Source organism: Algoriphagus sp. AGSA1 (assembly GCF_021390545.1).
GTDB lineage: Bacteria > Bacteroidota > Bacteroidia > Cytophagales > Cyclobacteriaceae > Algoriphagus.
In genome coordinates this window covers 115,344-162,854 of record NZ_JAJUWR010000016.1, presented here as the reverse complement: position 1 = coordinate 162,854, position 47,511 = coordinate 115,344, and the positions used below count along the sequence as shown (strand labels likewise).

At 43.3% G+C, this 47,511-nt stretch carries 38 protein-coding genes (1 of these 38 cut by a window edge); 14 read left to right on the top strand and 24 right to left on the bottom strand.

Features of this window, described 5'->3' with window-relative positions; all coding sequences use genetic code 11:
- The 7 genes from LZF95_RS14530 to LZF95_RS14500 all read right to left on the bottom strand — a co-directional run.
- The coding region (locus LZF95_RS14530; RefSeq protein ID WP_233755817.1) for an SDR family oxidoreductase at nt 1-682 on the bottom strand (682 nt) is incomplete at its 3' end.
- A 263-nt stretch (nt 683-945) separates the two neighbouring features.
- Nucleotides 946-3,060 (bottom strand): M48 family metalloprotease, encoded by a 2,115-nt coding sequence (locus tag LZF95_RS14525; RefSeq protein ID WP_233755816.1) that lies wholly within the window; start codon nt 3,058-3,060, stop codon nt 946-948.
- Nucleotides 3,061-3,290: 230 nt separating this feature from the next.
- Nucleotides 3,291-4,370, bottom strand: coding sequence for an acyl-CoA desaturase (locus LZF95_RS14520; protein WP_233755815.1), 1,080 nt, complete (start codon nt 4,368-4,370; stop codon nt 3,291-3,293).
- Between the two features lie 477 nt (nt 4,371-4,847).
- The gene (locus LZF95_RS14515; protein WP_233755814.1) at nt 4,848-5,033 is read right to left on the bottom strand and encodes a hypothetical protein; all 186 of its coding nucleotides are present in this window, start codon (nt 5,031-5,033) and stop codon (nt 4,848-4,850) included.
- A 10-nt stretch (nt 5,034-5,043) separates the two neighbouring features.
- Nucleotides 5,044-5,241, bottom strand: coding sequence for a hypothetical protein (locus tag LZF95_RS14510; protein ID WP_233755813.1), 198 nt, complete (start codon nt 5,239-5,241; stop codon nt 5,044-5,046).
- 57 nt (nt 5,242-5,298) lie between these two features.
- Nucleotides 5,299-5,520, bottom strand: coding sequence for a cupin domain-containing protein (locus LZF95_RS14505; protein WP_233755812.1), 222 nt, complete (start codon nt 5,518-5,520; stop codon nt 5,299-5,301).
- A gap of 356 nt (nt 5,521-5,876) precedes the next feature.
- Nucleotides 5,877-6,437: an AraC family transcriptional regulator gene (locus LZF95_RS14500; protein WP_233755811.1), complete on the bottom strand. Its 561-nt coding sequence runs from the start codon at nt 6,435-6,437 to the stop codon at nt 5,877-5,879.
- Between the two features lie 1,011 nt (nt 6,438-7,448).
- On the opposite strand from LZF95_RS14500, the gene LZF95_RS14495 reads away from it, so the two are divergent.
- Genes LZF95_RS14495 through LZF95_RS14485 form a run of 3 tightly spaced genes read left to right on the top strand, consistent with a single transcriptional unit; the run spans nt 7,449 to nt 13,289 of the window.
- Nucleotides 7,449-8,600: an efflux RND transporter periplasmic adaptor subunit gene (locus LZF95_RS14495; protein WP_233755810.1), complete on the top strand. Its 1,152-nt coding sequence runs from the start codon at nt 7,449-7,451 to the stop codon at nt 8,598-8,600.
- A 50-nt stretch (nt 8,601-8,650) separates the two neighbouring features.
- Nucleotides 8,651-11,836, top strand: a complete 3,186-nt coding sequence (locus tag LZF95_RS14490; RefSeq protein ID WP_233755809.1) for an efflux RND transporter permease subunit — start codon at nt 8,651-8,653, stop codon at nt 11,834-11,836.
- Nucleotides 11,829-13,289 (top strand): efflux transporter outer membrane subunit, encoded by a 1,461-nt coding sequence (locus LZF95_RS14485; protein WP_233755808.1) that lies wholly within the window; start codon nt 11,829-11,831, stop codon nt 13,287-13,289. Before LZF95_RS14490 ends, LZF95_RS14485 begins: the two co-directional genes overlap by 8 nt.
- A gap of 75 nt (nt 13,290-13,364) precedes the next feature.
- Here the strand turns inward: LZF95_RS14485 and LZF95_RS14480 are convergent, their stop codons facing one another.
- From LZF95_RS14480 to LZF95_RS14430, 11 genes are all read right to left on the bottom strand, one after another.
- Nucleotides 13,365-14,234, bottom strand: coding sequence for an NmrA family NAD(P)-binding protein (locus LZF95_RS14480; RefSeq protein WP_233755807.1), 870 nt, complete (start codon nt 14,232-14,234; stop codon nt 13,365-13,367).
- A 123-nt stretch (nt 14,235-14,357) separates the two neighbouring features.
- On the bottom strand, nt 14,358-15,425 hold the full coding sequence (gene arsB / locus LZF95_RS14475) for an ACR3 family arsenite efflux transporter (RefSeq protein ID WP_233755806.1): 1,068 nt from the start codon (nt 15,423-15,425) through the stop codon (nt 14,358-14,360).
- Nucleotides 15,422-16,057 carry a protein-tyrosine-phosphatase gene (locus tag LZF95_RS14470; RefSeq protein ID WP_233755805.1) on the bottom strand — a complete coding sequence of 212 codons (636 nt, stop codon included), beginning with the start codon at nt 16,055-16,057 and terminating at the stop codon, nt 15,422-15,424. The genes arsB and LZF95_RS14470 overlap by 4 nt, the downstream gene beginning before the upstream one ends.
- A 17-nt stretch (nt 16,058-16,074) precedes the next feature.
- Nucleotides 16,075-16,545, bottom strand: coding sequence for a DUF6428 family protein (locus tag LZF95_RS14465; RefSeq protein ID WP_233755804.1), 471 nt, complete (start codon nt 16,543-16,545; stop codon nt 16,075-16,077).
- A 59-nt stretch (nt 16,546-16,604) separates the two neighbouring features.
- Nucleotides 16,605-16,937: a helix-turn-helix transcriptional regulator gene (locus tag LZF95_RS14460; protein ID WP_233755819.1), complete on the bottom strand. Its 333-nt coding sequence runs from the start codon at nt 16,935-16,937 to the stop codon at nt 16,605-16,607.
- A 347-nt stretch (nt 16,938-17,284) separates the two neighbouring features.
- Nucleotides 17,285-17,566 (bottom strand): T9SS type A sorting domain-containing protein, encoded by a 282-nt coding sequence (locus LZF95_RS14455; protein WP_233755803.1) that lies wholly within the window; start codon nt 17,564-17,566, stop codon nt 17,285-17,287.
- A 162-nt stretch (nt 17,567-17,728) separates the two neighbouring features.
- On the bottom strand, nt 17,729-18,883 hold the full coding sequence (locus tag LZF95_RS14450) for an efflux RND transporter periplasmic adaptor subunit (RefSeq protein ID WP_233755802.1): 1,155 nt from the start codon (nt 18,881-18,883) through the stop codon (nt 17,729-17,731).
- Nucleotides 18,883-23,205, bottom strand: a complete 4,323-nt coding sequence (locus LZF95_RS14445) for a CusA/CzcA family heavy metal efflux RND transporter (protein WP_233755801.1) — start codon at nt 23,203-23,205, stop codon at nt 18,883-18,885. The genes LZF95_RS14450 and LZF95_RS14445 overlap by 1 nt, the downstream gene beginning before the upstream one ends.
- A 74-nt stretch (nt 23,206-23,279) precedes the next feature.
- Nucleotides 23,280-24,659: a HAMP domain-containing sensor histidine kinase gene (locus LZF95_RS14440; RefSeq protein WP_233755800.1), complete on the bottom strand. Its 1,380-nt coding sequence runs from the start codon at nt 24,657-24,659 to the stop codon at nt 23,280-23,282.
- Nucleotides 24,656-25,324, bottom strand: a complete 669-nt coding sequence (locus tag LZF95_RS14435) for a response regulator transcription factor (RefSeq protein ID WP_233755799.1) — start codon at nt 25,322-25,324, stop codon at nt 24,656-24,658. The genes LZF95_RS14440 and LZF95_RS14435 overlap by 4 nt, the downstream gene beginning before the upstream one ends.
- Before the next feature lie 475 nt (nt 25,325-25,799).
- The gene (locus LZF95_RS14430) at nt 25,800-27,047 is read right to left on the bottom strand and encodes a PepSY domain-containing protein (protein ID WP_233755798.1); all 1,248 of its coding nucleotides are present in this window, start codon (nt 27,045-27,047) and stop codon (nt 25,800-25,802) included.
- A 609-nt stretch (nt 27,048-27,656) separates the two neighbouring features.
- On the opposite strand from LZF95_RS14430, the gene LZF95_RS14425 reads away from it, so the two are divergent.
- The 8 genes from LZF95_RS14425 (at nt 27,657) to LZF95_RS14390 (ending at nt 38,871) form a co-directional block, all read left to right on the top strand.
- Nucleotides 27,657-28,277 carry an RNA polymerase sigma-70 factor gene (locus tag LZF95_RS14425; RefSeq protein ID WP_233755797.1) on the top strand — a complete coding sequence of 207 codons (621 nt, stop codon included), beginning with the start codon at nt 27,657-27,659 and terminating at the stop codon, nt 28,275-28,277.
- Between the two features lie 330 nt (nt 28,278-28,607).
- A complete protein-coding gene (locus tag LZF95_RS14420) occupies nt 28,608-29,534 on the top strand; it encodes a FecR family protein (protein ID WP_233755796.1) in 927 nt (308 codons plus the stop codon).
- A gap of 202 nt (nt 29,535-29,736) precedes the next feature.
- Nucleotides 29,737-33,213, top strand: coding sequence for a SusC/RagA family TonB-linked outer membrane protein (locus LZF95_RS14415; protein ID WP_233755795.1), 3,477 nt, complete (start codon nt 29,737-29,739; stop codon nt 33,211-33,213).
- Nucleotides 33,214-33,341: 128 nt separating this feature from the next.
- Nucleotides 33,342-34,802 (top strand): SusD/RagB family nutrient-binding outer membrane lipoprotein, encoded by a 1,461-nt coding sequence (locus LZF95_RS14410; protein ID WP_233755794.1) that lies wholly within the window; start codon nt 33,342-33,344, stop codon nt 34,800-34,802.
- Between the two features lie 65 nt (nt 34,803-34,867).
- A complete protein-coding gene (locus LZF95_RS14405) occupies nt 34,868-35,311 on the top strand; it encodes a hypothetical protein (RefSeq protein WP_233755793.1) in 444 nt (147 codons plus the stop codon).
- Between the two features lie 70 nt (nt 35,312-35,381).
- The gene (locus tag LZF95_RS14400) at nt 35,382-36,551 is read left to right on the top strand and encodes a histidinol-phosphate transaminase (protein ID WP_233755792.1); all 1,170 of its coding nucleotides are present in this window, start codon (nt 35,382-35,384) and stop codon (nt 36,549-36,551) included.
- 14 nt (nt 36,552-36,565) lie between these two features.
- The gene (locus tag LZF95_RS14395) at nt 36,566-37,702 is read left to right on the top strand and encodes an AEC family transporter (RefSeq protein ID WP_233755791.1); all 1,137 of its coding nucleotides are present in this window, start codon (nt 36,566-36,568) and stop codon (nt 37,700-37,702) included.
- Between the two features lie 398 nt (nt 37,703-38,100).
- Complete coding sequence (locus LZF95_RS14390) at nt 38,101-38,871, top strand: DUF6503 family protein (protein ID WP_233755790.1); 771 nt, start codon at nt 38,101-38,103, stop codon at nt 38,869-38,871.
- A gap of 28 nt (nt 38,872-38,899) precedes the next feature.
- On the opposite strand, the gene LZF95_RS14385 is transcribed toward LZF95_RS14390, so the two are convergent.
- Both LZF95_RS14385 and LZF95_RS14380 read right to left on the bottom strand, forming a co-directional pair.
- A complete protein-coding gene (locus LZF95_RS14385) occupies nt 38,900-39,886 on the bottom strand; it encodes an alpha-E domain-containing protein (RefSeq protein WP_233755789.1) in 987 nt (328 codons plus the stop codon).
- A 15-nt stretch (nt 39,887-39,901) separates the two neighbouring features.
- Nucleotides 39,902-41,326, bottom strand: a complete 1,425-nt coding sequence (locus tag LZF95_RS14380; RefSeq protein ID WP_233755788.1) for a circularly permuted type 2 ATP-grasp protein — start codon at nt 41,324-41,326, stop codon at nt 39,902-39,904.
- Nucleotides 41,327-41,586: 260 nt separating this feature from the next.
- On the opposite strand from LZF95_RS14380, the gene LZF95_RS14375 reads away from it, so the two are divergent.
- Entirely contained in the window at nt 41,587-42,492 is a 906-nt protein-coding gene (locus LZF95_RS14375; RefSeq protein WP_233755787.1) for a YitT family protein, read from the top strand.
- A gap of 127 nt (nt 42,493-42,619) precedes the next feature.
- Here the strand turns inward: LZF95_RS14375 and LZF95_RS14370 are convergent, their stop codons facing one another.
- The 4 genes from LZF95_RS14370 to LZF95_RS14355 form a co-directional block, all read right to left on the bottom strand.
- Complete coding sequence (locus LZF95_RS14370) at nt 42,620-42,931, bottom strand: nucleotidyltransferase domain-containing protein (RefSeq protein ID WP_233755786.1); 312 nt, start codon at nt 42,929-42,931, stop codon at nt 42,620-42,622.
- 8 nt (nt 42,932-42,939) lie between these two features.
- Nucleotides 42,940-43,338: a nucleotidyltransferase substrate binding protein gene (locus LZF95_RS14365; protein WP_233755785.1), complete on the bottom strand. Its 399-nt coding sequence runs from the start codon at nt 43,336-43,338 to the stop codon at nt 42,940-42,942.
- A gap of 130 nt (nt 43,339-43,468) precedes the next feature.
- Nucleotides 43,469-45,529: a methionine--tRNA ligase gene (metG, locus tag LZF95_RS14360; RefSeq protein WP_233755784.1), complete on the bottom strand. Its 2,061-nt coding sequence runs from the start codon at nt 45,527-45,529 to the stop codon at nt 43,469-43,471.
- A gap of 49 nt (nt 45,530-45,578) precedes the next feature.
- On the bottom strand, nt 45,579-46,127 hold the full coding sequence (locus LZF95_RS14355) for a TetR/AcrR family transcriptional regulator (RefSeq protein WP_306422343.1): 549 nt from the start codon (nt 46,125-46,127) through the stop codon (nt 45,579-45,581).
- A gap of 6 nt (nt 46,128-46,133) precedes the next feature.
- Here LZF95_RS14355 and LZF95_RS14350 point away from each other — a divergent pair, with 6 nt between their 5' ends.
- The gene (locus tag LZF95_RS14350) at nt 46,134-46,424 is read left to right on the top strand and encodes a hypothetical protein (protein ID WP_233755820.1); all 291 of its coding nucleotides are present in this window, start codon (nt 46,134-46,136) and stop codon (nt 46,422-46,424) included.
- A 15-nt stretch (nt 46,425-46,439) separates the two neighbouring features.
- A protein-coding gene (ligA, locus tag LZF95_RS14345) for an NAD-dependent DNA ligase LigA (protein WP_233755782.1) crosses the window boundary here: on the top strand, nt 46,440-47,511 show its 5' end (the start). Its footprint extends 1,379 nt past the window's final position; only the first 1,072 of its 2,451 coding nucleotides appear in the window; its start codon is at nt 46,440-46,442; its stop codon lies beyond the right edge, outside the window.

The window sequence follows — 47,511 nt, the reverse complement described above, 5'->3', positions numbered from 1 at the left end:
ATCGGCTTCTGGTTTGCTCTTCATTGAGTTCTTGAAAAACTATTTTCTGCCCAAGCGCATGGGCTATTTGCTCTACTTGTTTGCGTGGGGTAAGTATTTTCGGGCCTGTCAGCGTGTATATTTTTTCATGGTGACTTCGTCCTGTGTCTGACAAAATCGTGGCAATCACATTTCCAACATCATTTTCATGAATGGCAGCAGTCGGTCTATCTCCAAAAGGTTCCTTAACTTCTTTGGTTTTGTGAATGGATTCCACCCAGCCCAATGCGTTTGCCATGTATTCCTGAGGCTGTAGGATCGTCCAATGTAGTTCACTGTTCTTCACTTCTTTTTCCAATGTACTTTCATTGCCTTCCCCGTTCCAAAGTACAGTTATCCGTTTGGCGCCGGATTTTTGCAACGCCTGGACTATGGATTTACCGTTGGATAGGGGAGTATATTTATCATCCCCTATAGATATGAGGTGTGCCGCATACACTCCCTCAAATGCTTTTTCAAGACTTTCAGTGTCAGTTAAATCTCCAGTGACTACTTCTACGTCTTTTGGGAATTCCGTTTTGTTTGCGTCTCTAGTCAACACCCTGACTTTAGAGTTTCCCTTTTGGAGTTCTCTTACCACTTCCTTTCCTACTGTGCCTGAAGCACCGGAAACCAAGAAGATTTTTTTAGCAGAATCATTCATAATAGTTACAATCTTCAATGCAATCTGTGGCTAATTTGAAGCACGCTTATTTAATCCTTAGCAAACTTGGCGACTTCCCCAGCAAAACATCATCCACATCTTTTCTAGTGCGCACCCACTTACTTATATAACCTTTAAGCTGACCTTGATCCTCTAACCAGATATTGGATATATCGCATTTCATAGTTTACTTGGATACTTTCCAGGATAATATAATTTTCCAACCTTTAACAAGATCCTGAGGTTCCATTTGTAACTTCTTCCTACCCTATGGCATCTATACTTCCATTTTCCATAGGCTTTGGGATTTCTGCTGGGATCAAATTGAGGGTTTCTGAGGAAATTGGGCCAGCAGATAGTTCCGCAAAGTCAAGCAGTGATTCCTGATATTCCAGCATTCCCTTCTTCATCATGAACCCCATCATGCTTTGTAGGTTTGAAAAACCTTCCAACGAATTTAGTAAAAGATTGAGATTATCCTGATAATAGATTTCATTCCCAAAATACTCCCATTCTTTAGAAATATATTGTTCAAAAATCCCGACCAATTCAGCTGACAGTAGCTTCTCAAATCTATTATCTTCCAATAGGCTGTTTATTTTCTCCTTAAGTTTTGCCTCATCTTTTTTAATCTCCCTGAAATTAGATTTGATTTTCACAAAAGGGGTATTATAGGACGTAAACTCAAGTCTGGCATTTAATTCACTGATCAATTTCTGGTTTTCTGACTGCTCTTTATCCAGATTGACCAACCCGGCATAATATCCTTCTAACAAAGGCGGCTTATGAAGCTCCCTTTCCCTATGGGCAAAAAAACTGAAGATCTTTTGATCATGAATAGCTAACTGGTTTTTGAGAGTAGCTATCCTTTCTTTAATCAATTTCATGACAGATCTTGCCTCGCTTTTCTTATAACGCTTCCCCCTATAATCAAATGACTTGATCACGTAACTACCATCAGCTATCTGGGAAACAGTAGCTAGATCCGATTCCGAAGTGACCAGTTGACTTACCCATGAAACAACTTCGCTACTAAACAGCTTTTCAAATGAACCGAATTCCTTTTCGGTTATAGCCGTTTCTTTATCTAGTGGGGATGGGTTTCTATAATCATAGTATCCGTTGAAGATTTTCGGGAAGGAAAACTTTAAGTAAGTGCGCTGATAGTCTTCTTCAAATTTCTCCTCCCTTATTGCTTCCACTTCGCCTGTGAGCGTAAAGTTGCTTAGCAGCTTGGAAGTTAACAATGCCTCCAGATCAGCAATAGCTGTAAAACAGGATGATGCCGGAGCAGAGTCCTGGTTTTTTGTAGGTATTCCCAGCAATTTCAGGCGTTGTATTCTATCCTCATCAGAAGGGTGAGAGGCCCACTGATCTTTCACCACCAGATCAGATTGAATATTTACAAAACCTTCCCTCTTCTGAGACGCTAAAAAATTCATAACGAAGCGGTGATTAGTGTAAATATTCTTAGGGATTCTATTATACTGGAGTTCACCGTCATAGTAATTAAAAACATCCTGGAGCGCATAACTCGCAGGCCCAAATTTACTGAATGAATCAGCCAAAGGATCTCCTCCGGTGACGTTGGCGGCTATTTCATCGGCATGAAATTCCATTTCCCTGGACAATGCCATGAAATTTTTATTGACTACCGAATACATCCCTTTTAAGATCCATTGGGCACCTTGGGCTACTTTAAAAGCTAGTCCCACGAAAATGGAAAAATATCCGCTAATATCTGCCCATTTGGATGCAAGTGATTGGTAAGAATCGTTCTCATAGAGAAGATTGTAAATCACTTCATTCACATAATACACATAGCTCCCGACTTTCATGGAACGCTGGGAAAAGTGTCCGAATTCGTGGGCCAAAACCGCCTTGAATTCTTCGAGATTCAGGGTATTCACCAAGCCCATTCCTATAGTGAGGTTCTTCCGGGTAGGAAAGATCATGCTGAGGAGATTTGAATCATAAAACACCGAAGCATTTACCTCATTTGATAGATAAACCCGCTTGGGAAATTGAGTTCCCACCTGCATTACAATATCCTCTAGGAGTGTCTTAAGTTTAGGTTGTGAATCCAGATCAAGCTCTACGAGATGAGAGCGGTCTGATTTGAAACTTTTAAACAAAAATTTAAAGAGGAAAAGCACTATTAAAACCCCCAAGCTGACTATGCCAAATGACAACATCAATAAAGGGAAATTAAAATAGAAGGAGATCAATCCCACCGCTCCTAACACACATAATCCTAGAATCCCAAATGCGGCTATCACCATTAAAAAATAAACAAGGATAAATAAGAAAATGGATAAAACAGCAGAAGTAGTATTCTTCCTGAACTGTGCCGAGGGTTTAACGAGGATCTTCTTCATAGTGAAAATTTGCGTACAATATGCACTATAGAATCCATTAAAAAAACATGTCTTGTCTGGCTTTTCATCAAGAATTGTCTTTTCTATTAAGTGCGTTGCTGATGGCCCACACCAGCTTAGGTACCAGAATCTGACGTCGTACGGTTTTGGGGCTTAAGATCTTTCCAGGCCCAGAAGCCGCCACGGCCAGGACAAGAAAATGACTGATATTAATAAGATGAGGATTAACCCTATACCCTTCCTAGTTGCCTAAGCATCTTTACATGGTCCTGGAGAGCAGTCAGAAATGTGCTCTTTACAAGGTATGGAACTTTGAATTCACGAGCTGTTTCCGCTACGATTTTGGAAATTCTCCTGTAGTGGATATGGCAAATATTAGGAAATAAATGATGCTCTACCTGAAAGTTCAACCCGCCGATAAGCCAAGAAAACAGCCTGCTTTTAGGAGCGTAATTACTGGTGGTAGCCAATTGATGGGCAATCCATTCATTGTCAATCAAGCCTTTGTTATCAGGCTGTGGAAAGGATGTATCTGAAAGTATATGCGCTGTCTGGAAGACTAGACTAATACAGATCCCCGTAACGAAATGCATACTTAAAAAGGCCAACACGACTATGTAGGCTGGAAGTGGGACCATCATTAATGGAATGATCAGTGCATAGGTGTAATACAGTGCTTTCCAACTGGCGATTTTTACAAGTTGCTTCCTGAATTCTCCCTCCTTCTTGAAAAACCCCATTTTTTTATAGCGTATAGCTCTGACAAAATCCTTTGTAGTAATCCATGATATGGTAGATAGTCCATAGAAAAACCAGATATATAAGTATTGGAACCTATGGATCCAATAACGCTTGGCATTCGGGGAAAATCTCAGGAAAAAAGGCGCATTGATATCATCATCCCCATGATCAATATTGGTATAGGTATGGTGAAGCACATTATGCTGTATTCTCCAGACACTTGCATTGGCGCCGATGAGATTCATACTATAGCCCAGATACTTGTTGATTGTAGGCTTTTTAGAGTAAGACCCATGAATGGCATCATGCATCACCCCCATACCCACTCCTGCCATTCCCAATCCACTGAGGATATACAGGCCGAATAAGAAAGAGGCACTGGCCACTAATCCTGAGCAGATAAAGACTAAGGGAATGAAGAAAACAGATAGCATAAAAATGCTCTTATAGACCATTCTACTATCCCCATATTTATTTTTGCGGTTTTTCCTGAAATAATCATTGACCCTACTGTGCAGGGTGGTGGAAAATTCAGCTTTACCGGACTTATCGAATCTTATACTTTTCATGTGTTTATAATTGTTTTTCAATGGTCGCATAGAATCTCGCCCGGGGAATAATCATCCCTTTGTGTGTCGCATTCGACATGCTCGATTTCATATTTATACTTGTTTTTCAGTGGCCATATGGCCACCTGCCGTAGGTAGGGAATCCCAGCCTGTCCAGAAGGCTCGATTTAATTTATTTGTGGTTTTTAGTTGGCAAGAATTGTCCCGCACAAGGGAGATTCCATTTCCCCACCCCATAAGTATCAAATTTTTAAGCTTCATTAGGGTTGTAACTGCCATCCAAGGCTTCGTCCAACCATATATTCTTCTAACGGTGTGCCGCTTTCCACTGCTATGATGCCATACCTAAGTAGGCACCTTTGCCTCAAATAAGCCTGCTTGCCTTATGCCAGCTCAAATTCATCTCCGCCCCGCTTCAGTTTAATTATTCTTAGACAACCATTGCGGACACAATAGTTATGATATAGTTGCAGGAATTCAATAAGTCTGTAGCTCTTCAAAAAGCATATCCAGCTCAGAGCGGCTTTTCTTCAGTTTCTGGGAAAGTCTTTCCATCATCTTTTCTCTTTGTCCCTCTGCATATTCAAAGTCCATATCCATTAATATGGCAAATCTTCGTTTGAGCATGATTTTTTGCTCTCTCCAACTTCTATTGATTATCATTTCAGTTTAATTATTTAGTGGTGTTTGAATTTCCCAGTTCAATGATCTCTCGTTCGAAAAGGGCTTGTTCCTTTTTCTCCGGATCATCTGCAAACTTGCAGTAGTAGATCCCTTTATAATACCTACGAATGATCAATTTGACCTCGGGGGCTACTTTGGCATAGACCGCTAGCCCAGCTTTAAATTTCGTTACTTCGGTTTCTTCCATAATCATCGCTTATTATCCTTAGATACTGATATCCTCATAACCACTTTTGATAATTGTTTAGAGCATCTTGAATCTTTTATTGGCTTTGATCCAATGCTTCACATGCGCTGGCACAATGAGGATCTCGCCCGTTTTTACAATATTCGATAGTTCATCCACATGGATAGTTGCCTCTCCAGCTACTATATGTATGAGGCGGTCATACGGGTAATAGGTGGAGGTCTGAACCTCTCCAGTGTCAAAGGAGGAAAGAGTGGCTGTGCCGGTATTTTGATTCATTAAAGTCCTTGTCACTACAGAGCCAAAGACGTATTCCACTGCTTACACAAGAGAATTGACGCAGGACTTTCTCGAAATCTTGGTGGCCCATTGAGGGAAAACAAAGGGTGATTCTGTTGAGGGATTAAATGCGATCCCCCTATTCTTGGGAAATGACTTTTCATTTTCCACTGGGATTTCAATGGAGTTTTTATCCCTATTGTCACTGAGTCAGAAAGACGCTCTTTTTATGACCTATTCCAAATTTCGCATTTGATACGGGAGATGTGTTACATAATTCTGAGGGATGGTTACACAAATCCCACATCCAAGCTTAAGGCAAGAATAATAAACACCTTTACCCCTAGAATCATAGCTCAAATAGATTCCAAATTTTGCTTTCTCTTATTCTTGAGGTTTTTATAAAAAGTAGGGGTCAATCCAGTGATTTTCTTGAATTGGTTGGACAAGTGTGCCACGCTACTGTAATGTAATTTATAGGAAATCTCGGTAAGATTTAGCTCATCATAGATCAGCAGCTCCTTGACCTTTTCGATCTTATGAAGAATGATGAATTGCCGAATGGTTATCCCCTTAACTTCAGAAAAAATATTGGCCAGATAAGTATAATCATAGCCTAGATGCTCACTGATGTATTCCGAATAATTTACTTTGGGAAGATTCTCGGAATAGTGGATCATCTCTATGATGATATTTTTAATCTTCTCAATGATTATACTTTTCTTATCTTCCAAAAGCTCCAGTCCTGACTTACTTAGATTGATTTTGAGCCTTTGCCTCTGCTCTGCACTTAGCTCTTCCAAAACCTCCACCATCCCTAAATCCACCACCATCTTGTGGATCCCAAGGTTTTGAAGTTCTTCCTTAACCATCATTTTGCAGCGCAAACTGACCATGTATTTAATGTAAAGTTTCATTTTGCGGAGTAAAAGACAGGGTAAGTATGTATAACGCTATTTACAAATATAAAATTCAGGTATTTCATCGCCACCCTCTATTAATTTCTACTATTGCTCTTTTGAGCAGATCAACCACAAACTGGTTTTAACTAGTCAAATCTTCAAATTCGATCACAGACATTTCCTCATCCGAAAGTGAAAGGGCTGAGCTAAGTGCCTTTTTTACTTTTTCAGCATCCCTCTGTATGATTTTTCCGTGGGATTGTTGCCCAAAATTAGCAGGCTGTGTCGGAGATTAAGGCAGGAGCTCCCCACATCGGGCTTATGGGCGTTGTTAAACTGCCCATTTTATCACCATCTTTCCCCAATATTTTCCCATAACTGCCATGTGAGCCAGGAAACCCTCTGAGCCCCCTTTCACCGTTAACAAAAATTTAGAAAAAGAGGACGTTGAAAGAAGCCTGGACTGCGCCAATTAGATATTCATCGATTCAATAGAAGCCGTAAAAGGCTTTTCCTAAACTAATAACACAGCACGTAAAGCCCCTTTTTCACCTTGAACACATTTTTTTTCCCCAACTGACAACCTCGTAAGTCAACTACTACACTTTACCAATAAACCTAAACAAAAAGCCCTACAGCCCTAGCTTAAAGGCAAACAGCACTATAAAATAGGTCATTATGGAAAGCCAGTGCAGCGGTGGCACCATATTAGGAGAATGGGACTTCGGATTCCAGATTGTCCCCTTTCTTTCCTTCCACAGGTAAATGAAAGAAGGAAGATTAACCTGATAAATCCCAACACAAAAACCCAAACTTGCCGGAAATTACTTAGCCAAACAGTATATTGGCGGATGAGGAGAAAACGATAAACTGCTGATTAAGTGTTTGAAAAAATCACTTTGTGTGTTCTAATATGCAAACAAAGTAAGTCAAAGCACACCTAATTAGTTTTGCGGTTTCAAACATTCCTGTCTCCTATGAGTTCAAACGAAGATTAACTTATTTGATTTTATGCTACCCGATTTTATGAACTTCCTTCCAAACAAACCTCTGGTCAACAGAAGATTAAGACTCTTCCCCATCTTACTGCTAGCCGTGTCCATGAGCTTTTGTAATGAAAAAGAGGTCGAAGATGAAGGCCTTACGCTTCCATATATTACTTTAAAAGAGCAGATAGCGGCTGTTCCTTTTCAATATCTAGGCTCTATCGAAGGAACAGAAGATGTGGAAATCCGGCCTCAAGTGGATGGGATCCTGGAAAAGTTCCACGTAGATGAAGGGCAGTATGTGAAGAAAGGCCAGCCTCTTTTGGACATCAACCAACAGCCCTATCTAGAGGACCTGAGAAACGCCCGGGCAAATGTACAACTGGAAGAGGCCAAGCTTCGAAAAGCAAAAACGGAGCTTGATCGCCTTCAGCCTCTCATTGAGAATGCAGTCATCTCTGAAGTCCAGCAAAAAACAGCCCAGGCAGATTATGAAGTCGCCCAGGCATCTCTGGAGAAAGCAAGAGCCGCGGAGGCAAACATGAAGATCAAGTTGGAGTTTACTACTATTAAAGCCCCTGTAAGTGGATTTGTCGGGAGATTTCCCAAGTCCGTAGGCAATGTGGTCAAGCAAACAGATTCCGAACCCTTGACTGTATTATCCAATGTAAATGACGTGTACGTGTACTTTTCAATGAGTGAATCCGATTATCTTCTCTATCAGCGGATGAAAAAGGACACCACCTACCAATCGATGAAGATGAACCCCAACGTAAAGCTGGTTCTTGCCGATGGCTCTATCTATGATCATCCAGGCATAGTGGACGCCACCTCTGGGCAAATCGACAGGGCTACAGGATCAATATCCCTTCGTGCGAAGTTTAAAAACCCTGACACCCTTCTCAGACTGGGGAACACCGGAAAAATACTGATGGAACAGATATATGCGAAAGCGGTAATGATACCACAGGGAGCGACTGTATCCATACAGGACAAGAAATTTGTGTTCGTGCTGAAAGAAGACAATACCGCGGAGCGGAAAGAGATTGAAATCGAAGGGATATCAGGAAACAATTATATCGTAAAAAACAACTCTCTGACGGCAAACGACAGAATCATCATCTCTGGACTTGACAAGCTGGCCAATGGCATAAAGGTCAACCCAATATCCCGAAACAGCATTCCTCAGTAGTTTTTCACTGAATACTGATCAATGAAACCCAGCATTAGAATCTTCCTACAATGATAAAGAAAATTATAGATCAGCCCGTAGTGGCAATGGTGATTTCCATACTCTTGATATTGGCCGGGATAATGGGCATAAAAAGCCTTCCCGTCGAGCGGTTTCCGGAAATTGCCCCCCCAAGTGTAAATGTAAGTGTCAAATATCCGGGAGGCAATGCTGAGACTATTGCCGGCTCAGTCCTGCTTCCGATAGAGGAAGCCATCAATGGAGTAGAGGGAATGACTTATATCAGTTCATCCGCCACCAATGCCGGTACAGGTACTATCAACGTTTACTTCAAACCTGGGACCAATCCGGACATCGCTGCTGTAAACATCCAAAACAGAGTATCGGAAGTCACTGAATTTCTCCCACCGGAAGTTGTAGAAGCGGGAATATCGGTTATGAAAAGGCTTAAAGGCAGCATCATGACCATTAATTTTTACAGTGAAAACCCCTCCTACGATGAGACTTTTCTACAGGCCTACATCAGGAGGGACATACGCAGGGAACTCAAACGTATAGAAGGCATCGCAGAAGCGACTATCCTCAGACAACGTGATTATGCAATGCGCGTGTGGCTGATGCCTGAAAAAATGGCCCTGTATGGATTAACCCCCGATGATGTGATCAAGCAGATCCGGGATCAGAGCTTTGAAGCAGCCCCGGGAAAATTCGGAGAAGATTCCCAGGGTGTCTTTGAAACAGTGATCCGACATGAGGGTAGATTCAGTGTTCCGGAACGGTATGAAAACCTTGTCATCAAAGCTACCAATGATGGATCCATACTTCGGCTGAAGGATGTTGCCAGACTTGAATTTGGAGCTTCCAATTATGCCAGTGACAACAAGGTGGACGGGATGCCAGGTGTGACTATGGACATCGTACAGATGAGTGGGTCCAATGCCAAGGAAATTGATGAGCGGGTAAGGACAGTATTGGAAGAGCGGTCCAGGTTTTTTCCTGAAGGGATGAGGTATGACGTTTCGTACAGTGTCCGTAAACAGATCGATGAATCCATGAGTCAAGTGGTCAAAACACTTATTGAGGCCTTCTTACTTGTCTTTCTCGTAGTTTTTATTTTTCTGCAGAATTTCAGAGTCACCTTCATCACAGCCATCACCATTCCTATTTCTTTATTGGGAACGTTCTTTTTCTTACAACTGATCGGCAGTACCATGAATGTGCTCAGTATGTTTTCCATGGTATTGTCCATAGGGATAGTGGTAGATAACGGTATTGTGGTAATTGAGGCCATCTACGAAAAAATGCATAAACATGGTATGCGGGCACGGCAAGCTGTGGATGAAGCCATGCATGAGATCACGGGGGCGATTATTTCCATTACAGTCGTTATTTCCGCTGTATTCCTCCCTGTAGGATTTTTAAGTGGCCCAGTAGGTGTTTTTTATCAAGAGTTTGCCTATACGATCATCATTGCGGTGGTGATTTCTGCTATCATCTCCCTTACCCTTGGCCCTGTACTGATCATTCTGTTTTTCAAGGATAGGGTACGTCCAAAGAAAAAAGTAAAAATCCTAGAGCATATCGGAGGCTCAAAGTTCATTATAAAAGTCAAAACTATCAGGGATAACGGGCTCAGGAAATTTGATCTGGTCTTTGACCGGTTCGTGGCAAAATATGTTCGTATGGCAAAATGGGCCATCCTTCATAAATGGTTATCCTTGGCTGTTCTTGTCCTCATTACCGCGGCAACAGTATTTCTGTCCGGAATGGCCCCGAAGGCCTTCATTCCCACAGAGGACGACAGCTTCCTCACCCTATCCTTAGCCATGCCACCTGCCTCATCTCTACACAGGACCACAGAGGCACTGCTCCAGGCAGATTCAATACTTAGAGACCACCCTGCCATCGATGGTATCAATACGGTCGCCGGCAACAATATCGTGGACAATGCTGCTAGCACCTCTTACGGAATGGCTTATATCAAACTCAAAGACATATCAGAGCGTGGTAGCATAAAGGATTTGGATGAAGTGATCGCGGACATCACCGCAAAACTTTCATCTCAACTGGTTGACGCAAAGATCCGGATTTATCCCAAACCCACAGTACAGGGGTTCGGTGATTTTAGTGGGCTGGAATTTGTCATGCAGGACCGGGAGGGTGGCGATCTGAGTGACTTCAATCTCGCTGCCAATGATTTTATAAATGAGGTGATGAGCAGGAAGGAAATAGAAAACGCATTTTCTTCTTTCGATGTAAACTATCCCCAGTACAAGATTATCATTGACTATGAAAAGGCCAAAAAACTAGGGGTGAGCATCAGTGAAATGATGAAAACCATACAGGGGTATTTTGGACGTAGAAGGGTTGGGGATTTTAACCGCTTTGGAAGGCAATATCAAGTATTTGCCCAATCGGATATAGAATATCGAGAAGACATCAAGGCTATCAACTCAATCTTTGTCAAAAACAACGAGGGAAAAATGGTTCCTTTGAATACACTGATATTCTTGGAGCAGGCATTTGGCCCAGAGCTTGTCAGGCGGTACAACCTATATACAGCAGTAAAAATCAGTGCTATCCCAGCAGAGGGATATAGTACTAATGACGCCATGAAAGCGGTGGAAGAAATCGCCTCTAAACTCCCTGCAAATTACAGTTATGAATGGACTGGAATGAGCCTGGAAGAAAAAAACAGTGGATCCGATGCCACCATGGTATTTATAATAAGCATTGTATTGGTTTATTTTATCCTTGCCGCACAATACAACAGTTTCTGGCTTCCCTTTGGAGTAATGCTATCCCTGCCCACAGGTCTCTTTGGTGTGTATTTGGCAATAAATCTGGCAGGTATCAACAACAATATCTATGTACAGGTAGGCATATTGATGCTCATTGGGCTACTGGCCAAGAATGCAATTTTGATCGTTGAATTCGCGTCCCAGAAAAGACGTGGGGGAGCCAGTGTCCTGGATGCTGTATTAGAAGCCAGTGCTTTGAGGGTACGGGCGATTGTCATGACTTCCCTGGCATTCACCGTAGGATTAATCCCGCTGATGTTTTCTGTTGGGTCAGCCGCTCAGGGCAACAGATCAGTCAGCATAGGTACTGCGGGAGGAATGCTTTCAGGGATAATCCTGGGTATATTCATCATACCCGTTCTCGCTTACCTTTTCCAATCATTACATGACAGATTTAATCTGGAAACCGTAGAACATAATGCTAACCATGAATAGATTCCATCCTATACGACTTGTAATTATTATTCTTTTGGCTGCTACCGGATGTAAGGTAGGTGAACCTTATTCCAGACCTAATTTTGATATTTCAGAGGAATTTCATGGTGGCTCATCTTACCGGGATACTTTAGCGGATAACGGTCAATCATTGGTAGAAATCAAATGGGAGGACTTTTTTGGCGACCCCAATCTGGTCGCTCTCATAGATTCTGCCCTGGTAAATAACTTGGACATGCAACGGGCTGTTCAAAACATAGAAATCTCCAGGTTGGATTTCAAACAATCTAAGGCAAATATGTATCCTTCCCTGGGTGTAACACCACTCGGCCTAAGTAGAGAATACGCTTCACAAAACTTTGCGAACTTCGGGTCAAACCGCTCCCGTAACATCCATGATGGCAATCCTCCATCCACACTCTATACTGAACGCCTGTCCTACTACAGTCTGGTCACTACCAGCTGGGAAGTTGATTTGTGGGGAAAGTTACGTGGGCAAAAGGATGCGGCACTCGCTTCCTTCATGCAAACTGAAGAATTCAAAAAAGCAGTGCAGACAGCACTGGTAGCTGAAGTGGCAGCGACTTATTACACACTACTAAAGCTTAAAGCCGAACTGCAGGTAGCTGAGAGAAACCTACGTCTGAACGAAAACACCTTGAGGATAGTAGAACTTCAATTTGATGCAGGGGAAGCCACTTCACTTGCTATTCAACAGACTAAGTCTCAAAAATTGAGATTCCAGTCTCTGATCCCCCAGATCAAACGAAATTACGCCATCCAGGAGAATAAACTCAACTATCTTCTGGGCAGATCCCCACAAGAACTGGAAATAGAAAGTGAGTTGGAAAACGCGGTATTTGACAACAAATATAGCACCGGGGTGCCCCTTGAGCTGATTGTCAATAGACCCGATATAGCTTCCTCAGAGTATGCACTCATTGCAAGTCATGCCCAGGTAGGAGTAGCGCAGGCCATGAAATACCCCTCACTCAGCATCAATGCAGGAATGGGGATGGACGCCTACCAACTGAGCAAACTCGCAAATCCGGTAGAATCGGCTTTTGCCATACTTAATGGTGCGCTTTTTCAGCCGATATTTATGAATGGTAAACTGAAAAACAACCATAAAAAAGCCTTGGCCAGAAGAGAAATAGCACAGCTGGACTTCAAGGATAAATTGATAGTGGCAGTAAAAGAAGTCTCCGATGCCTTGGTGACTATCGAAAATCTGGAAAATGAATACATATTGGCCGAGGAAAGGATAGAAACCACACAAAAAGGAATTATGGATGCAGCTCTTTTGTTCCGCACCGGATTCGCCAACTATCTGGAAGTCAACAATGCCCAAGGAGATGCATTAGAAAGCGAATTGAATCTAATCGATCTTAAGATGCGAATTCTTCTTGCAAATATAGATCTATATAGGAGCCTGGGAGGAGGATGGCAATAGGATTCTAAAAAGAAGTTCTAACCCCTGATGACCACCATCCCGCATCAAAGCGAGAACTAATCCCACTTATCCCTATCAACTTCCAGTGGGCTTTCGTTTGAGATGCTCTTCCAGATATTCGCCCAATGTTGTCGGGAGTTTTATTGCATTCCCGGGCCGTTCTGGCACTGTTCTATTGTCTATGACCGCCTGTGTCATATCAGAAAGATTATCCGCTGCATTTTCTGTAAAACCTACAGAGACAAGCGTTTCTACCCAGTTATCTTTAGTTATTGGCTGAAGGGATACTTTTTTATTGAGCAATTTGGAAAAAGCAGCTGCAACATCGCATGAGCTGTACTTTTGACCTGTCAATTCATAAATTCTTTTCTTCTCAGACGAGGTATCAATCATTATTTTGGCTATAAATTCCGCCAAATCGACAGGGGAGTTCATCTCGATTGCCAGATCCTCAGGAAAAAACGTCGGTAATACACCGTATTGCTCCATAGTATCCAGATATCCCAACCAGTTACTATAATAGTAGGAAGGCCTGATAAATACCTTTTCAATTTCCAGATCATCCAGAGATTGCTCCAAAATCCTTGACATTAACACATTGCCTGTATTACTGTCAATATGCGCTCCTACACATGACAAAGCAATAACTCTCCTGATTCCTGTAGCTTGAATAGCCTCCTTGTAGTTGGCTACAATCTGCCTGCTTTCCTCAATTATATCCTGGGAGGTAGGATTTTCCGGTGTCAAAACAAAAACACTCGTGCCACCTTCAAATGCTTTTTTCAGCTCTTCTACCTTGAACAGATCTGCGGTTCTTGTTTCAATGGTCTTATCCGAAAGTTTCTCTGGATTTCTTACGACCGCTCTTACATCTACTCCACTGGATTTTAGGTCATTGATCAGATGCGATCCTACTTGCCCAGATGCTCCTACGATTACATTCATATTTTCTAATTGCTTTTTTTGATATTTCAAAACTAAAGCAGACTAGTGACAACGGTATGTCAGGAGAATTGGGGATGTTATTTTTCACCAAGTGCATAAGAAGTGGTCAATAAACGGGGAAACTCAACGGGGTGGCTTTTGGTTTAAAGGCTGATCATAATACTTATCTCTCAGCCAAAAGGAAACCCTCACCAGAATAATCAAAGCGGGAACTTCCACCAATGGACCTATCACTCCAGTAAACGCCTGCCCTGACTCAAGACCAAATACCGCAATAGCTACTGCTATGGCCAGTTCAAAGTTATTTCCAGCAGCCGTAAATGATATAGCTGCATTTTTGTCGTACGTGGCCCCCATGGCTTTGCTAAAGAAAAACCCGATGATAAACATCAGTGAGAAATAGATCAGCAGAGGAATGGCAATACGTATGACATCCATCGGTATCTCTACGATCAGGTCGCCTTTGAGCGAGAACATGACCACAATAGTAAATAGTAACGCAATGAGCGTCATTGGAGAAATGGTAGGGATAAATACATTTTTGTACCATTCTTCTCCTTTTAGCCTGGCCAGGACCGCTCTGCTAAGAATACCCGCCAGAAATGGAATGCCAAGATAAATAGCCACGCTTTCCGCAATAGTACCAATAGAAATATCCACTATGGCGCCTTCAAAACCAAAATACGGGGGAAGGACAGTAATAAACAGCCAAGCGTAAAAGCTGTACATAAAAACCTGGAAAACACTGTTCAGTGCCACCAACCCAGCTCCATATTCGCTGCTCCCCTCTGCGAGATCATTCCACACCAATACCATGGCGATACAGCGTGCCAGCCCAATAAGGATAAGTCCCACCATGTATTCAGGATAACCCTGAAGGAAAATCAGTGCCAGCGCAAACATCAACACTGGGCCAACAATCCAATTTAGAATCAAAGAAATACTTAGAATCCGCACATTCTTAAACACTTTAGGCAAAAGTTTATAATCCACTTTAGCCAAAGGGGGATACATCATCAGGATGAGTCCTATCGCTATGGGGACATTCGTGCTACCTGAGCTAAAAGAATTGATAAAAACAGAGCTGGATGGAACCAGATACCCTATTCCTACTCCCACACCCATTGCCAGAAAAATCCACCAAGTCAGATTCTTATCCAGAAAACCCAACTTTTTTTTAGACTCACTCATACTTGCGGCTTATTGATTTTACTGAAAACATAGAACATCTCAGAAGCAATCTGCATAGACCTTTCATCGTAGCGGCTCGCTTCCTCAGGAGTTCCGTCATACTTTTTGGGATCCTCATACCTCACCGGTATCCTGCTCCCTGTGCCCGGGATAAATGGACAGTTCTCATCCGCATGTGCGCAGGTCATTACCGCGGCAAATCTTTGGCCCTTATTGATCGGATCATCGAAGAGTTTGGAAAAGGCAGAAATCGGCTCGGCTTCATCTGAGTGAAAAATGAAATATACCGGGTTTTCGTCCCCTTTTTTGGTCACCCGGAATCCACTCCGCTTGATGGATTCCACTGCCCGCCCGTTGAACTCAGTCACTTCGACTCCCCCTGAATAGCAATTGGCCGGAACCCCGAAATAATCGGCAGCTGTCTGTGCCCATATCTGGGAAAACTGGCTCCTTCTGGAGTTGTGGGTGCAGATAAAGTTTAAGTTAATATCATCCCCTGCCGCAAGCTTTGACTGGATATAATCGATCAGGGCCTGCAACGATTCCTTTCTTTCTTCAGGTATAGTTTGTGACCTAGCCTGTTCCACAGTGGCAGCTAGGCCAGGCAGTAATTTTACATTGGCAAGATTCATAGATGGTTCCGGTTAGATTAACAACATCCTGATCCTGGCCCACAGGAATTCGCACTTGCAGACATACCCGCCAGACTTATTTTTTGCTTACCCTCTGAAATACCGCAGTTGTCCTTGGCTAGGCAATCGGTCTGTTTACTAGTCAGCAGGAAGTTAGTACCGTCAAATTCTAACCCGAATTTACCGATGGTTTCCGCCTGATATTCTACTTCAACTTCGAGATCTTCCAGTCCCAATACTTTCTCTGACAGTTCTATGATCTTGTTCAGCTTTTCCGGGTGCAGACGGTGATTGTAATCATCCGCATTCCAAAGTTGAAAATTTGCCACATTTTCTGTTCTCACCGTCCCTCCACAGTCAATAAAGTGTTTGGAGATTTTACCTACTTCAGTGACGTGAAAATGGGTAGGGACCAAAGTACCGTCCGGTAATTGAAATGCAATGCTGTCTAATTGACCTAATGCCTTTTTCACTTCTGATAACTTCATGATTCAATTTGTTTATTGCGATAATACGATAGATGAATACAAATTTTTTTAATCCCTGATTAGCAACAGGAACTATCCGGGGCCTGAAACTGATCAAACACTTCATTGAACAATTGCTGAATATGCGCCCATCTGACCGGGTTTATGCAATAGCTTACCGAAACACCTTCGATAGTCCCTTGTATAATACCCACTTGCTTGAGTTCTCTCAGATGTTGGCTGATTGTAGCTTGTGCCAAGCCCAACTCTTGAACCAGATCCCCATTGATACAGGTATTGGATCGTAGCAGGATTTGGATAATCGCCACCCGGGCCGGATGTGCGAATACTTTGGCAATCTGTGCCAGCTCATTCTGCTCTTGAGTAAATAAATCTGTCTTGGTGACTCCCATAGCTTGTTGTTTCATTGCAATATTACAATATATTGATGAGAACAAAAAAAAGGCTAACCTATTTTTAGATTTTTTCTACTCTAGTACCAAAGAGCATCGCGAAAATAACCACAGCTCAACTTATTAAACTTTCTTTTATAATAGACAGCTAAAGAACTGTAGTGACGTAACAGGGGAAGAAGTATTAGTTGGAATGACGGAGTCACTGACCCTTGTAAAAAGTCCATAAGGGAAGTGAATTTCTATGCCCCTTGCGCCTTCTATGTGGTAAGCAAAAACCTGTTGTAAAGTAAGCAGCTGGGGGTAAGCTATGTCGCGCGTTTTGGGATAGCGTCGGAGTCCCCTATCTAGTCTATCACAACACGTTTTGTCTCTATAAAACCTCCCCTAAAGATGGCTTTTAAGTAATAGGTACCTTTTCCAAGGTGAGTCATGTTCACCTTGTTTGCTTTTTGAGTAACCTGACTGGTCAGATCTGCCACTTTATTATTGCTGCCATCGAAGACCTCCACGGAAACCGGGAGAGATGGACCGGTGACAAATTCAGCATTATAATCAGACGACAAACCGGTAACAACTAATACTTTACATCCAAATTCTGTGGAAATGTAGCGGCTTAGCACGCTCAATCTTCATCAATTTCAGCTAACAAAACAGCAATCAGGAGATTGCATTTTGTTGGAGCCAAGTAAGTGCTAAGTGCAGCTTCTGGAGAAGCAGCACAGCGACGTAACTATAAACCAGCTGCGTTCTCTGCGGAAACCTCCGTGATCACCGCGGTTACAGCACCCCTAAGGCAGCAGATTAAAGCCTCCACGCGTCAAAATAACCGTGTTCTCATCAAGTACTTCATTCGGCAATAGCTCTATCATCCCATCACTTTCCAAATCCGTCTTCACTACCACCTTCTCCAATTTGAATCCATTCTCAGTTTTTTCCCGCTGCACCAGCACATAGCTTTCTCCATCGGATACCACCACAGCAGTCACAGGAACCACCCAAGCTTCTTTGGGATCCTGGATCAGTTTGGCTTCCAAAAACATACCCGGGACAAGCATTTCCCCTTCTTTTTCATTCAGCATATGTGCATGCACATTGATCTGACGCTCAGTATTGATCGACTGGCCCACTACAAACACCTCGGCCTCGAAAGTTCTCCCGGGCAGATCAGGAATGGAAACCTGCACTCTCTGCCCCTTATGGACATTCGCCGCATCCTTCTCGAAAATCACCAATTCTATATGTAAGTGTTCTTTGCTAATGATTGTCATGGCCTTTCCTCCAACAGCCAAAAATGAACCCTGTACCAAGTGGATTCCATCCACAAACCCCGCAATGGGTGATAGCACTGGAACTTTTGAGCGGATATTCTCCGGATTCAACTGATCTGCATTGATATTGATCATTGCCAACTGACGCTTCAAACTTTCTGCCTTGGCTTTGGATCCCTGATAGTCCGCCTCCGCTTTCAAGTAGATTTTTTGTGCAGAGATCTGTTCCCCATACAGGGTCTTTTGGCGCTCATACTCTGCCTCCAAATACCCCAATTGGCTAGTTGTCTCCAGGAAATCCTGCTGAAGCCGGATGAAATCAGGGTTTTCCAGATAGAAAAGCACCTCCCCTTTTCGTACAGATTCCCCTTCCAGCTTATTCAACCCACTGACATAGCCTCCAAAAAAAGCCGAAATCTCCTGGATTCCCTCCACAGGAACTTTTACCATTCCCTGCACCGACAGGCCATCCGAGAATTCCTCCAGTCTCGGGCTTCCCCAAGCCATCTTCATCGTCTCAAACTGCTTTTGGGAAACCATTATAAATGGGCCTGAGGATATTCCAGCTTCCACTTCTACAGCTTCAGAGGTGTCTTGTCCGTTGCAATGAAAGAGCAAAAGACTGCTCGCCAAAAGTGAGGCATTAAGGATTGATTTTATAAGGAAGTTCTTCATCAGTTCAGAAGGTAGTTGATGTCCAAAATAGTTTGTTGATAGGCAAATTTGCTTTGCAGGTACTGTAGGGTAATCGTCCTAGAATTCTCTATCAGCTGCACGTACTGGAGAAAATCAATTTCTCCTTCTTGGTAGGATCGCCTGGCTTGTTCCAGTATTTGAACCGAAAGCGTTTTGCCTTCGGCTTCATAATAATTTATGACGCGGATATTCTGATCTAACTGCCGTCCCAATTGCTGGGCATGACTTTCCAGCTGATTCCTATACTGCTCTGCTTCGAGTTGGATTTTTTGCTGTTGGTATTCGCTGGTTTTGATATGTGACTTTTGCGCTCCAAAAAATAGAGGAACGGAAATCCCCGCCTGAAACCCTGGATAAATCTTTGCATTTGCTCCGGGATTAGTCCCACGGAATACCTCTAGACTTATATCGGGAAGCAGTTTTCTCTTTTCAGTCTGAATCAGATATGCAGACTGTTTGACGGCATTTTCATAATATTCCACACCGGGATGCATAGCCCAGTCTTCGGGTAGAGAAGAGTCCAGTGAAACATCCTCTTCCGAAAGCACGAGTTCTCCTTCCCAATTCAGCAATAATTTCAAGTGATCCAGCGCCATCAGGTAGTTTTCATTGGCCTCATTACTCTTGAGACTGATTTCCTGCCGCTTACCTTCAGCTGTCAATTTCTCCAGATAGTTACTTTCTCCGGTTTCAAATTTCCGGGAAGCTGCGCGGGTAAATTCAGCATAGAGTGAGTCCAAATACCCATAATTCCCGATCAGTTCCTGCCAGTATTTTACTGTTATAAATCCCTTGCTAATCTCACCTTCCAGCATTCTCTTCTGCAATTCAAACTGACTGAGTTGCATTTCTGCACCAGCTTCCAAGGCGTTTTTCTGTGCTCCATAAAGCGTCGGAAAGGCGAAACTTTGGCTTAACCCCCATTTCCTATTGTAAATCCCATTTTCGGCGAGGTCATTTTTGTCCTCCGCATAATAAACACTCGTCTTGTCCAGATTCCAGCCCTGGGCGACCTTGGCAGTGGCCATCTCAAGCGACTTGTCAGCGGCCTTTATTGTGAGATTTCTCTCCAATCCCAGCTCTACAGCTTGCTCCAGTGTAAGCGGAGACTCCTGTGCCCGCACAGCAAAAGTACACATGGAAAATAACGCCAAGGAGGTCAACACTTTTTTGGATGAAGAAGACAGTCCGGATTTGGTTTTAAACAAAACATAGAGCACCGGAAGCACAATCAAAGTCAGTAACGTGGCCGAAATCAATCCTCCCACAACCACAGTAGCAAGCGGACGCTGCACTTCAGCCCCTGCGGAATTAGAAATTGCCATCGGCAAAAAGCCCAATGCAGCGGCAGAAGCAGTAAGCAATACGGGTCTCAAGCGTTCCTTTGCACCTTTTATCACTAAGTCCTTGATGTTGATGTAATGGGACTCCATGGATTTGAAATGTTCTATCAGCACGATTCCGTTCAGCACGGCTATACCAAAAAGAGCAATAAACCCCACACCGGCGGAAATACTAAACGGCATATCCCTGATCCAAAGCAGCACTATTCCTCCTATTGCCGAAAGCGGAATCGCAGAGTAAATCATCAGTGCGTCACGGGTAGAAGAAAATGCAAAATAAAGCAGCACGAAAATCAGAAATAAGGCAATCGGAACGGCAATCATCAGCCTGTTTCTGGCCTTTTGGAGATTCTCAAACTGCCCTCCATAGTCCACTCTATAACCTTCCGGAAGATTAATTTGGCTGGCAATAATTCCCTGAATATCATCTACCACAGACTGTAAGTCACGATTTCTTACATTCACGCCGATCACCACTCTTCGGTTGGTATTGTCCCTGGAGATCTTCGCAGGTCCTTTGGTGTAGCTGATGGTTGCCAACTCAGAAAGCGGCACTGAGCCTCCATTGGGAAGCTGGATGGAAGTCTGCTCCAGATGTCTGATGTCCTTGCGGAAAGGCTCCGCAAATCTCACCACCAAATCAAATTGCTTCTCTCCTTCGAAGACAGTCCCTGCAGTCATCCCAGCAAACCCCATGGTCACGACCTCGTTCAGATCAGAAATATTCAACCCGAACTTGGCAATTTTGCCACGGTTGTACTCAATCTTCATCTGGGGAAGTCCATCTACTTTCTCCAATATAATATCCGCAGCACCTTCTACGCCCTGTATGGCAGCTTCGATTTCCTCAGCTGTTTTCAGCAACACGTCCAGATCCTCACCAAACACTTTGATAGCTAAATCGGCACGTACACCGGTAATCAATTCATTAAAACGCATTTCTATAGGTTGGGTAAATTCGTATTCCATTCCAGGGATCACTTCCAGTGCTTCTTTGAATTTATCTGCAAGTTCATCCTTGGTTTCCACAGTAGTCCATTCTGAGCGAGGTTTCAATGTCACGATCACATCACTCTCCTCCATGGACATGGGGTCTGTGGGAATCTCAGCGGCACCGATTCGGGTCACTACCTGGTTCACTTCCGGGAATTCTTTTAAGATTTTCTCTATCTCAGTGATAGTTGCCACCGTGTTGGTCAGCGTAGTTCCTGTTTTCAACATAGGCTGAATCACGAAGTCCCCCTCATCCAGGGTAGGCACAAACTCAGATCCCATCGAAGTGAAAAGAAAAACCGCTCCAACCAACAACCCAAAGGCAGTAATCAGCACCGCCCTAGTATGAGCTAATGCCCAGGTAATCGCCGGTTCGTAAATCTTATTTAGCCCATTGATTATTCTTGTGGATATATTCTTTGGCCCCGGAGGTGTGGTCTTGAGAAATAATGCTGAAACTACCGGAACATAGGTCAGACCCAAAATCATTGCCCCGATCAAGGCAAAGGAAAAAACTTCAGCCATCGGGCGAAACATCTTTCCCTCTACACCTGTCAGGGATAAAATCGGGATAAACACAATGATGATAATGATTTGTCCAAAAACTGCCGAGTGCATCATTTTGGAGGCTCCTGTAAAGGAAATTTCATCCTTCTTATCCTGCCTTTGCGACTTAGACAATCCCGCCAGCTGATGATCTGCTCTGGTGAATTGGAAGGCAATAAACTCTACAATAATCACTGCGCCATCGATGATAATCCCAAAGTCGATCGCGCCCAAACTCATCAGATTGGCATCGACTCCAAAGATGTACATCATGGAGAGTGCAAAAAGCAAACTCAGGGGAATCACTGAGGCTACCACCAATCCAGAACGTAAATTCCCCAGAAGTAACACCACCACAAAAACCACGATCAGACAACCCAAAATCAGGTTTTCGGCAATCGTAAAGGTCGTTCTTCCGATCAATTCAGATCTGTCCAAAAATCCATTGATGACAATACCCTCAGGAAGAGAGGCCTTCATTTCTTCCAATCTCTCCTTCACCCGATCAATCGTCCCTTTGGAATCCGCTCCTTTCAGCATCATCACCTGTCCCAATACTTTTTCCCCTTCGCCGTTTGCGGTGATCGCCCCAAATCTATTCGCATGACCAAAGCCTACTTCGGCAATATCACGGATATATACAGGAGCTCCATTCCTCACTTCTACTACTATATTCCTTATATCGTCCAAGCTCGACACCAATCCTTCTCCTCGGATAAAGAAGCTTTCGTTGGTTTTTTCTATGTATCCGCCACCGGCTATGGAGTTATTCTGTTCCAAAGCGTGATACACCTCGGCAATATCGATCTGCATCCCCTTCAATCGCTCAGGATTAATGGCGACCTCATATTGCTTTAGAAAACCACCCCAGGTATTTACTTCCACCACCCCTTCTATGCCCGAAAGCTGTCTCCTGACTACCCAATCTTGAATAGTACGCAGATCAGTTATATCGTATTCGCTTTCATAGCCCGGTTCCACATCGATCACATACTGGAAAATCTCTCCCAGACCGGTGGAAATAGGTCCCATTACCGGTGAGCCAAAACCTGCAGGGATGCTTTCTTCTGCTATTTTGATGCGCTCCGCAATTAGTTGACGCGGAAGATAAGTTCCCATTTTATCCTCGAAAACAATCGTAACTACCGAAAGTCCAAATTTGGACACGGAGCGGATTTCGGTCACTCCCGGGAGATTTGCCATTTCCAGCTCCACCGGATAAGTCAAGTATTTCTCCACATCTTCGGTCGCAAGATTCCGGGAAGTGGTGATCACCTGTACTTGGTTCGTGGTGACGTCAGGCACAGCGCCTATAGGCAGATTGCCCAAAGCAAAAATTCCAAAACCTATCCAGGCTGCCATAAAAATGAAGATGATCAGCTTATGGGCTATACTCCATTGTATAATTCTATCTAACATGCGAGAGGTCGAAATTGAAATGCAAAAATCGCCCAAAGGCTTCTCTACACCCGAAAAACTCCCTTAAGATTGTCTTAAATCTCAGCGCTAAAAATCAATCGAAACGTACTGCCCTCGCCCTTTTCACTTTCTACCTCCACCCGAATACCGGATTCCGTTGCTAGTTTCTTTACAATTGCGAGTCCAAGTCCTGTGCCTTGAACAGGATTTCCGGCATCATTTGCCTCTCTATAAAATGGATCAAAAATCTTATCCAATGACTCCCTGGCTATCCCTTTTCCCTCATCTCTGATCAATAGGTATGGCGATCCTTCATGAATCCCTAATTGAAACATGATTTTGGTATTCGGAGAAGAATATTTGACGGCATTTTGGGTGAGATTAGTCAAAATCATCTGAAGGGATCTTTCATTGACCTGTATAAAAAGCGGCTTGGAAAGATTAGTTTCCAATCTGATTTCCCTGCCTGAATCCAATTCTGCCTGCTGCGCAAAATCCTTTGCAAAAGAAACTAATTCCACTTCTTCCCTGCTCATTTTCCCTTTGCCCGCTCTTGCCAGGGAAAGTAACTGATCAATCATCCCTGACATACGGTCTATACTTCCCAAAACCATTTTGATCTTTTCCACATATTCCTCCGATGTTCTCGGTTTGCGGATCAGCACTTCTAGTGTGCCTCGTAATACAGCTAGAGGAGTACGCAACTCGTGGGAGGCATCAGAAGTGAATTGCTTCTCTCTGGTCAACGCCTGCTCCAACCGGGCTAGCAGCCCATTGATTGACAGCGTTAGTTGGGCTATTTCATCGTTTGGATCAGCTACCGGAATCCGTTCATTCAGGTTACTTTGGGAAATCAGGTTAGTTTTCTGAATGATCTTCTGAATAGGCTGGATACTTTTACCGGCCAAATACCGCATAGCCAAAAACAGGGAAATAAGAATCCCCGGATAGAGCAACACCAAGATATTTCTCAGATTGGTCAGCAGTTCTCTGGCGTCTTCAAATGACTTGGCTACCAGCATATACCCTTCCTGCTTTCCCTCATGATTCAGCGGAATCTGCATTTGACGCACTTCCCTTTCACCAGTCTTTTGTGTCCACGCCTCATTATTTTCTGCCCGTTCAGGATAAAAACTCAAATGGTGTTCTCCTAGATTTGGGGACTTATCCATAGATCCCCCTTGCATATCCACGATTTCTATAAATATTGGGTTCAGCTGGATCTGGCTATGCTCCTGTTCCAGCCATTCATCCTTATGAACAAACCTTATCTCGCCATTTACCAGAAAAATCTGACCTACATGCTTATCAGTCTCCAACTTGAGTTCCCTGTCTATACTCTGGACCACCGTATAATTCACCACAAGATAAATGATGGCAAACACAACCAAAACAATTAATGCCGTGACCAGCGTAAGCCTACGTGCAATCTGTTCTTTGTAGGAAACATTCATAGATCTCTGGCTATATAACCTATTCCCCGCACCGTCTGTATGTAATCTTCATTGGTGTTGAAATGCAGTTTTTTTCGGAGTGAGTTCATAAAAACATCAATCACTCCTGTATTATACTCAAAGTGAATATCCCACACCTCCTCGATGATCTGGGTGCGTCTGCACACTTGATTTTTGTTTTTCATCAGGTATTCCAGCAGTGCAAACTCCTTTTGGGTCAGCTGAACTTCGGCCTCTTCTTTGAGTACCAGGTGCCTTCCGGTGTAGAGGGTAATTGGCCCAAGTGTATATTTTTCTTCCGAAATATCCTTGGTCCGCAACTGCACACGGATCCGCTCCAATAATTCTTCAAAGTGAAAGGGCTTTTTGATGTAATCATTTGCCCCGGACTGTAGCCCTGCGATTGTTTCTTCCACCGTGTCTTTTGCGGTAAGAAAAACAACAGGAGTATCCGAAAATTGCTTTCGGAATGTCCTGCAAAGCTCCAGTCCGCTTATGCTAGGCAGCATCCAGTCCAGCAGCAATAAATCATAATCTCCACTAAGTGCCATTTGAAGGCCTGACCGACCATTTTCAGCAATATCCACCTGATAGGATTCCTCTTCCAACCCTTGCTTTAAAAACCCGGAAATCCCCGGCTCATCTTCTACGACTAGAATTCGCATGCTTGATTTTTCTGTTATAATCACTGAGAGCATAAAGGTCACACAAAGGCTGCAGTTAAGCTATATAGCTTTATTGAAGAGCTTTGCTATTTCCAAAATTGATCTTGAATTCTCTTTCTTTGTTGTTTTTGCTACGCAAAAGTTAACAATTCAATCCAAGCCCTGTAATCCTACAGCTTAAGATTCTCTTAAAGTTTTGAAGCAAGTTGTGAACTTTCGAATCTCTACGGATAACTCCGCGAACTTTGTGGTTAAACCCGAAATATGCATTGGCAATTCTATTGCAGCCATTAATTGCTTCAAAATCAACCATTACACTGCTGTTTTCGACCTCACCATATCCGCCGCGGCGGACCCAGTCTCCAAACAGCCTTATTTTCTTGCAATTAATATCCTCACCACAAGACCTAATACATAATCCGGGTCAAAAAAAACAAAAAAAGACCTTCCAAAATTAGAAGGTCTCCTATATGAATTATACCATTTCCGCCACTTTGCGAGCAACAGGCTTTTTCTTTGCCGGTTTTTTCTTTCGCTTATTCCACCAGATCAGTGTTCCGGTAATCGGCAAGGAAGTAGCAATCAAACAGGCCACAAACCATAAAAATTTAGAAAATTGCCCGAAGATATCCCCTACATGAAGCGATTTCACAGACCTTCCTATTTGCTGACGGAAGGGTAAATCCGAAAACAATTTAGCCTCAGTAACAGACAAATCATCCGAAGACAAAGTCAATTGATCGGCACCAGCCCTGGCGAAAAAGCCTGTTCTGTATTTGCTTACACTGACCGGATCAGTCGCTTTAATAGGCAAGGATACTCTGATATTCCCTTTATACGTAAGCTCGGCATTTGTTTTTGCGAAAATCTCTTCAATAGAAATTACAGGGGGGACATTCTCTTCCGGTTTGGTTTCCACACGTGCTTCACGGTTTGGGCCTCCTCCATTTCCACCTCGTGGGCCCGGTTCCTGATAGGTGTCCCAGGTTTTCTGCCATCCTTCCCTATACCATTCATAAGACCAAAAAGGGCCGGTGGCCGCCATTACAAAAAGGATAAGTAAAGAATAAAAAGCCAAAGTATTGTGAAGATCATGATTTACCCGCTTCCAATTGGCCGACCATTTGATTTTTAATCCCTGTTTCCAGCTTTTTACCTTATTAGGAAACCAGATTACTATACCAGTAATCACCCCAAGTAAAAAAAGTAGCGTGGCCACACCATTGATAAACCTTCCCAAATCCCGGTTGCCCATGCTTTCCAGTATTGGCTCCTCTATCCTATCCAGCAACAACCAACGGTGCAAGCTGAACATATAGCCCATAAATTCAGATGTTTTGGTCTTATCACCGGTATTTCCCAGGATTTCCGCAGAATAGGGGTTCACATAATAGGTAGTCCCCCTACCCTCTTCCCCTGCTTTCTTTAAGGTTAGCTGTACGCTCCGGTCAGATTCTTCATTCCACATTACAGCTACCACATTGGATCCCTCCCTTTTTTCGAGAGTGTCCTTCAACTCATCCGGAGACATTCTTTCACCGGCACTCTCTACGAAATAGAGTTCAGAATCCATGAATTCCCGGATCTCGGTATTATAAACATAGATGGTACCACTGAGACAGACAGCAATTACCACAAGACCTGAGATCAGGCCTGCATACAGGTGTATTTGATCAAAAATATTTCGGATACTTTTCCAAACAGTAGATTTTTTAGGCTGCATCTAATAGTAAGCTAAAGAGAGTGAGAAATAATCCAGAAGGCAAAAATAAGCAAGAATTTTATTATTTAGATTTAATCTAATAAAGAATTGAAAAACAATTTTCCTGACAGGAGATTTTGAACACCTTCACTTACTGAAAAAAACCTAGGTACACCAGACATGCCTGTCGGCAGGAAGGCTCAAAGCGACCCAGTGAGGAGATATGCTTAATATCTCATGAGGCCAACGAGAAAAATGGCACGGTTGAGGCCAGCTTGAAAATCTTGATTTTGTGGTTTTCTGATGTACGGATAAAGACCTGCTACCATCAATTAGCTCGCACCTGCTGAAAAACAACATGTGTGAAAAATAGGCTAATCATTCAAAATGATGGCTTTTGACCTATTACCGACATTTTACAGCACATCTAACTAAACTCCCTGTATAAAAGTCATAACAATATTGATCTTAACCCATATTTTAATTTTTTACGCAATTATTTAAAATTTATGTTTCATATATACCCTCCATTTAATATTTTAACAGAAATTTACACAACATAAGTAAAAAATTAAACCAACTTTTTAGACCGTAAAAAAAATACCGCTCACCCATTAAGCACAAAATCCCATGTCTGAAAAAGAATTAAATGAACTAGAACTTCTGGAAAGAATCAAAAATGGTGACGAGTCAGCATTTATTGAAGTGTACGATCTATACTGGAAGCGTATGTTCAATTTCGGCTACAAAAGACTTGGTAAAAAGGAGATCGTAGAAGGGATTGTCCAGGATGTATTTATTGATCTTTGGACCAAAAGAACCAAACTTGAAATCCACACATCCCTCCAGGCTTTCCTGTTCACTTCTGTGAACTATAGAATCATCAACCAGTACAAGTCCCAAAGTATCCGGGAAAGATTTACACTACGGGAAAAATCCAAGGGAGAGCAACAAAACTCATCGACTGATGAAAAGGTACTGTTCAATGATCTGAAGACGAACATCAAAAAAGTGGTGCGGAACTTCCCCCCACAACGCAAAAAAGTATATCAGTTACGGTTTGATAAAGGTTTAAGCTATATAGAAATATCCAAAAAGCTTGAAATCTCAGTCAGCACTGTGGAAAAACACCTTATACGGGCACTGAAGGATCTTCGGGTGAATCTGAAAGAACTTACCTTTACCGCATGTGTTCTCCCGGGACTAGAGTCTTACCCCGAAATACTAGGTGGGATTTCCTTTTTAAACTAATCCGTAAATCCAACGCCATCCCACCCCTGATGGGAATTTAGATGCGCCTACCACACACCTTCAGCCAACTCACATTTCAATTAAGGATCTCCGAAAGCCCTCGGGCTAAAAACCTAGAAAGCATCCCATATTAAAGCCCACAACAAAGGAACTTTCAAAAAAAAACTTAGATCATCCAGCAACAAAAAGACAAAAAAAAATCAAAACAAGGTTCAAAAAACAATAAAAAACAGGCTAAAACTCATACAAAATAAAAAAATCGGTTTTTTTCCTGTTCACAATGGAGGAAAAATCTGTTTGAATTGACAATTACAGTATAACACACAAGTTATGGCAAAAAACCACTCCAATTTATTCCACAATACGCACATAAAACCTCCTACTGAGACTGATGAGCTATTTGAGGATGATTATGTGGATCGAATGGAGGAAAAAGACCAGCAGCTCTTAAAGAAAAAGCTGTTTGGAGAAATAAAGTCGGCAATTAGAAAGCATGAAGAAAAAGTAGAAAGGAAAAAGAAAATCCATCGTGCGACAAAAACAGCAGCAGCTGTACTCCTACTTCTATCGTTAAATATTGGTCTGTGGCAGGCACTGACTCTTAAAGAAAAAAATTACCAGACAGGGGCAAATGAAATTCTCAAAATAGAGTTGCCAGATGGATCCACGGCTTGTTTGAATTCAAATTCCTCATTGGCCTATTCCTACCGATGGGCATTTGGATTTGAGCGCAAGGTGGAATTAAGAGGTGAGGCATATTTTGATATAGCCAAAGATCCGGATTCCAGGCGATTCTTGATCAATGAAGGCGAGGTGATGGAAGTTGAGGTTTTTGGAACTGAATTCAATTTCAAAAACCAGCACCCCATTCACAAATTGACCTTGTTGCAGGGCAGTGTGAAATTGGGATATGAAGGTGAGGGAGGAAACACCACCCTAATGGTGACTCCGGGAGAGACCGTCAAACTAGACGTAGAGAACCAGAAGATTGCAAGCAAAAAAACAGATAATCCCTCCAAGCTTATAGCTTGGCAGAAGAGGAAATTACAAATGCACAATGAAAGCCTTGAAGAGGTGCTTAACATAGTTACAGAGCTATATGACCTGGAATTGCCCGACCAAAAAATACCACTAACCGCAGAACTTATATCTGGCAGCTTACCACTGTCAGACAATCCAAATGAAGTGATCGAGAACATCCAGGTGTTATTTGACACTAAAATCAGCCTAAAACAGAACACTATCCAACTACCCTAGATTACTGCTTGCCTTTCGGCCGGATCGCAAGCAATAACTTAAATAATAGTAAAATTAGTTCGAGCAAAAGCAGTGGTGAAATCCATCTGCCTGTAATTACACTAGTGAGCTCTGTGTACCAATCATACACAGATCGAAGAATGATTGACAATTGACCCAAAATAAACGCAAGTTATCATTCTAACCACTAACCTGTTAATCTATGCTCATCAAATTTACCCGTTATCTGTTGGTAGCCGGAGTGACCGGAGTGCTCGCACTCCCGCTTTCAGCACAAGGCCAAAATCTAACACAACTTGCAAAAGGCCCAGCTTTGGATCAGAAGCTGGATAAAAAGAATCTTGAATCAACACTAAGGGAACTTGAGGATTTATATGCGATTTCGATTGCTTATCCATCCACTCTGGTAAATTCTGAAACCAAAATCCCGGCCGCCATCAACTCCAAGCTGACTGCGGAACAGAACCTGGAACGTATTTTAAAAGGTAGTCGGATACAATACAGGAAAGGGGCAGGGGGATTCTATATACTTGAACAATCCCAGGCCAAAGACTCAGAGGCATCTCCAACACCTTCGGCTTCCACTTATCAATTATCTGATCAGACTATTAAGAAAATGGAGCGCACCATACAGGGCGTGGTTCTGGACGATTCCCAAGAACCCATCCCCGGTGCAAGTATTCTGATAAAAGGAACAATGAACGGCGTGGTGACTGATATAGATGGGAAATTCACCCTTACTCTCGAAGATGGAAGCGAAGATGCTATCCTGACGGTCTCCTTCATAGGTTTTACTACCCAAGAAATCAGAGTGGGAACCACTTCGGTGTTCACGATAGAATTAGCCTCCTCGGATCTTGCGCTAAATGAAGTGGTAGTCACAGCGTTTGGACTGGAGCGCGACAAAAAAGCCCTTGGGTACTCTACTCAAAGTGTAGATGGAAAAGCCCTGACAGAATCCCGGCCCAGCAATGTGGCCAACAGTCTATCGGGGAGAGTAGCAGGTGTTCAGGTAACCGGAAATTCCATGCCAGGCAGTGGCGCCCATGTAGTAATCAGAGGCTCCTCCTCCGTGGCAGGAAATAATCAGCCGCTTGTGGTAGTAGATGGAGTACCGCTGGAACAAACCTCCAGCAGACAGTATGGGAATGGACTATCCGAAATAAGCCCGGACAACATTAAGGAAATGACCATACTAAAAGGTGCAACAGCAGCGGCATTGTATGGCTCTCGTGCCGCAAACGGGGTTATCATGGTCACCACCAAAAACGGATCCGGCACGAAGGGAATAGGCATCGAATTCAACAGTAACATGACTATGGACAATCCTCTGATAAAGCCGGACTTCCAAAATATCTATGGTGGAGGGGCTGGCTACAGGACTTGGTATGTGGATGGAAGAAACGGATTTGACGCAGAAGGAATACGAGGAACCGCAGGTGTGGACGAAAGCTGGGGAGCTCCGATGGACGGCAGGCTGGTTCCACTTTGGTACTCTGCCCCAGAGAGGGTAGCCCTTTTGCCGCAGCCCAATAATTGGGAGGATTTCTGGGAAACAGGGCAAAGTGTCTCCAATACAATCGCTCTTTCCGGAGGAAATGAACAGGGTAGCTTCAGGGTAGCTATCGGCAGATTGGATCAGACCAGTATTATGGCAGATAATGATTATTACAGAAACAACTTCAAACTAAATACTTCTTATAAATTCACCCCAAAGCTCCAGATGAGTGTGAACGCTGAATATGTCAAATCCGGGTCAGATAACCGGGGCTTCACAGGAAGCCAGGATTTCATCTGGGCCCACCGACATACTGACTATACCAAGCTCAAGAATTGGGAAGACTATTACGACATCCAAAAGCAGACATTCAGACCAGGGGATGATTACCCTTATGCAAACTGGCAGCATGAATACTTTTCCAATCCATTCTTCAATCAAAGGTATCTGCCCAAATCAAATGAGAAAGACCGGTTAGTTGGCAGCATAGCATTGAATTACGACATTAATGAAAACTTCAGCATCATGGCCAGGTCGGGCACCGATTACTGGACTGACACCAGGATCAACATCAACAGTGCTGAAAGCTTCAAAAACAACGTCAAAAGATTTGGATCATACTCAGAATCTGTATTAAACAGTCAAGAAACCAACAGTGACGTGATCCTGACTTTTGATAAAGACCTGACACAAAGACTGTCCCTAAAAGTGCAAGCGGGCGCAATCAACAGGGTAAATAACTACAAAAGCACCGCGGTCAGTGTAGGACAGCTTACCATTGATGGGTTGTATAATCTGGGTAACTATGCGGCTCCGGTCACTCCATCCAGCACAATCCGTAAGCAAGTGGTAAACAGCGTGTTTGGCTCAGCTCAAATTGGCTTCAACAATTATCTGTTTCTCGATGTGACAGGTAGAAATGATTGGTCAAGCACCCTTCCTACCAATCAAAACTCTTTCTTCTATCCATCTGCGGCCCTGAGCGCTGTCCTGACAGACATCTTCGACATACAGTCTGGTTTCCTTTCGTTTGCAAAAATACGAGGCAGCATAGCACAAGTGGGAAATGATGCAGATCCATATCTGTTAAACCAAGTATATACCTCAGAAGGGCTATGGGCAGGAACTACCCCTACCTATGCAGAATCAAACGAAATAGCCAATAGAACACTTAAACCGGAAATCACCACAGGCAAAGAAGTAGGCTTGGATTTAAGATTTTTTGAGGGCCGGGTAGGTATTGACTTCACATACTACCACCAGTCCACCATAAACCAAATTCTCGCCGTCTCTATCTCCACTGCTTCTGGGTATAGCAGCCAAATTCTAAATGCAGGTGAAATCACCAACCAAGGAGTCGAACTCTCGATCAATGCCACTCCAATCAATACCCCAACAGGTTTTAACTGGTACACCGCATTCAATTTCGCCAGAAACCGGAACGAGGTAGTAGAACTTGCCGAAGGGTTGGAAAACTACATCTTGGGAACACAAAACTCTTTGACGTCTGAAGCGCGGGTCGGACAGCCCTATGGTTCACTCTACGGCAGACGGTACCTAAGAAGCCCTGAAGGAGAATTGATATACAACAATGGGCTCCCTATTCTCGAAGAAGGAACCTTTGTATTAGGCAACATCCAACCAGACTGGATAGGCGGATGGACCAACTCATTTGCTTACAAAGGCATTGAGTTGAATACCTTGATAGACATGAAAATGGGAGGGGATATTTTCGACGTAGGAACCGGCCTTGCCAGAAAAACAGGGCAATATGCCGAAACTGCCATTGGGCGTGAGGAAGGAGTAATAGGAAAGGGAGTAATGAACGTAGGGACGAGCGAAGAACCCATTTACGTCCCTAACGATGTAATCGCGGATGCCACCACCTTCTGGAATTCCCAAAACCCGCGTACCTATCATGAAACAGGGATTTTTGATGGGACCTATGTAAAGCTACGTGAGCTGTCTCTGGGGTATGCTTTCCCTAGGGGATTCTTAGGAAACAAGTTTATCCAGACGATGAAGCTCTCATTTGTGGGCAGAAACCTCGCTATCCTTTATAAGAATCATCCTCATATGGATCCTGAAGTAGATGGCAAAGGAGGAAATGGTCAAGGTTTTTCTTATGGAGAAATGCCATCGACGCGGAACCTAGGATTCAACCTAAATGTAACTTTCTGATTTAATCCTCAACCAATTAATGGCACATCATGAAATGGAGCAAACCTGAAGCAAACAGTTGTGGAAACCCAACCATTTTACTCCGCTACCAACAGGTCATGGTCATTAAAAATCAACCTACAAACCTTATGAAAAGACTATACATAGCCAGCCTAGCAATACTTCTTCTGACTTTCGGCACGATGACTTCGTGTACCAATGATTTTGAAGAAATCAATACAGATCCCAACAACCCGGTTTCCATAGCCCCTTCCCTGCTTTTGCCAAATGCGATCCAGGTAGTGGCCGATAGATACTGGGGACATAGCACCAGATACGAGAGACTCAATATAGACGCGGCAATGTGCTGGATCCAGCATCTCTCCAGGAATATCTATATCAATGCTGAAGGTGACAGTTATGAGATTCCTCTTACAATCTCTTCAGGCACTTGGAATAATCTTTACAGAGATGCTTTGATCAATTTCGAAAAGGTAAAATCACTATCCGAACCCGGAGGACCCTATGAAAACCCCAATTATGTAGGTATAGCCATGGTAATGCAATCCTTTACCTATGCGTACCTCACGGATGTTTTTGGCCCTATCCCCTATTCAGAAGCGCTTAAAGGCACTGCGGAAGAAGCCATAAATTCACCAAAATACGATTCCATGGAGGAAGTGTATGCCGGGATACTGGGCGATCTGATGGATGCCAACGAATATCTCTCCACCTCTGGCCCAGCTGTGGTCGGAGACATTATGTTCAACGGGGACATCATGAAATGGAAGCGCTTTGCAAATTCCCTAGCGTTAAGAATCGCCAATAGACAAGCTGCTAAAAAGCCCGCTGAGTCTAAAGCTATAATGAGCCAAATCCTTTCAGACCCTGCCAAATACCCGGTTATCGAAAGCAATTCACAGGCCGCTGAATTGATCCATTTCGATGTGATCGGGAGCAGAAACAAAATGTTTGACGTGTTCTCCACGCGATCTGATTGGAACATCAGCTCTACGCTCATAAACAAACTGCTCGAACTTGACGATGACCGGATCACAGTATATGCACAGCCTCTTGAAGACGGTTCTTATGCAGGACTTCCAAACGGACTCACAGACGCGGCCGCAGGAAACTACAATGCTTCGAGAATAGGGCTTAAATATTTGGATCCCACAGCACCGAGTGTCCTGATGACCTATGCAGAGGTAGAGTTCATCAAAGCTGAGGCAGCCTTAGATGGCGATATCGAGGGAGATGCATCGAAATTTCTTGAAAGTGCGATCAAAGCATCTTTTAATCAACAAGGACTTACAATGCCAAGTGACTACATGAGCCGGATAGGCGGCGTCACCAAGGAAAGCATCATGACCCAAAAATGGATAGCACTTTTTGGCCAAGGAGTAGAAGCCTGGAATGAATACCGGAGAACAGGCTATCCTGTAATGCCCGCACCTAATCCAAGTGCCGTGTTTTCAAACGAAGGGGTACTTCCAACCCGCATTGAATATCCTACTTCAGAGTATTCTCTCAACAAGGCAAACCTGGATGAAGGTGTAAGCAAACTCGGTGGCTCAGACAATATGAGGACTCCGCTATGGTGGGTAGAATAGCAGCTCCTAACCTCACAAATGCAACTGAAATAAAAAAAACCCGCATGAATCCAAATTTTAAAAATATGAAAAAGTCATTCAATATATACTTAATCATGGCCGCTATAATTTCTATTTCCATCACCCAATCCTGTGTGGAAGCAGAAGATCTGGCTACGCCAAATGTAGCATCTCCTGTGCTGGTACTGTTAAACGGTTCATCGTTCGGTGCCGAATCCCCCGTGACAGTGGGATCTAAATTCCTAGAGCTGGATAAAACCAATATCCTGGATCATACACAAGGAATTGACTCAATTCCTGTCCCCAATTTGGACATTTCGGTATTTGTCAACAACACCCAGCAGATAGCCCAGCTTACCACCAGTGCAGAGGGCACAGCTGACCTAGTCGTATCCTGGCAAGATCTAGGGCTATCTGAGCCAAAATCAGGAGGACAGGTACGTTTGGAATTTGCCGGAACATACAAAAATGTTGCTTTTAGAAAATACCACACGGTAAGAGTGAATTAACACGCTTTAAATATGTATCAAACAAAAACTCATTTCTCTGAAATCTTACAATCATCTTATTAAAACAGCTATGAACCACACTATCAACAGAAGAACCTGGATCAAATCAAGTCTAATGGCCATGGGAACAATGGCAATGGCCCCGGCTTTCGCACTTCCTAAAAACAAAGCGCTTGCCGCTTATCAACCCGATTCCATCCTACATGAGCATATCCCGGCATTCAGATACGATGAAGCCAGGATCATCGCAAAGCTGAATGCCAATGAAAACCCTTACGGACCCTCGCCTAAAGTGATCAAAGCAATCACAGATTCCATTTCCCTGGGAAACCGATATGGTCATGGCGAGGCTAAGGTACTTATCGATATGATCGCCGAAAAAGAAGGGGTAAGTGCAGATCATATCATGTTATCACCGGGATCATCGGATATCTTGGAAAAGACAGCTTTTGTGCAATTTATGAACGGGGGAAATGTAGTATCTGCTGACCCTTCTTATATGTCCCTGATGAACACAGCCCAGAAACTTGGAGCCACCTGGAAACCGGTTTTGCTGACAGGTGATTATCAGCATGATCTGGATGGTATGGCCGCTGCTGTGGATGCTGATACCAATCTGGTCTATATCTGTAATCCAAACAACCCTACAGGATCTATCACCGATGCCAAGAAACTGAAAGCATTCTGCTCTTCCGTATCCGAGAAAACACCCGTATTTGTAGATGAAGCCTATCTGGAGTTTTTGGAAAAACCCGAAGAAAGCTCTATGGTGGGACTTGTGGCCGAGGGCAAAGACGTAATGATAGCCAGAACATTCTCCAAAGTCCATGGAATGGCGGGGCTTAGAATCGGATATTTAGTTGCACTTCCTGAGCGTATCGAAAGCATCACCTCTAAAGTGAGAAGCACTATGGGACTTTGTGTCACCTCTCTGAACGGCGCTATCGCAAGTATGCAAGACCCGGGCTTCATCACCACCTGCAGGAACATGAACACCGAATGTAGAGAATACACCAAAGGAGAAATCGCCTCCCTTGGGTACGATATCATCCCTTCACATACAAGCTTTATGATTTTCCCACTTCGCATGGAGGGACAGCCATTTATGAAAGGCATGTACGACAGCGGAGTAGGCGTCAGAGTATTCAATATTGACAACAAACCATGGTGTAGAGTAAGTATGGGAACCATGGGCGAAATGGAAATTTTCGTCGATGCTTTCAAAAAAGTAACAGCCTAAGAGTAGAACCAACTATGAGTATTGCACTTCAGAAGACCCTATCGCTGCTCCTATTGATAGTTATCGGGATATTTCTCCAGAAAAAACTACAAAATGAAGACCAGAAAAAGGGGTTAAAAACCATAATTCTAAACATCGCCTTACCGGCAATGATCTTTGTCGCGTTGTTGAAAATCGAAATCAATCCGGATCTTTTGATCCTTCCGGTTTTGGCTCTGGTATTCAACATTATGATGATCTTCATTACCAGGTACACCTTGCCATTCTTTGGGATCAAGGCTGATACACCGGCCATGCGGACCCTGATGCTGCTTCTCCCTTCCTTGGCTCCCGGGCTTACTTGCTTCCCATTTATCGTAGAATACCTAGGGGATGATGTATTGGCGTGGGCTGCATTGGCAGATATAGGAAACAAACTATTTGTGCTGGTTTTAGCCTACTTGCTGGCCATGTCCTGGTATTACAAAAACCAAAAGCTCGAAGCAAAATCCAATGGGCAGAAAGTAAAGGAACTGCTGATTGCTATGGTGAGCGAGCCGATCAATTTAGTGATTCTTGTGGCTATAGCCCTGCTTGGCTTCGGGTTTAATCTGGAAAGTATGCCAGGGTTCCTCAGTGAATCCATCCTGATGATGAAGGATATGATGACACCTTTGGTACTACTGTTTATCGGTATAGCTGTGATTTTCAAATGGGACCAGCTAAGGATGATCGCATCCCTGCTTACTTTCAGAGCGGGTATCACCTTTCTACTCAGTGGACTATTCATCTGGCTTGTACCTATGCCTTCAGAGGCCGCTGTCCTATTGGCCGTAGTATTTCCTCAAAGTGCGGTGAGTTTTTGGCCATTTGCACATATGTCGGCGATCCGAAAATTCGAATACGACAATGAAGCCCAGAAAGACAATCCAACCTTTGACCTCGAAATGGGCATAAATGTCTTGGCGGTATCTATGCCATATAGCACCTTACTGGTTTTAGGCATATTCACTTCTGGGAGCTATTTTACTTACCCCATTCATGTATTTTCCATAGGTGCCTTACTTCTCGTAACTGCCACAGTGCCCAAAGCCATCCAATGGATCAAAAGCACCGATTTCAGTTTTGACAGCCTTAGAGACAAAGAATTAAAAGAGAGGCCAGCAGATTAAAAAAGAGAGGCCAATAATACAATCGATAGGTTTGAACAAAGGAAAATGCCCAGGCAGTGCTTGGGTGTTTTTTTTCCTTGACATGGCTGGGGCTAGCTTGAAAATCACGATTTTGGGATATTCAGATGCAGGGATCAAGACCTCTTGCTGCCAAAAAACTTGCACTAGCTGAAAACAGCTCGCATGAAAAACAAGCCATTCAGTCAAAACTATAGTTTTTAATCTATTACTGGCATTTTTCAGCATGCCCTGAACAGTATAGACGCTCAATGTTCATCCCTGCTCATAAAGCACTAAATCATGCAGCTTTCTCTGTAAGGGAATCTTGTCGTGCTAAAAAACAGCATTGGTAAAAGAACATATTTTCATGTTAATTTGAGAACCCAACTACTTTACTTATGCGCAAATTTTATCAGTGTTTTGGTACCATAATCCTTTTGGTTTCTATCTTTTCCTGCCAAAAAAGAGCTGAGAAACCTCTTCCTGATCTTGCCCCGGAATTCACCGCGGTGCTGGAAGCACATGGGAACTGGAAGAAATGGCACCAGGCCAAAGCGGAAAGCTACGCTATGATCCACGAGGGCGTACTGGTAGAAGAAAATGCATTTATCAACCTCGATAGCCGCAAAATCCGACTTTCCAATTCAGAATTTGAAATGGGATATGACGGGAACCAGACCTGGATCAGCCCAAACAGAGAAGCCTATAAAGGACAGTCTCTGAAGTTTTATCACAATTTATACTTTTATTTTTTCAACATCCCCTTTGTGTTTACTGACCCTGGAGTGACAGTGGAGAAAGTAGAAGACAGACGATTAAACGGAAAAGAGTACCCTACTTTTCAGGCAACGTTTGAACCTACTATAGGATCGAGCCCAAAAGATCAATATTTCATGCTAATAAACCCAGACACAAACAGGCTAGAATACTTACTCTATACCGTGACCTTCTTTGGAAATGAAAACCCTCCACTTAGCGCGCTTAAATATGAAGATTACCGTAGTGCGGATGGAGTTTATTTTCCTAGAATCCTTACTGGTTATACCTTTGAAAATGATTCCACAAAGACATTACGATACCAGGTCTCCTTTGCCGATCCCTTATTGCTGGATGAGGAATTTGACGCAGAGGTATTCGAAAAGCCTAAAAACGGAATTTTTGCTGATTAGTCAATGGGCTTCAACCAAACCCAATTAATCAGTTTTGAACCTGATTCTGGGTCTGGTAGATCTGATTATCTTTGATCGTAAAGAAGTTGGCATCTACCTGATTGGAAATATGGTTGATTTTCAACTGAAGGGTATCCAAATATTCATGTAGTCCAAAATTGATAATCTCTCCCACTTCGGCAAATTCAAGTTTAGAACGCAGCTCTCCCATTGCTTTCTCAGCAGAGTTAATGTAGCCCACCCCCATATTCCCGGAAATGTTATGTAGGCATTTTTCGGCCTCTTTCAGACAGAAGTAAATCGACCGCGGAAAATATTTATTCAGAACTAAAAACTCAACCACACTCGCCGAATCTATGTTCCCATACAGCCTGCGGTAGGTATTGAAAGCCGTGACGGATTTCAGCAATGCCATCCAGTGAAGAAAATCCAAAGGAGTTCCTACTTCCTGGTCAGAGGGAAGAAGAATATGGTATTTTACGTCCAGAATTCTGGAGGTTTTATCGGCTCGCTCAAGGTATTGTCCAAGCTGCCTAAAATACCATCCCTCTATCCTGGCCACACTGCTATCCGCAATCCCATAAATCAGGAGAATCTGGTTTTTTACTTTCTCGAAAAATGGCCTAGGGTCTTCCTTCTTCCACACTTTCTTTTCCAATCCGTTCTGAAGCATGTAATATAGCTCGTTGGCTTTCTCCCAGGTTTCTTTATTTAGGTTTTCACGGATTACCCGGGCATTCTCCCGGGCGTTTGTAATGGTAGAAATCATCGAATTGGGATTTTCCGAGTCAAACCCTAAAAAAAACAACACCTGGTTTCGATCATAACCCGAATATTTCTTCTCATAAAGCACCAAGTCACCCGTGGCGGCGATCAATGGGTGCCACTGCTCTTTCATATCCATTGGCAGATCCTGCATCAAATTGAAATTCACATCAATAAAACGGGCATAGTTTTCTGCTCTTTCTAAATATCTTCCCAGCCAATAAATACTGTTTGCTACTCTACTCAGCATACGATTTCCTTTAAATTAATATAACACCCAAGTATCTTTACTACCACCTCCCTGAGAACTGTTCACCACCAGTGAACCTTTTTTCAGAGCTACCCTGGTCAGTGCGCCTGGTATCACTTCTATGTCCTCCCCATATAAAATGTATGGACGTAAATCCACATGCCTTCCGCTTACCCCATCTTCGCATAATGTGGGTACTGTAGATAGAGACAAAGTTGGCTGAGCGATATAGTTTGATGGATTATTTTTTACTAGCTCCCTAAAGGCATTATGCTCTTCGGCAGTAGCCTTTGGCCCGATAAGCATGCCGTATCCGCCCGCAGCATTGGTTTCCTTTACCACCAATTCTTCTATATGGTCCAACACGTATTGCCTATCCTGCTCCTCCCTACAGAGGTAGGTTGGCACATTATTCAGAATAGGCTCTTCGTCCAGGTAATACTTAATGATTTTTGGGACATAGGCATACACAGCCTTGTCATCCGCCACCCCTGTCCCAGGTGCATTGGCCATTGCAATGTTGCCGGCTTTGTAGGCCTCAAACAGACCTGGCACACCCAGCATGGACTCTGGATTGAAGGTAGTAGGATCCAAAAACGTATCGTCTATCCTTCTATAAAGTACATCGATCTGCTGCAGCCCCTTGGTGGTCTGCATATAGACTTTTTTATTCTCCACGATCAAATCCACTCCATTGACCAGCTCTACGCCCATTTGCAACGCCAGATAAGAATGCTCATAATAGGCGGAATTGTATATCCCGGGGGTCAAAACACCGACCACAGGTTTTAGCTTATCCGAAAGATTCTGAAGCATACGGAGCAGTCTTGTCGGATAATTAGAAACCGGCATTACTCCTTTTTGATTAAAAATATCGGGATAAACGCGTTTTATGATCTCACGGCTTTCCAGCATATAAGACACTCCTGAGGGACAGCGGAGGTTGTCCTCCAAGATGTAATATTCCCCGTCTTTGCTTTTCACCAAATCAGTCCCGGTGATATGGCACCATATCCCTTTGGGGGGAGTGAGACCAATACAAGGTGTCAGGTAATCCTTGCTTTTCAGTATGAGATCTGAAGGCACCACACCATCATTTAGGATCCTCCGCTCATTATAGATATCCTGCAGAAATAGATTCAACGCCTTGGTACGCTGCTTTAGCCCAGCTTCCAACTTCTGCCACTCTGTATTTGGGATAATCCTGGGGATAATGTCCAAGTGAAGGATTTTCTCCATTCCCTGATTATCATGATAGACGTTGAAGGTCATACCCATAGACCGCTGGGTTTGATTGGCCGAGTGTTGCAACTGGTTCATCTTCCGGGAACTGGTCTTTTTCAGATGCGAGTAAAATTCACGGTAATGCTCTCTGATTTCCCCTTCTATAGAAATCATCTCATCATAATGTCCCCCTGTACTGTAGCCTTCAATCTTCATATATTTTTTATAATAATGGACGCTTCAAAAAGATAGATGAAAAATAGTAATTGTCAAAGAATTAATGGATTTAGGTTCAAATTTTTACCATTTCCCATAAATCAATAACAGATTAACAACATCAAGGGTCTAAAATTTTCATTTTAGAAATCTTCATTCAAAACTGGAATACACCAATACACTGTTTAAGTTAGCTATTTATTTTCAAGTATGTTTTGACAGAGGATATTACACTCCATTTAAAATTCTAATTTCGGACTATGGTTCAGCGACTTTTAAAAATCCAGGACAGCGAATTGGTGAAGAGGATAACAATTTGGAGGCAAATCAAAGACGGACTCTTCATTGCTATTGGAGTAGTGATGGCCAGCATAGGCCTGAAGGGTTTTTTACTGCCCAATGGATTTTTTGATGGGGGCGCTATGGGCATGTCCTTGCTTCTGGAGATGCTCACCCCTGTAAATTTATCTGTTCTGATCCTTCTGGTAAACCTTCCCTTTATTCTGCTGGGCGCCCGACAGGTCTCCGTCCCTTTTGCCATTAAAAGTACTTTGGCGATTTTTGGACTGGCTCTGCTTGTCCACTACATAGAAGTGCCGGCCATCACCGCAGACAAACTGCTTATAGCGGTTTTTGGAGGTTTTTTCTTAGGCAGCGGTATAGGATTTGCCATACGGGGCGGAGCGGTCATTGATGGCACTGAGGTTTTGGCCATCTCTGTAAGTAGAAAATCCAGCCTTACTGTGGGTGATTTCATCACCATCTTCAATGTTTGCCTGTTTATCGTAGCGGCGGTTTTTGTAGGTATAGAGACGGCCATGTATTCGATGTTGACCTATTTTTCCGCTTCTAAAACGGTGGACTTCATCATCAACGGGGTAGAGGAATATCTCGGTGTGATGATCATGTCTCCACATAATGAAGCCATCAAACATATGATTTCGTACGATTTGGGTCGCGGTGTCACAGTCTTGAAATCCGACGGGGGTTATGGTGATAAGGCAAACGAACTTCCTGACCGCAAAGTGCTATTCTGTGTGATTACCAGGCTTGAAGCCACCAAAATCCTGATGGAAATCACTAAAATCGACCCAAAAGCATTTGTAATCCAATATCCGATCAAGGACACAAAAGGCGGGATGATTAAAAAGAGACCGTTGCATTAGAAAATAGTAGCTAGACTTAAGGAGCGAGATGTTAGACTTTAGAAGCAAGAAAAAAGAGCCAAGAACTTGAATGCGTATCACATTTCTTGGCTCTTGACCATAAAACACTGATTCCTATAACTAATGATCAAGCTTTCTCTTTTCTATAAAAAGACTTTCCCATCCTATGAATATGATCAAGTAGATTTTTATTTTGAATCCTATCAATAATCTGTAAATCAATCGTATAAGGAAAATCACTTTCGTTGATATCAGAAAGTAATTTTCCCAAGGTAAATCGATCAATTTCCCGGTCTGAAATAACCAAGTCTAAGTCACTTCTGTTTGAATGTGTCCCTTTGGCTCTAGAACCATAGATAAGAACGTGTCCTACTTCGGGATATTTCTTAAAAATATCAATGATGATTTTCTGAGCCTTATTTGTCAGTCCGAACTTCATGGTTCAATTCACAACAAGGTCTTTAGTAATGTCGATAATGCAGCAGAATACCGTTTCTGTATATCAGGAATAACTTCTTCCATGACTGTAAAATCATACGTATGGCTAAGCAAATTACGGTCATTGATCATATCTATCCAGATTTCTATTTCGTCGATATACTTAGCTTTGTATGCTTCTTTGACTACCATTTTTGGAGAAATCTGATTCAGCACCAAGCCATCTGACTCCATCCTATCTTTTAACGTCTTCCAGCCCAATTCCAGCGTGAATTCAAAACGCTGAATAATCCCTTCTTTTTCCAGCTGAGAGGTTTTTCTTAAATCTAAGGATTGAACTTCCTCCAATAATTTAACCGCCTTGGAGAAATTTTCCAGTCTCTGCTTCCACCTGATATCATTATCCATACTATCAACTCAATTACTAAGGAAATGAAGTTAAGCAATAATTTATTAAAGCAGTAAGGGCAAACTACTATTCACCCCTACTTTAATCTCAGATCTAGAATCTATGCTCTTGATACCTGCTACTCGCTACTCAAGATATCGCCGAGCCACTTGCAGTCCCTTCATGTGGAACCAATAGCTTCAGTTTCCCATCTTTGTCCTCGGCCATCAGGATCATCCCCTCACTGTCTATCCCCATCATTTTTCGCGGGGCAAGATTGATCAGCATAGTCACCTGCTTACCGATGAGATACTCTGGTTCAAAATGCTCCGCCACACCGCTCAGCACTGTTCTGTTCCCAAGTCCCGTATCCACCTTAAGTTTGAGTAATTTCTTAGATTTCGGCATTTTTTCCGCCTCTAGTATAGTCACCACACGCATGTCCAACTTCGCAAAATCATCATAGGCAATTATATCCTTCATTGTTGGGACAGGTGAATTTTCAGTTTCATTCATCTTCTTGGCATCTAATAATTTCTGTACTTGTTTCTCTACTGTTTCATCCTCTATTTTCTCAAAAAGAAGCCCCATTTCACCCAGTGAAGTGCCTGATTTCAACAACTCCGACTGACCTGCTTCTGACCAATCCAACTCATCCATCCTGAAAAGATCCACCAGTTTGCCAGCTGTAAACGGCAAAAAAGGCCCTGACACTATCGCCAAGTTCGCAGCGATATTCAGCGATATATTCAGAATAGTTCCTGTTCTGGCTTCATCAGTTTTGATAACTTTCCACGGCTCAGTATCTGCCAGATATTTATTGCCCAAGCGGGCAAGATCCATCACAATGCCCAATGCTTCACGGAATCTGTATCGCTCGATGGAAGCCGCAATCTTGCCCGGAAACTCCGCCAGTGCATCCAATACTTCCTGATCATATCCTGTCAGTTCTCCCCGCTGAGGGATAGTCCCTTGGTAATATTTATGGGTCAAAACCACCGCACGGTTCACGAAATTCCCGTAAATAGCCACCAACTCAGAGTTGTTCCTTGTCTGAAAATCCTTCCAGGTAAAGTCATTGTCCTTGGTCTCGGGAGCATTTGCCGTGAGCACATAGCGAAGCACATCCTGTTTGCCCGGAAATTCTTCCAGATACTCATGAAGCCATACCGCCCAGTTGCGGGAAGTGGAAATTTTGTCCCCTTCCAGGTTTAAAAACTCATTGGCAGGCACATTGTCCGGAAGTATGTATTCTCCGTGGGTTTTCAGGATGGCAGGGAAAATAATGCAGTGGAACACGATATTATCTTTCCCGATAAAATGCACCAACTTGGTATCCTGATCTTTCCAGTACGGCTCCCAGTCTATGTTTTTCTCCGCCGCCCATTCTTTGGTGGAGGAGATATACCCGATAGGTGCATCAAACCAAACGTAGAGCACTTTGCCCTCTGCATCCTGAAGTGGCACTTTGATTCCCCATTCGAGATCCCTGGTCATAGATCTGGCCTGCAAGCCTTCGCCTGCTTCCAGCCAAGAACGACACTGTCCCAGCACATTATTTTTCCAGTCATCGGCATGATCCTCAAGTATCCATTTTTTAAGAAAACTCTGGTAACGCGCCAAATCCAAAAACCAATGCTTGGTTTCTTTTAACACAGGTGTCCTCCCACTCAATTTAGACTTTGGATTGATCAAGTCCGTTGGACTCAGCGAGCTGCCGCATTTTTCACACTGATCTCCATAAGCATGTTCATTGCCGCACTTTGGACAAGTCCCTTCTATATACCTATCTGCCAAAAACTGATTGGCTTCCTCGTCATAGTATTGCGCAGTGCTCTGCTCCAGAAACTCTCCTTTTTCATACAGATCTTTGAAAAATCCCCGAGCAGTCTCGTGATGAATTGGGGCCGAGGTACGGGAATAATGATCAAAGCTGATCCCGAACTCCTGAAAACTACCCTTCATGATCTGATGGTAGTGATCCACTACTTCCTGTGGCGTCTTATTCTCTTTTTTAGCTTTGATCGTGATAGCCACACCATGCTCATCTGACCCACAGATATAGGCCACATCTCTGCCTAAGCTTCGCAAATAGCGTACATAGATATCTGAAGGGATGTAGCATCCTGCCAGATGGCCGATATGAAGCGGGCCATTGGCATAGGGAAGCGCGGAGGTAACGGTATATCTTTTGAAATTCTTGCTGCTCATTTGTTTCTTGACTAGAGCGCAAAGATAGGGAAATCAAGCAAAGGCAGCCTTAGGCATTAGTAAATTCATTACGTGCCTCATCCGTCAATATCCCATTGTATATGATCGTGATCGCTTGATCGTAGATATCAGAAGCAGGAATCTTTATGCCCTCTTGGATAGCATGTGGAAACTGACTGGTAAAACGTGGATCAATAAGCGACTGTACGGCAGCCGCATACATCATCACCACCAGATTGAGATTCACCGATGGCTTGACCAAACCTTCTTTTATGCCCTGGTCCAGCAATTTTTTAAATCTGGAGTAAGCCGACTCATTGATATACTGCTGTAAATTCTCCCAAGTTTCTGGGGCATATTCACGCAAATCTTCAAAAAGTTCCGGATTGATCGGCCCCAGCAAGGAGGCCATTATGGTCAACGTCGATTTCAACTTGAGAGGAAAGGAAATATATCGGTTCTCCAAAACCGCTTCAACTTTAGCCGTGAGTTTAGTCTTAGTCACCTCAAATGAAGCGCCCAGCAAATCCAGTTTGCCAGGGTAGTACTTGTAAAGGGTCTTTTTGCTCATCCCCAAAACCTGGGCTATATCATCCATGGTGGTATGACGATAGCCTTTCTGGAGAAAAAGTTTATAGGCTACATCAAGGATTTTACTTTCAATATTCGCTTTTTTTGGCATGTAGATTCCGGGAATTGGAGCGACAAAGGTTTAAAATATTGGGAGGATAAACCAGAAAAAATAGAGGAAGACAGGAGATGGGAGACGGAAGACGGAAGAAAGTTCAAATTCTCAAAGTTGTTTTTACCTCAAGCTTCTTTCAACATTCCATCCCCCTTTCTTGGCGATCTCTGTGACTTTGCGGCAAGTATCTATTATTTTTACCAGCCCTAATTTTTCTACAAAGACATGAACCCACAGGAAGCAGAAAAGAGAATTGCACAGCTAAGCAAGGAAATCAACCATCACAACAACCTCTATTACCAGGAAAGCAATCCAGAAATATCCGATTTTGAGTTCGATAAGCTACTGGAGGAATTGATACAGCTGGAAACAGCCTTTCCTGATCTACTGGATCCTGACAGTCCTAGCCAACGTGTGGGTGGTACAATCACCAAAGACTTTCAAACTGTACTGCACAGCACCCGCATGCTTTCTTTGGGGAATACCTACTCCAAGGAAGAACTTTTGTCTTTTGATGAACGAGTAGCAAAGGGGCTTGGACATACGGATTACGAATATTTCTGCGAGATGAAATTCGACGGAGTGGCGATAAGCCTTGTCTATGAAAACGGCAGATTTGTAAGGGCCGTGACCCGAGGGGATGGATACCGGGGCGATGATGTCACTGCCAATGTACGTACCATCCGAAATATCCCCCTGCACATCCAAGGGGATGGTGTGCCTGCCCGATTCGAAGTGCGAGGAGAGATCTTTTTGCCTCTGAAAGAGTTTCTGAAAATCAATGCCGAACGTGAGGAAGCAGGTGATGCTTTGCTAGCCAATCCCCGGAATGCCGCTTCCGGAACGCTTAAAATGCAGGATTCATCAGTAGTGGCAAAGCGTCGCCTGAACTGCTATTTTTATCAATTGCTCGGCGACGAAATAGGAGTACAGACACATGCTGATGCCATTTCCCTGATAGAAAAATGGGGATTCAATGTATCCCAAACCTACCGTAAAGTCAAGAACATCGAAGAAGTAATCCAATACATAGAAGATTGGAAAGAAAAGCGTTTTTCACTACCGGTGGATACGGATGGTGTAGTGCTGAAAGTCAATAACTACGACCAGCGTGAGGAACTGGGCTTTACTGCCAAAAATCCCCGCTGGGCGATTGCATATAAATATAAAGCTGAAAGTGCGGAATCGGAGCTGCTTTCCATCACCTATCAAGTAGGAAGGACCGGGGCCATCACTCCGGTGGCCAACCTTTCACCAGTGAGCCTGGCCGGAACTACCGTAAAACGCGCATCCCTCC

What these genes read in the sequence shown, in the direction of transcription:
- metG (WP_233755784.1), bottom strand. Translation starts at nt 45,529, where the DNA reads ATGAGCAGCAAGAATTTCAAAAGATATACCGTTACCTCCGCGCTTCCC.
- LZF95_RS14430 (WP_233755798.1), bottom strand. Translation starts at nt 27,047, where the DNA reads ATGCAGCCTAAAAAATCTACTGTTTGGAAAAGTATCCGAAATATTTTT.
- LZF95_RS14445 (WP_233755801.1), bottom strand. Translation starts at nt 23,205, where the DNA reads ATGTTAGATAGAATTATACAATGGAGTATAGCCCATAAGCTGATCATC.
- LZF95_RS14380 (WP_233755788.1), bottom strand. Translation starts at nt 41,326, where the DNA reads ATGAAGATTGAAGGCTACAGTACAGGGGGACATTATGATGAGATGATT.
- LZF95_RS14505 (WP_233755812.1), bottom strand. Translation starts at nt 5,520, where the DNA reads ATGAATCAAAATACCGGCACAGCCACTCTTTCCTCCTTTGACACTGGA.
- LZF95_RS14500 (WP_233755811.1), bottom strand. Translation starts at nt 6,437, where the DNA reads ATGAAACTTTACATTAAATACATGGTCAGTTTGCGCTGCAAAATGATG.
- LZF95_RS14435 (WP_233755799.1), bottom strand. Translation starts at nt 25,324, where the DNA reads ATGCGAATTCTAGTCGTAGAAGATGAGCCGGGGATTTCCGGGTTTTTA.
- LZF95_RS14465 (WP_233755804.1), bottom strand. Translation starts at nt 16,545, where the DNA reads ATGAAGTTATCAGAAGTGAAAAAGGCATTAGGTCAATTAGACAGCATT.
- LZF95_RS14370 (WP_233755786.1), bottom strand. Translation starts at nt 42,931, where the DNA reads ATGAAGTTCGGACTGACAAATAAGGCTCAGAAAATCATCATTGATATT.
- LZF95_RS14460 (WP_233755819.1), bottom strand. Translation starts at nt 16,937, where the DNA reads ATGGGAGTCACCAAGACAGATTTATTTACTCAAGAGCAGAATGAGCTG.
- LZF95_RS14480 (WP_233755807.1), bottom strand. Translation starts at nt 14,234, where the DNA reads ATGAATGTAATCGTAGGAGCATCTGGGCAAGTAGGATCGCATCTGATC.
- LZF95_RS14415 (WP_233755795.1), top strand. Translation starts at nt 29,737, where the DNA reads ATGCTCATCAAATTTACCCGTTATCTGTTGGTAGCCGGAGTGACCGGA.
- LZF95_RS14395 (WP_233755791.1), top strand. Translation starts at nt 36,566, where the DNA reads ATGAGTATTGCACTTCAGAAGACCCTATCGCTGCTCCTATTGATAGTT.
- LZF95_RS14440 (WP_233755800.1), bottom strand. Translation starts at nt 24,659, where the DNA reads ATGAATGTTTCCTACAAAGAACAGATTGCACGTAGGCTTACGCTGGTC.
- LZF95_RS14525 (WP_233755816.1), bottom strand. Translation starts at nt 3,060, where the DNA reads ATGAAGAAGATCCTCGTTAAACCCTCGGCACAGTTCAGGAAGAATACT.
- LZF95_RS14485 (WP_233755808.1), top strand. Translation starts at nt 11,829, where the DNA reads ATGAATAGATTCCATCCTATACGACTTGTAATTATTATTCTTTTGGCT.
- LZF95_RS14490 (WP_233755809.1), top strand. Translation starts at nt 8,651, where the DNA reads ATGATAAAGAAAATTATAGATCAGCCCGTAGTGGCAATGGTGATTTCC.
- LZF95_RS14470 (WP_233755805.1), bottom strand. Translation starts at nt 16,057, where the DNA reads ATGAATCTTGCCAATGTAAAATTACTGCCTGGCCTAGCTGCCACTGTG.
- LZF95_RS14420 (WP_233755796.1), top strand. Translation starts at nt 28,608, where the DNA reads ATGGCAAAAAACCACTCCAATTTATTCCACAATACGCACATAAAACCT.
- LZF95_RS14355 (WP_306422343.1), bottom strand. Translation starts at nt 46,127, where the DNA reads ATGGATGATATAGCCCAGGTTTTGGGGATGAGCAAAAAGACCCTTTAC.
- LZF95_RS14400 (WP_233755792.1), top strand. Translation starts at nt 35,382, where the DNA reads ATGAACCACACTATCAACAGAAGAACCTGGATCAAATCAAGTCTAATG.
- arsB (WP_233755806.1), bottom strand. Translation starts at nt 15,425, where the DNA reads ATGAGTGAGTCTAAAAAAAAGTTGGGTTTTCTGGATAAGAATCTGACT.
- LZF95_RS14410 (WP_233755794.1), top strand. Translation starts at nt 33,342, where the DNA reads ATGAAAAGACTATACATAGCCAGCCTAGCAATACTTCTTCTGACTTTC.
- LZF95_RS14350 (WP_233755820.1), top strand. Translation starts at nt 46,134, where the DNA reads ATGACGATAGCCTTTCTGGAGAAAAAGTTTATAGGCTACATCAAGGAT.
- LZF95_RS14510 (WP_233755813.1), bottom strand. Translation starts at nt 5,241, where the DNA reads ATGGAAGAAACCGAAGTAACGAAATTTAAAGCTGGGCTAGCGGTCTAT.
- LZF95_RS14375 (WP_233755787.1), top strand. Translation starts at nt 41,587, where the DNA reads ATGGTTCAGCGACTTTTAAAAATCCAGGACAGCGAATTGGTGAAGAGG.
- LZF95_RS14495 (WP_233755810.1), top strand. Translation starts at nt 7,449, where the DNA reads ATGAACTTCCTTCCAAACAAACCTCTGGTCAACAGAAGATTAAGACTC.
- LZF95_RS14515 (WP_233755814.1), bottom strand. Translation starts at nt 5,033, where the DNA reads ATGATAATCAATAGAAGTTGGAGAGAGCAAAAAATCATGCTCAAACGA.
- LZF95_RS14450 (WP_233755802.1), bottom strand. Translation starts at nt 18,883, where the DNA reads ATGAAGAACTTCCTTATAAAATCAATCCTTAATGCCTCACTTTTGGCG.
- LZF95_RS14520 (WP_233755815.1), bottom strand. Translation starts at nt 4,370, where the DNA reads ATGAAAAGTATAAGATTCGATAAGTCCGGTAAAGCTGAATTTTCCACC.
- LZF95_RS14405 (WP_233755793.1), top strand. Translation starts at nt 34,868, where the DNA reads ATGAAAAAGTCATTCAATATATACTTAATCATGGCCGCTATAATTTCT.
- LZF95_RS14385 (WP_233755789.1), bottom strand. Translation starts at nt 39,886, where the DNA reads ATGCTGAGTAGAGTAGCAAACAGTATTTATTGGCTGGGAAGATATTTA.
- LZF95_RS14425 (WP_233755797.1), top strand. Translation starts at nt 27,657, where the DNA reads ATGTCTGAAAAAGAATTAAATGAACTAGAACTTCTGGAAAGAATCAAA.
- LZF95_RS14365 (WP_233755785.1), bottom strand. Translation starts at nt 43,338, where the DNA reads ATGGATAATGATATCAGGTGGAAGCAGAGACTGGAAAATTTCTCCAAG.
- LZF95_RS14390 (WP_233755790.1), top strand. Translation starts at nt 38,101, where the DNA reads ATGCGCAAATTTTATCAGTGTTTTGGTACCATAATCCTTTTGGTTTCT.